General features: G+C 65.3%; 56 protein-coding genes (2 of these 56 running past the window's edge). 20 read left to right on the top strand and 36 right to left on the bottom strand.

All coding sequences use genetic code 11. The features are described 5' to 3' along the window. The 8 genes from hemW to ABFA30_RS01975 form a co-directional block, all read right to left on the bottom strand. Positions 1-198, bottom strand: partial view of a radical SAM family heme chaperone HemW gene (hemW, locus tag ABFA30_RS01940; protein WP_253100165.1) — the start only. The gene continues 1,017 nt to the left of window position 1, outside the view; 198 of the gene's 1,215 nt are visible here — the first part of the coding sequence; its start codon is at positions 196-198; the stop codon falls past the left edge of the window. Further along, positions 195-791: an RdgB/HAM1 family non-canonical purine NTP pyrophosphatase gene (gene rdgB, locus ABFA30_RS01945; RefSeq protein ID WP_225787554.1), complete on the bottom strand. Its 597-nt coding sequence runs from the start codon at positions 789-791 to the stop codon at positions 195-197. The genes hemW and rdgB overlap by 4 nt, the downstream gene beginning before the upstream one ends. Then, positions 788-1,222, bottom strand: a complete 435-nt coding sequence (locus tag ABFA30_RS01950; RefSeq protein ID WP_225787553.1) for a DUF4426 domain-containing protein — start codon at positions 1,220-1,222, stop codon at positions 788-790. Before ABFA30_RS01950 ends, rdgB begins: the two co-directional genes overlap by 4 nt. 56 nt (positions 1,223-1,278) lie before the next feature. Next, positions 1,279-1,899, bottom strand: coding sequence for a methionine biosynthesis protein MetW (gene metW / locus ABFA30_RS01955; RefSeq protein WP_225787552.1), 621 nt, complete (start codon positions 1,897-1,899; stop codon positions 1,279-1,281). A 7-nt stretch (positions 1,900-1,906) separates the two neighbouring features. Continuing rightward, positions 1,907-3,046: a homoserine O-acetyltransferase gene (locus ABFA30_RS01960; RefSeq protein WP_225787551.1), complete on the bottom strand. Its 1,140-nt coding sequence runs from the start codon at positions 3,044-3,046 to the stop codon at positions 1,907-1,909. A gap of 90 nt (positions 3,047-3,136) precedes the next feature. After that, positions 3,137-3,727 (bottom strand): YggT family protein, encoded by a 591-nt coding sequence (locus ABFA30_RS01965; RefSeq protein WP_225787550.1) that lies wholly within the window; start codon positions 3,725-3,727, stop codon positions 3,137-3,139. 10 nt (positions 3,728-3,737) lie between these two features. Next, complete coding sequence (gene proC / locus ABFA30_RS01970; protein ID WP_368815396.1) at positions 3,738-4,556, bottom strand: pyrroline-5-carboxylate reductase; 819 nt, start codon at positions 4,554-4,556, stop codon at positions 3,738-3,740. A gap of 38 nt (positions 4,557-4,594) precedes the next feature. Beyond that, a complete protein-coding gene (locus ABFA30_RS01975; RefSeq protein WP_225787548.1) occupies positions 4,595-5,281 on the bottom strand; it encodes a YggS family pyridoxal phosphate-dependent enzyme in 687 nt (228 codons plus the stop codon). A gap of 65 nt (positions 5,282-5,346) precedes the next feature. Here ABFA30_RS01975 and ABFA30_RS01980 point away from each other — a divergent pair, with 65 nt between their 5' ends. Then, a complete protein-coding gene (locus ABFA30_RS01980; protein WP_410045103.1) occupies positions 5,347-6,345 on the top strand; it encodes a type IV pilus twitching motility protein PilT in 999 nt (332 codons plus the stop codon). 103 nt (positions 6,346-6,448) lie between these two features. Here ABFA30_RS01980 and ABFA30_RS01985 read toward each other — a convergent pair whose 3' ends face one another. After that, complete coding sequence (locus tag ABFA30_RS01985) at positions 6,449-7,090, bottom strand: C40 family peptidase (RefSeq protein WP_225787546.1); 642 nt, start codon at positions 7,088-7,090, stop codon at positions 6,449-6,451. Positions 7,091-7,259: 169 nt separating this feature from the next. Between ABFA30_RS01985 and ABFA30_RS01990 the strand changes: the two genes are divergently transcribed. Continuing rightward, positions 7,260-7,679: an NINE protein gene (locus ABFA30_RS01990; protein WP_225787545.1), complete on the top strand. Its 420-nt coding sequence runs from the start codon at positions 7,260-7,262 to the stop codon at positions 7,677-7,679. 112 nt (positions 7,680-7,791) lie between these two features. On the opposite strand, the gene ABFA30_RS01995 is transcribed toward ABFA30_RS01990, so the two are convergent. From ABFA30_RS01995 to ABFA30_RS02005, 3 genes are all read right to left on the bottom strand, one after another. After that, the gene (locus tag ABFA30_RS01995; RefSeq protein ID WP_225787544.1) at positions 7,792-8,493 is read right to left on the bottom strand and encodes an SPOR domain-containing protein; all 702 of its coding nucleotides are present in this window, start codon (positions 8,491-8,493) and stop codon (positions 7,792-7,794) included. Between the two features lies 1 nt (position 8,494). After that, positions 8,495-10,231: an arginine--tRNA ligase gene (gene argS, locus ABFA30_RS02000; RefSeq protein WP_253079860.1), complete on the bottom strand. Its 1,737-nt coding sequence runs from the start codon at positions 10,229-10,231 to the stop codon at positions 8,495-8,497. 118 nt (positions 10,232-10,349) lie between these two features. Further along, positions 10,350-12,569 carry a primosomal protein N' gene (locus tag ABFA30_RS02005; protein ID WP_410045104.1) on the bottom strand — a complete coding sequence of 740 codons (2,220 nt, stop codon included), beginning with the start codon at positions 12,567-12,569 and terminating at the stop codon, positions 10,350-10,352. 169 nt (positions 12,570-12,738) lie between these two features. Between ABFA30_RS02005 and rpmE the strand changes: the two genes are divergently transcribed. The 3 genes from rpmE to ABFA30_RS02020 all read left to right on the top strand — a co-directional run bounded on the left by rpmE (position 12,739) and on the right by ABFA30_RS02020 (position 15,224). After that, positions 12,739-12,954 (top strand): 50S ribosomal protein L31, encoded by a 216-nt coding sequence (rpmE, locus tag ABFA30_RS02010; protein WP_225787541.1) that lies wholly within the window; start codon positions 12,739-12,741, stop codon positions 12,952-12,954. 2 nt (positions 12,955-12,956) lie between these two features. Further along, positions 12,957-13,778 carry a thermonuclease family protein gene (locus ABFA30_RS02015; protein ID WP_225787540.1) on the top strand — a complete coding sequence of 274 codons (822 nt, stop codon included), beginning with the start codon at positions 12,957-12,959 and terminating at the stop codon, positions 13,776-13,778. 177 nt (positions 13,779-13,955) lie between these two features. Then, a complete protein-coding gene (locus tag ABFA30_RS02020; protein WP_225787539.1) occupies positions 13,956-15,224 on the top strand; it encodes a malic enzyme-like NAD(P)-binding protein in 1,269 nt (422 codons plus the stop codon). Positions 15,225-15,359: 135 nt separating this feature from the next. Here ABFA30_RS02020 and ABFA30_RS02025 read toward each other — a convergent pair whose 3' ends face one another. After that, a complete protein-coding gene (locus ABFA30_RS02025; RefSeq protein WP_410045105.1) occupies positions 15,360-17,813 on the bottom strand; it encodes a penicillin-binding protein 1A in 2,454 nt (817 codons plus the stop codon). Between the two features lie 162 nt (positions 17,814-17,975). On the opposite strand from ABFA30_RS02025, the gene pilM reads away from it, so the two are divergent. From pilM to ABFA30_RS02080, 11 genes are all read left to right on the top strand, one after another. After that, a complete protein-coding gene (pilM, locus tag ABFA30_RS02030) occupies positions 17,976-18,899 on the top strand; it encodes a type IV pilus biogenesis protein PilM (RefSeq protein WP_410045106.1) in 924 nt (307 codons plus the stop codon). Then, positions 18,899-19,435, top strand: coding sequence for a PilN domain-containing protein (locus ABFA30_RS02035; RefSeq protein ID WP_225787536.1), 537 nt, complete (start codon positions 18,899-18,901; stop codon positions 19,433-19,435). Before pilM ends, ABFA30_RS02035 begins: the two co-directional genes overlap by 1 nt. Continuing rightward, positions 19,432-20,448 (top strand): pilus assembly protein PilP, encoded by a 1,017-nt coding sequence (locus tag ABFA30_RS02040; protein WP_225787535.1) that lies wholly within the window; start codon positions 19,432-19,434, stop codon positions 20,446-20,448. The genes ABFA30_RS02035 and ABFA30_RS02040 overlap by 4 nt, the downstream gene beginning before the upstream one ends. Beyond that, positions 20,396-21,640 carry a type IV pilus secretin PilQ gene (locus ABFA30_RS02045; protein WP_253079873.1) on the top strand — a complete coding sequence of 415 codons (1,245 nt, stop codon included), beginning with the start codon at positions 20,396-20,398 and terminating at the stop codon, positions 21,638-21,640. Before ABFA30_RS02040 ends, ABFA30_RS02045 begins: the two co-directional genes overlap by 53 nt. Before the next feature lie 4 nt (positions 21,641-21,644). Beyond that, positions 21,645-22,163, top strand: coding sequence for a shikimate kinase AroK (gene aroK / locus ABFA30_RS02050; protein ID WP_225787533.1), 519 nt, complete (start codon positions 21,645-21,647; stop codon positions 22,161-22,163). A gap of 97 nt (positions 22,164-22,260) precedes the next feature. Beyond that, a complete protein-coding gene (gene aroB / locus ABFA30_RS02055) occupies positions 22,261-23,358 on the top strand; it encodes a 3-dehydroquinate synthase (RefSeq protein WP_225787532.1) in 1,098 nt (365 codons plus the stop codon). Positions 23,359-23,373: 15 nt separating this feature from the next. Further along, the gene (locus tag ABFA30_RS02060) at positions 23,374-24,966 is read left to right on the top strand and encodes an SPOR domain-containing protein (RefSeq protein WP_253079864.1); all 1,593 of its coding nucleotides are present in this window, start codon (positions 23,374-23,376) and stop codon (positions 24,964-24,966) included. Positions 24,967-25,339: 373 nt separating this feature from the next. Then, positions 25,340-29,785, top strand: coding sequence for a glutamate synthase large subunit (gltB, locus tag ABFA30_RS02065; protein ID WP_225787530.1), 4,446 nt, complete (start codon positions 25,340-25,342; stop codon positions 29,783-29,785). Positions 29,786-29,908: 123 nt separating this feature from the next. After that, a complete protein-coding gene (locus tag ABFA30_RS02070; protein ID WP_225787529.1) occupies positions 29,909-31,327 on the top strand; it encodes an FAD-dependent oxidoreductase in 1,419 nt (472 codons plus the stop codon). Positions 31,328-31,500: 173 nt separating this feature from the next. After that, positions 31,501-32,565 (top strand): uroporphyrinogen decarboxylase, encoded by a 1,065-nt coding sequence (hemE, locus tag ABFA30_RS02075; RefSeq protein WP_225787528.1) that lies wholly within the window; start codon positions 31,501-31,503, stop codon positions 32,563-32,565. Between the two features lie 104 nt (positions 32,566-32,669). Beyond that, positions 32,670-33,017 (top strand): YgiW/YdeI family stress tolerance OB fold protein, encoded by a 348-nt coding sequence (locus ABFA30_RS02080; protein WP_225787527.1) that lies wholly within the window; start codon positions 32,670-32,672, stop codon positions 33,015-33,017. Between the two features lie 141 nt (positions 33,018-33,158). Here ABFA30_RS02080 and ABFA30_RS02085 read toward each other — a convergent pair whose 3' ends face one another. Continuing rightward, complete coding sequence (locus tag ABFA30_RS02085; protein ID WP_253079874.1) at positions 33,159-34,316, bottom strand: MFS transporter; 1,158 nt, start codon at positions 34,314-34,316, stop codon at positions 33,159-33,161. A 217-nt stretch (positions 34,317-34,533) separates the two neighbouring features. On the opposite strand from ABFA30_RS02085, the gene ABFA30_RS02090 reads away from it, so the two are divergent. Then, complete coding sequence (locus tag ABFA30_RS02090; RefSeq protein ID WP_410045107.1) at positions 34,534-35,427, top strand: LysR substrate-binding domain-containing protein; 894 nt, start codon at positions 34,534-34,536, stop codon at positions 35,425-35,427. Positions 35,428-35,458: 31 nt separating this feature from the next. On the opposite strand, the gene ABFA30_RS02095 is transcribed toward ABFA30_RS02090, so the two are convergent. The 21 genes from ABFA30_RS02095 to ABFA30_RS02195 form a co-directional block, all read right to left on the bottom strand. Further along, positions 35,459-35,905: an excinuclease gene (locus ABFA30_RS02095; protein WP_253079865.1), complete on the bottom strand. Its 447-nt coding sequence runs from the start codon at positions 35,903-35,905 to the stop codon at positions 35,459-35,461. Positions 35,906-35,920: 15 nt separating this feature from the next. Further along, positions 35,921-36,355 carry a hypothetical protein gene (locus tag ABFA30_RS02100; RefSeq protein ID WP_225787523.1) on the bottom strand — a complete coding sequence of 145 codons (435 nt, stop codon included), beginning with the start codon at positions 36,353-36,355 and terminating at the stop codon, positions 35,921-35,923. A gap of 26 nt (positions 36,356-36,381) precedes the next feature. Beyond that, positions 36,382-37,608, bottom strand: a complete 1,227-nt coding sequence (locus ABFA30_RS02105) for a beta-ketoacyl-ACP synthase (RefSeq protein ID WP_225787522.1) — start codon at positions 37,606-37,608, stop codon at positions 36,382-36,384. Then, complete coding sequence (fabG, locus tag ABFA30_RS02110; RefSeq protein WP_225787521.1) at positions 37,608-38,336, bottom strand: 3-oxoacyl-ACP reductase FabG; 729 nt, start codon at positions 38,334-38,336, stop codon at positions 37,608-37,610. The genes ABFA30_RS02105 and fabG overlap by 1 nt, the downstream gene beginning before the upstream one ends. After that, complete coding sequence (locus ABFA30_RS02115; protein WP_225787520.1) at positions 38,329-38,799, bottom strand: hotdog family protein; 471 nt, start codon at positions 38,797-38,799, stop codon at positions 38,329-38,331. Before ABFA30_RS02115 ends, fabG begins: the two co-directional genes overlap by 8 nt. Then, complete coding sequence (locus ABFA30_RS02120) at positions 38,796-39,989, bottom strand: beta-ketoacyl-[acyl-carrier-protein] synthase family protein (protein ID WP_225787519.1); 1,194 nt, start codon at positions 39,987-39,989, stop codon at positions 38,796-38,798. Before ABFA30_RS02120 ends, ABFA30_RS02115 begins: the two co-directional genes overlap by 4 nt. Beyond that, a complete protein-coding gene (locus ABFA30_RS02125; protein WP_253090987.1) occupies positions 39,986-40,471 on the bottom strand; it encodes a hypothetical protein in 486 nt (161 codons plus the stop codon). Before ABFA30_RS02125 ends, ABFA30_RS02120 begins: the two co-directional genes overlap by 4 nt. Continuing rightward, positions 40,468-41,199, bottom strand: coding sequence for a class I SAM-dependent methyltransferase (locus ABFA30_RS02130; protein WP_225787517.1), 732 nt, complete (start codon positions 41,197-41,199; stop codon positions 40,468-40,470). Before ABFA30_RS02130 ends, ABFA30_RS02125 begins: the two co-directional genes overlap by 4 nt. Beyond that, positions 41,196-42,443 carry an NAD(P)/FAD-dependent oxidoreductase gene (locus ABFA30_RS02135; RefSeq protein ID WP_368815405.1) on the bottom strand — a complete coding sequence of 416 codons (1,248 nt, stop codon included), beginning with the start codon at positions 42,441-42,443 and terminating at the stop codon, positions 41,196-41,198. Before ABFA30_RS02135 ends, ABFA30_RS02130 begins: the two co-directional genes overlap by 4 nt. 120 nt (positions 42,444-42,563) lie before the next feature. Further along, on the bottom strand, positions 42,564-44,885 hold the full coding sequence (locus ABFA30_RS02140; protein ID WP_410046023.1) for an MMPL family transporter: 2,322 nt from the start codon (positions 44,883-44,885) through the stop codon (positions 42,564-42,566). Beyond that, positions 44,875-45,477 (bottom strand): outer membrane lipoprotein carrier protein LolA, encoded by a 603-nt coding sequence (locus ABFA30_RS02145; RefSeq protein ID WP_410045108.1) that lies wholly within the window; start codon positions 45,475-45,477, stop codon positions 44,875-44,877. The genes ABFA30_RS02140 and ABFA30_RS02145 overlap by 11 nt, the downstream gene beginning before the upstream one ends. Then, positions 45,474-45,899, bottom strand: a complete 426-nt coding sequence (locus ABFA30_RS02150; RefSeq protein ID WP_225787514.1) for an acyl-CoA thioesterase — start codon at positions 45,897-45,899, stop codon at positions 45,474-45,476. Before ABFA30_RS02150 ends, ABFA30_RS02145 begins: the two co-directional genes overlap by 4 nt. After that, positions 45,892-47,436: a histidine ammonia-lyase gene (hutH, locus tag ABFA30_RS02155; protein WP_410045109.1), complete on the bottom strand. Its 1,545-nt coding sequence runs from the start codon at positions 47,434-47,436 to the stop codon at positions 45,892-45,894. The genes ABFA30_RS02150 and hutH overlap by 8 nt, the downstream gene beginning before the upstream one ends. Continuing rightward, on the bottom strand, positions 47,417-48,355 hold the full coding sequence (locus ABFA30_RS02160; protein WP_410045110.1) for a glycosyl transferase: 939 nt from the start codon (positions 48,353-48,355) through the stop codon (positions 47,417-47,419). Before ABFA30_RS02160 ends, hutH begins: the two co-directional genes overlap by 20 nt. After that, the gene (locus tag ABFA30_RS02165; RefSeq protein WP_225787511.1) at positions 48,352-49,086 is read right to left on the bottom strand and encodes a glycosyltransferase family 2 protein; all 735 of its coding nucleotides are present in this window, start codon (positions 49,084-49,086) and stop codon (positions 48,352-48,354) included. Before ABFA30_RS02165 ends, ABFA30_RS02160 begins: the two co-directional genes overlap by 4 nt. Then, positions 49,079-50,758, bottom strand: coding sequence for an AMP-binding protein (locus ABFA30_RS02170; RefSeq protein WP_410045111.1), 1,680 nt, complete (start codon positions 50,756-50,758; stop codon positions 49,079-49,081). Before ABFA30_RS02170 ends, ABFA30_RS02165 begins: the two co-directional genes overlap by 8 nt. Beyond that, positions 50,755-51,300, bottom strand: a complete 546-nt coding sequence (locus tag ABFA30_RS02175; RefSeq protein WP_410045112.1) for a hypothetical protein — start codon at positions 51,298-51,300, stop codon at positions 50,755-50,757. Before ABFA30_RS02175 ends, ABFA30_RS02170 begins: the two co-directional genes overlap by 4 nt. Further along, positions 51,297-51,551: an acyl carrier protein gene (locus ABFA30_RS02180; RefSeq protein WP_225787508.1), complete on the bottom strand. Its 255-nt coding sequence runs from the start codon at positions 51,549-51,551 to the stop codon at positions 51,297-51,299. The genes ABFA30_RS02175 and ABFA30_RS02180 overlap by 4 nt, the downstream gene beginning before the upstream one ends. A gap of 9 nt (positions 51,552-51,560) precedes the next feature. Next, positions 51,561-51,833, bottom strand: a complete 273-nt coding sequence (locus ABFA30_RS02185) for a phosphopantetheine-binding protein (protein ID WP_225787507.1) — start codon at positions 51,831-51,833, stop codon at positions 51,561-51,563. Beyond that, complete coding sequence (locus tag ABFA30_RS02190) at positions 51,802-52,620, bottom strand: lysophospholipid acyltransferase family protein (RefSeq protein ID WP_225787506.1); 819 nt, start codon at positions 52,618-52,620, stop codon at positions 51,802-51,804. Before ABFA30_RS02190 ends, ABFA30_RS02185 begins: the two co-directional genes overlap by 32 nt. Continuing rightward, complete coding sequence (locus tag ABFA30_RS02195; protein ID WP_368815410.1) at positions 52,596-53,312, bottom strand: beta-ketoacyl synthase chain length factor; 717 nt, start codon at positions 53,310-53,312, stop codon at positions 52,596-52,598. The genes ABFA30_RS02190 and ABFA30_RS02195 overlap by 25 nt, the downstream gene beginning before the upstream one ends. Before the next feature lie 315 nt (positions 53,313-53,627). Between ABFA30_RS02195 and ABFA30_RS02200 the strand changes: the two genes are divergently transcribed. From ABFA30_RS02200 to ABFA30_RS02210, 3 genes are all read left to right on the top strand, one after another. Beyond that, positions 53,628-54,401: a ParA family protein gene (locus ABFA30_RS02200; RefSeq protein WP_225787504.1), complete on the top strand. Its 774-nt coding sequence runs from the start codon at positions 53,628-53,630 to the stop codon at positions 54,399-54,401. Positions 54,402-54,467: 66 nt separating this feature from the next. After that, positions 54,468-54,776 (top strand): type II toxin-antitoxin system HigB family toxin, encoded by a 309-nt coding sequence (locus ABFA30_RS02205; protein WP_410045113.1) that lies wholly within the window; start codon positions 54,468-54,470, stop codon positions 54,774-54,776. Continuing rightward, entirely contained in the window at positions 54,766-55,122 is a 357-nt protein-coding gene (locus ABFA30_RS02210) for a type II toxin-antitoxin system HigA family antitoxin (RefSeq protein ID WP_368815412.1), read from the top strand. The genes ABFA30_RS02205 and ABFA30_RS02210 overlap by 11 nt, the downstream gene beginning before the upstream one ends. Before the next feature lie 42 nt (positions 55,123-55,164). Here the strand turns inward: ABFA30_RS02210 and trxC are convergent, their stop codons facing one another. Next, positions 55,165-55,272, bottom strand: partial view of a thioredoxin TrxC gene (trxC, locus tag ABFA30_RS02215; RefSeq protein WP_368815413.1) — the end only. 327 nt of this gene lie beyond the right edge of the window; only the last 108 of its 435 coding nucleotides appear in the window; its start codon lies off the right edge, out of view — the gene reads right to left on this strand; its stop codon occupies positions 55,165-55,167.

The following is a 55,272-nucleotide window of genomic DNA, read 5'->3' on the forward strand; positions in this document are numbered from 1 at the left end:
GTCGACGTAGGCTTCTTCCGGCAGGTCGGGGCCTGCCTGGTGAGAGTTGAAGTCGCAATAGGGACACTTGCGCACGCACCAGGGGATATGGATGTACAACGCCAATGGCGGGAGTTCCGGCAGTGCCAGGTGTGGCGCTGGCAGGCCGGAACCAGCCGCCCCGGGGTGGAGCAGCTGGATGGACGGCTTGTCGGTCATGCCAGGCCCAGGCGCTGACGCAGCAGGGCCATGGCGCGGGCGCGGTGGCTGAGCTGGTTCTTGTCGACGGGGGCCAGGTCGGCGCTGGAGCAATTGCGCTCCGGTACCCAGAACAACGGGTCGTAGCCGAAGCCGTGCTCGCCACTGGCTTCGAACAGGATGCGGCCATGCCACAGGCCTTCGCAGAGGATCGGCAGTGGATCCTCGGCATGGCGCACCAGGGCCAGGACACAGACGAACTGTGCCCCGCGCTGTTCGGCCGGCACGTCCTTCAGGGCCTCGAGCAGCTTGGCATTGTTCGCCGCGTCGCCCTTGCCATCGGCATAGCGCGCCGAATAGATGCCCGGCGCGCCGCCAAGGTGATCCACCGCCAGCCCCGAATCATCGGCCAGGGCCGGCAGGCCGGAGATGCGCGAGGCGTTGCGCGCCTTGAGGATGGCGTTCTCGACGAACGACAGGCCGGTCTCCTCCGGCTCCACCTGGCTGAACTCGCCGATCGAGCGCAGGTGCACGGAGGTACCGAGCATGGCCTGGAGTTCCTTGAGTTTGCCGGCGTTATGGCTGGCCAATACGAGTTGCTGGAAATTCATCATTCGCCTGGGAACACTTCCTGGTTGAAGCTGAGTTTGTGACTGACGCCGCCGGTTTCGACATTCACGTCGAAGGTCAGGGTTTCCGACTGGTCGATCTTGAACTGGGCGATGTAGTACACCGCGCCCTGGTCGGTGATCTGCTTGAACGACAGCGCGCTGCTGCGCCCCGTGAGGTCTCGCACCGTGCCGCTGACCACCGCCATGCCCGGCTTGCCGCCCTTGAGCACGGTGATGTTGAGCACGCCCTGGTTCTTGCTTCGGGTCAGGCCCGTGGCAGCGGCCACCTCGGGTTGCAGCATGCTCGAGGTGAAGGCGCTGTAGTGGACCGTCACGTCGCCGAAGACTTCCTTGCGCTCGGGCTTGGCGGCATCGGCAGCCAGGACCGGCAGCGCCAGGCACAGGCTGATCAGGAAAAGAGCTAGACGACGCATGGTGCGGTTCCTCCAGATTGATGGGGCAGCGCGAAGCCGGCCCCGCGATCGTGTGCTCAGACCGCGACCTGATGTTCCTGCAGGCCCGGGCTGCTGACCCGATAGATGCCGATCTCCCCTAGAAGATTAGGCCAAAGCCGGCCGGCCCACCCGTTGCGGTGCAGATGGTCGACCGCCAGCCGGTCGAGGACCTTGGCCTGGCGCTCGTGGCACAACTGCTCGAAGTCGGCGAAGGTGCAGAAGTGGATGTTCGGGGTGTTGTACCAGGTATACGGCATGAAGTCCGAGACCGGCATGCGGCCTTTGGTCGCCAGGTACCAGCGGCAGCGCCAGTGGCCGAAGTTGGGGAAGGTGATGATGCACTCGCGGCCCACCCGCAGCATCTCGTCGAGAATGCGGTCGGGGTACTCCACGGCTTGCAGGGCCTGGGTCATGACCACCACGTCGAAGCTGTTGCTGGCGAAGTTGCCCAGGCCCTTGTCCAGGTCCTGCTCGATCACGTTGACGCCCTTGGCCACGCAGGCGGCGATGTTGTCGGGGTCGATCTCCAGGCCATAGCCGGTGACGTGCTTGCGCTCGCGCAACGAGGCCAGCAGCTCGCCATTGCCGCAGCCAAGGTCCAGTACCCGGCTGCCGGCGGGGATCCAGTCGTGGATGATTTCCAGGTCGGCTCTCATGCTGTCCTCAGATGGCGATGCGGTTCATGTAGTTCGAGAAACCCTGCATGTAGCGAGGTGTGGGGATCAGGAAGGCATCGTGCCCGTAAGGTGCATCGATCTCCAGGTAGCAGACGTTCTTGCGCGCCGCCATCAGGGCGTCGACGATCTCCCGCGAGCGGGCCGGGGAGAAGCGCCAGTCGGTGGTGAACGACATGATGCAGTAGTCCGCCGTGACGTGGGCCAGGGTGGCGGCCAGGTCGCCGCCATGGGCTGCGGCCGGGTCGTAGTAGTCCAGGGCCTTGGTCATCAGCAGGTAGGTGTTGGCGTCGAAGCGGCCGGAGAACTCCTCGCCCTGGTAGCGCAGGTAGCTCTCGACCTGGAACTCGACGCTGTGAAAGTCATAGTTGAGCTTGTCGCTCTTGAGCTCGCGGCCGAATTTCTCACCCATGGAGTCGTCGGACAGGTAGGTGATATGCCCGACCATGCGTGCCAGCATCAGGCCGCGCTTGGGGATCACGCCCTGGTCCTGGAACGAGCCGCCATGGAACTCCGGGTCGGTGAGGATGGCCTGGCGTGCCACTTCGTTGAAGGCGATGTTCTGCGCCGAGAGCTTGGGCGCCGAGGCGATGTCCACGCAATGGCGAACGCGGTCCGGGTAGCTGATGGTCCACTGCAGCGCCTGCATGCCGCCCAGGCTGCCACCGACCACCGCTGCCCATTGCCCGATGCCCAGGCGATCGGCCAGGCGCGCCTGGCTGTGTACCCAGTCTTCCACGGTCAGTACCGGGAAGTCGGCGCCGTAGGGTTTGCCGGTGGCCGGGTTGATGCTGCTGGGGCCAGTGCTGCCGTTGCAGCCGCCGAGGTTGTTCAGGCTGACCACGAAGAAGCGGTTGGTGTCGATCGGCTTGCCCGGGCCAATGCAGCTGTCCCACCAGCCCGGCTTGCGGTCGGTAGGCGCATGGTAGCCGGCGGCATGGTGATGGCCGGACAGCGCATGGCAGATCAGCACGGCGTTGCTGGCGGTGCTGTTGAGGGTGCCATAGGTTTCGTAGATCAGTTCGTAGGTGGCCAGGGAGCGGCCACAGGCCAGGGCCAGCGGTTCATCGAACCGGGCAATCTGCGGTGTTACCAGACCGACGGAATCTTCGGGAAGGACAGTGGACATCGACCCTGCTCACGCTTGACGGAGGCGTAAGTCTAAAGAGGGCCACCCCCAGCGGCAAGCGAAGGCTTGCCACCGGGGGCGTCGGTCGAATCAGATCATCCGCCACAGCTCCTGGGGCATGCCGGCGTAGGCTGCCAGAGGGGGCATGACGAACGACTGGATCACCTGGATGGCAATGAAGGCGAAGATCGGCGAGATGTCCATGCCGCCCAGGCTGGGGATGAGCCGGCGGAACGGCGCCAGTACCGGTTCGCTGATCTGGTAGGCCAGTTGCGCCGCCGGATTGTGGCTGTTGGGTGCGACCCAGGAGACGATCACCATGACGATCATCGCGACCCAGAAGATCTTCAGGAACAGCGAGGTGACGCCGATGATGGCCCACATCAGCAGGTGCAGCACGTCGCCGAAGGTGCCGTAGCTGACCATCAGCACGAACGCCATCAGCAGCGCCTGGATCACCACCGACAGCAGCAGGGACGAGGTGTCCAGGCCGCCGATGCTGGGAATAATGCGACGGATCGGCTTGAGCAGCGGCTGGGTGGCGCGTACCGCGAACTGGCTCAGGGGGTTGTAGAAGTCGGCCTTGACCATCTGCAGCACGAAGCGCAGCAGGACGATCACCAGGTACAGGCTGACCAGGGTTTGCACCACGAAGATCGCGGCGCCGGACAGTGCATTCATCGACAGCTCCTTATTTGCCCAATTGTTCGGCCAGCTCGGCGGAACGCTTCGCCGCGGCCTCCAGCGCCTGCTCGACGATGGCCTCGAAACCGTTGCCCTGGAACGACGTGATCGCCGCCTCGGTGGTGCCGGCCGGCGAGGTTACCCGGCGCCGCAGCTCGGCGGCGTCCACGTCGCTGGACACGGCCATGCGCGCGGCACCCAGGGCGGTCTGCAGGGTCAGTTGGGACGCGATTTCGCGCGGCAGGCCGAGTTTTTCGCCGGCGGCGGTCATGGCCTCGATCAGCAGGAAGAAGTAGGCCGGGCCACTGCCGGATACGGCGGTGACGGCGTCCAGTTGCTGCTCCTGTTCCAGCCACAGGGCGGTGCCGACGGCGCGCAGCAGTTGCTCGGCCTGCTGGCGCTGCTCGGCCGATACCTCGCCGGTGGCGTACAGGCCGCTGACGCCCTGGCGCAGCAGCGCCGGCGTATTGGGCATGCAACGCACCACCGGGCGGGCGCCGAGCCAGGCTTGCAGGCTGGCGCAGGTGATACCGGCGGCGATGGAAACGATCAGCTGGCCCGCCTCGAGGTGCGGCTGCAGGGCCTGGCACACGGCTTTCATGACCTGCGGCTTGACCGCCAGGACGATCACGTCGGCGCCGGCGATGGCCTGGGCGTTGTCTTCGAAGGTTGCGATGCCGTGTTCGGCCTGGAGCCGTGCGCGGGTCTCGGCGCCTGGGTCGCTGGCGCGGATCTGCGCGGCGTCCAGGCCCTGGGCACGCAGACCGCCGATCAGGCTGGCGGCCATGTTGCCGGCGCCGATAAAGGCAATACGTGTCTTGCTCATGTCAGGTCCTTGAGGGAAAGAGTGAGTAAAGCATGGATTCAGGCGTGCCCGTAGTCGCGGGCACCGAACAGGGCGGTACCGATACGGACCCAGGTCGCTCCCTGGGCGATCGCGGCTTCCAGGTCGTGGCTCATGCCCATGGACAGGGTGTCGAGCTCCAGCCCGAGGCTGTCTTGCAAGTGGCGCAGGGTGGCGAAGGCGGCCTCTTGCGCGGCGCGTTCCTCGGTAGGCTCGGGGATCGCCATCAGCCCGCGCAGGCGCAGGCCGGGCAGGGTGGCGACGGCCTTGGCCAGGGCAGGCAACTCGTCCGGGGCGCAGCCGGACTTGCTGTCTTCGCCGCTGACGTTCACCTGCAGGCAGATGTTCAGTGGCGCCAAGCCGGCGGGGCGCTGTTCGGACAGGCGTTGGGCGATCTTCAGGCGGTCCACGGAATGTACCCAGTCGAAATGCTCGGCGATTGCACGGGTCTTGTTCGACTGGATGGGGCCGATGAAGTGCCAGGTCAAGGGCAGGTCGCGCAAGGCTTCCTGTTTGGCCAGGGCTTCCTGGAGATAGTTCTCGCCCACGTCGACCACGCCGGCGGCATGGGCTTGGCGGATGGCGCTGGCCGGCTTGGTCTTGCTCACCGCCAGCAGCTGGATGCTGGCCGGGTCGCGTCCGGCGGCCTTGGCCGCGCTGGCGATGCGGGCGGCGAGGGCGGAAAGGTTGTCTGCTATGGTGGACATGGATCGGTGCCGACGGCTCAGTGGTCTGCGGCATTCTACCTGCTTGATGGCCTTTGGGGAGTCTCATGGACGTGACCGACCTGTTGGCCCGGGCCGTGGCTGCGGGGGCTTCCGACCTGCACCTGGCCGCGGGCGAAGTACCGATGCTGCGCCTGGATGGTGAATTACAACGCCTGGAGCTGCCACGCCTGGCGCCGCAAGCCCTCACCGAGGGCATGGCGCCCTTGCTCGAAGAGTCGCAGCGGCGCGAGTGGGCGGCTGGCGACGAACTGGACCTGGCGCTCACGCTGCCGGAGCTGGGGCGCTTTCGCCTGAACCTGTTCCGGCAGGGCAATGGGCCGGGGGCGAGCGTCCGCTTGCTGCCGGCCGGCATCCCGAGCGTCGATGCGCTGGGGCTGAATGAAGTATTTCAATCTGTTGCGCAATTGCATGACGGGCTGGTACTGATCGGTGGGCCGACCGGCAGTGGCAAGTCATGCACCGTGGCGGCCCTGGTCGACCAGCTCAATCGCCAGCGGGCGCTGCATATCATCACCCTGGAAGACCCCATCGAAGTCATCCACAGCGGGCAGCGCAGCCTGGTCAACCAGCGGGAGATCGGCCGACATTGCCGCAGCTTCGCCCACGGCCTGCGCAGCGCCCTGCGCCAGGACCCGGACGTGATCGTGATCGGTGAGCTGCGTGACCTGGAGACTATCCGCCTGGCCCTGCGCGCGGCGGAAACCGGGCACCTGGTGTTGGCGACGGTGCATACCCGCTCGGCGGTGAACAGCATCGATCGGCTGGTGGAGGTGTTCGCTGCCGAGGAGAAGCCGCTGGTGCGGGCGATGCTGGCGGAGTCGCTGCGCATGGTGGTGGCGCAGGTGCTGGTCAAGCGTATTGGCGGTGGTCGGGTGGCGGCGCGGGAGGTACTGGTGGCCACGCCGGCGGTGCGCAACCTGGTGCGCGAGGGGCGGGTGACGCAGCTGTATTCGATGATGCAGGCCGGGGCGGCGGCGGGGATGCGGACGATGGAGGCGGCGATGCAGGGGTTGAGGGACCAGGGCTTGGTTGGAGCGCTCTAGTGCCTGTGCCACGACAAGCCTGTGCAGCCTGCAAGTCACATCATTTTGGCTCGACTCTTTGGGGCGCGAAGCGGCCCCAAAGGACGCCGATGCCGGGGGCGGATCAGCGCTTGGCCAGGCTCAATACCTGGCTTTCCTGTTCCTTCGGCAGTACCCGCTTGGCGACCACGTAGTGCTTCTGCCAGTACGGCTTGTTCAGGTTGTCGATGCTCACCCGCTTGCCGCGCCGGGGCGCGTGGATGAAGCGGTCGTTGCCCAGGTAGATGGCGACGTGATTGACCCGGCGGCTCTTGATGTTGAAGAAGATCAGGTCACCCGGCTTGAGGTCACTGCGGGCTACCTTGATACCATGCCCGTGGGCCATGGCATTGGAAGTGCGCGGCAGGTCGACGTCGGCCACGTCGTTGAAGGCATACTTGACCAGCCCGCTGCAATCGAAGCCCTTGCTCGGGCTGCTGCCGCCCCAGCGATAGGGCGTACCGAGGACATTCACGGCGCGGCTGAGCACGTCGCTGCTCTGCTTGGCCGACATCGCGGCGATCGGCAGGTTGCCGGGGGCCTTGGCGGCATTGCTCGGGCGGGCACGCAGGGTGCTGTGCTTGACCGGCGCGCGTTTCACCGTGCTGCTGGCATTGGTGGTATAGCCGGTGAACCCGTTGGGAAGGCGTTGCTCACGGTTGGTGGCGTGGGCGGCCAATGGCAATAAAAGGCAGAGGGTCAGCCATGTCTTGAAGAAAGGCGGCATAGTTGAAGCTCTTTTGTATTATCTAGGTATGTGTTGGCGCGCAACTTTATAACAGCTTTTTGATCAAATTCTGATCCGTTGGTCGATGCGCCGCTGCCATACGTCGGCTTCTCGCGAAAAAGTCACATTTTTCCTTAGAAAATTTTCCGCTAACCCCTGGGAGCTATGAATGAACAGTTATCAACAGGGCGTGCCGTTCCACGACACCCACAGCAAGGTCCTCGGCTATCTGCTATGGATCTTCGGCTTCACCGGCTCGCACCGCTTCTACTACGGCAAGCCGATCACCGGGACGATCTGGTTCTTCACCTTGGGCCTGCTCGGCATCGGTTGGCTGATCGACCTGTTCCTGATCCCGTCGATGGACCGTGAGGCCGACATGCGCTTCCAGTCCGGGCGGGTGGACTACAACCTGGCCTGGATCCTCCTGACCTTCCTTGGCATATTCGGTGCGCATCGCCTGTACCAGGGCAAATGGATCAGTGCCCTGATCTACCTGTTCACAGGCGGTCTGTTCCTGCTGGGCGTGCTGTACGACTTCTGGACCCTCAACAGCCAGATCTCCCAAGTCAACGCCGAACGCCGCTAGGAAAGCCGCAGGTTGCCATGGCCGTGCTCGGCTCATATGAGCGCCGCCTGCTTTTGCTTGCCGCTTGCAGTTAAAAAAGGCCTTGTAGCTGAGAGCGACAAGGCCTTGGTCTTCATTGCTGGCGGGTCTGCCTGCGCTGCAAGAGCAGGTTGCTGAAACCCGCACCTGCCAGCTGCTTCTGCGCCACGGTCAGCTGTTCGCGGTTGCTGAACGGGCCGACCAGCACGCGGTACCAGGTTTCCTCTTTCACCGTCCCCGACTCCACCTTGACCGACTGGCCGAGCAGGATGATCTGCGCACGGACCTTGTCGGCGTCGGCCTGCTTGCGGAACGAGCCGGCCTGGAGGAAGAACTGGGTGGTCGCCGCCGGCTTGATGACCGGTGGCGCCGGCGGTGGCGTCTGCCCCATCAGCGCAGCCTGGGCCCTGGCCGTGTCGATCTTCGCCGCTTCCTCAGGCGTCACCGGCTTGACCGGCTGGGCCGGTACTGGCGGCGTTTTCTCCGGCACGGCCTCGGGTGGCACGATGACCTCGGACTCCGGCAGCAGCGTGTAGAAGTCGTATTTCGGCTTGACCGGCTGCTGCGGTGCCGGCGCGGTGGCCTTGGCGCTTTCGGCGACCTTGGCTGGCTTCTGCTGTTCGGGCTTGGTGCGCTTGATGTCTTCGCTACCCGGTTCGAGCTTCATCAGAAAAACGATGAAGGCGCCGACAGTCAGGCCGACCGCCAGCCATATCCAGCCAGGGATCGGCTGCTTGGCCGGGGGCTGGTAGCGGCTGGCGCCACGCTTGGGGGCGGGTTTCTTCTTGGCAGCCAACTTACATGCGCTCCAGGGTTTCCAGGCCGAGCAGTTCCAGGCCCTGCTTGAGGGTGCGACCGGTCAGGGCCGCCAGGCGCAGGCGGCTCTGCTGTTGCTCGGCGGTTTCCGCCGTGAGGATCGGGCAGTTCTCGTAGAAGCTGGAGAACAGGCCGGCGATGTCGTACAGGTAGCTGCACAGCACGTGCGGCGTGCCCTTGTCGGCCACGCTGTTGAGCACTTCGCCGAACTGCGCCAGGCGCGCGGCCAGGTCCTGCTCATGGGCCGCCTGCAGCACGATCTTGCCGTCGACCTCGTCGAAGCCCTTGCCCAGCTTGCGGAACACGCTGGCCACGCGGGTGTAGGCATACAGCAGGTAGGGCGCGGTGTTGCCGTCGAAGTTGAGCATCAGCTCGAAGTTGAAGCTGTAGTCGCTGGTCCGGTGCTTGGACAGGTCGGCGTACTTCACCGCGCCGATGCCGACCACTTCGCCGATACGGCGCAGCTCGTCCTCGGACAGGCTCGGGTTCTTCTCCTTGACCAGCGCGTAGGCGCGCTCCTTGGCTTCGGTGAGCAGGTCGATCAGCTTCACGGTGCCGCCGTCGCGGGTCTTGAACGGCCGGCCATCGGCGCCATTCATGGTGCCGAAGCCCATGTGTTCCATCTGCATCGGGTGGCCAACGAAGCCGGCGCGGCGCGCCACCTCGAACACCTGGTTGAAGTGCAGGGCCTGGCGCTGGTCGACGAAGTACAAGGCTCGGTCGGCCTTGAGCACGTTGCTGCGGTAGCGCACCGCGGCCAGGTCGGTGGTGGCGTAGAGGTAGCCGCCATCGGCCTTCTGCACGATCACCGGCAGCGGCTCGCCCTCGGTGTTCTTGAATTCGTCGAGGAACACGCACTGGGCGCCCTGGTTCTCGACCAGCAGGCCTTTGGCCCTGAGGTCGGCGACCACGTTGGCCAGGTCATCGTTGTAGGCGCTCTCGCCCATCACGTCGGCCATGCTCAGCTTGACGTTGAGCAGGTCGTAGGTCTTCTGGCAGTGGGACAGGGAAATGTCCTTGAAGCGTGTCCACAGCGCCATGCAGTCCGGGTCGCCGGCCTGCAGCTTGACCACCAGGCCACGGGCGCGGGTAGCGAACGCCTCGGACTCGTCGAAGCGCTTCTTCGCGGCGCGATAGAAGTTCTCCAGGTCCGACAGCTCGTCGCTGGTGATCGGGTTCTCTTCCAGGTAGGCCAGCAGCATGCCGAACTGGGTGCCCCAGTCGCCCACGTGGTTCTGGCGGATCACCTGGTCGCCGAGGAACTCCAGGACGCGGGCGACGCTGTCGCCGATGATGGTCGAACGCAGGTGGCCGACGTGCATCTCCTTGGCCAGGTTGGGTGCCGACATGTCGATCACCACCTTCTCGGCGGGGCCGGCCTTGCGCACGCCCAGGTGGTCATCGGCCAGGGCTGCGTCCAGGCGGCTGGCCAGGCCGTCGATGTTCTGGAAGAAGTTGAGGAAGCCCGGGCCGGCGATCTCGACCTTGCTGATGTCGTCGCTGGTCGGCAGGGCGGCGATGATCTTGTCGGCCAAGTCGCGCGGCTTCATGCCGGCGGGTTTGGCCAGCATCATGGCGATGTTGCTGGCGAAATCGCCGTGGGTCTTGTCCCGGGCGTTTTCCACCTGGATCGCCGGCGTCAGCCCTTCAGGCAGCACACCGTCGGCGACGAGTTGGGTGAGGGCTTGCTGGATCAGCTGGCGAATGGTGTCTTTCATGGGGGTCTCTTTTCGACCGCAAGCGCGGTAGGGCGCTTCGATGCGCAGGTGGAAAAACTGAACATTATCCGTTCCCGGAGCCGGGTTGCCAACCTTTCGGCTTCTTGCAGCTTGCCGCTCAATAAAGATCCACCGGGTCCACATCCAGCGACCAGCGCACCTGGCGTCCCGACGGCATCTGCTCCAATGCCAGCAACCAGGCGCTGATCAGCCGATGCAATGCTCCCCGGGCATTGGCCTGCAACAGCAACTGTGCCCGGAAGCGCCCGGCGCGGCGCTCCATGGGCGCGGGGACCGGGCCGAGCAGCTCGATGCCCTGCAGGCCCTGTTCGGCCAGCAAGCGTTCGGCGGCGCTGCAGGCCTCGTCGAGGAAACCCTCGGCCTGGCCCGGCTTGTGCGCCTCGGCGCGCAGCAGGGCGAGGTGGGCGAAGGGGGGCAGGCCGGCGGCGCGGCGCTCGCTCAGGGCCTGCTCGGCGAAGGCGAAGTAGCCTTGTTCTGTCAGTTGCACCAACAGAGGGTGCTCGGCCAGGTGGGTCTGGATGATCACTTTGCCGGGGTCTTCGGCGCGCCCGGCGCGGCCAGCCACCTGGACGATCAACTGGGCCATGCGCTCGCTGGCGCGGAAGTCGCCGGAAAACAGGCCGCCATCGGCATCGAGAATGGCGACCAGCGTCACCCGGGGGAAATGATGCCCCTTGGCGAGCATCTGGGTGCCGACCAGGATGCTCGGTTGCCCGCGCTGGATGGTGGTGAACAGGTTGTGCATGGCGTCCTTGCGCGCGGTGCTGTCGCGGTCGACGCGCAGCACCGGGTAGTCCGGGAAGAGGACCTTCAGGCGCTCCTCTGCACGCTCGGTCCCCGCACCTACCGGGCGCAAGTCCACATGGGCGCATTGCGGGCACTGCTGTGGCAGGCGCTCGTCATGGCCGCAATGATGGCAGCGCAGCACGCCGGAACGCTGGTGCACGGTCATCCGCGCATCGCAGCGCGGGCACTCGCTGAGCCAGCCGCAGTCATGGCACAGCAGGGTCGGGGCGAAGCCGCGGCGGTTGAGGAACACCAGCACCTGCTGGCCCGCCGCCAGGGTCTGGCCGATGGCCTGTTGCAGCGGGCCGCTGATGCCGCTGTCCAGCGGTCGGCTGCGCACGTCCAGGCGCAGCAGCCGTGGCGGTTGTGCGCCGCCGGCGCGTTGGGTCATGCGCAGCAGGCCATAGCGGCCGCTGTGGGCATTGTGCAGGCTCTCCAGCGAGGGCGTGGCGGAGCCGAGGAGGATGGGGATGTTCTCCTGGTGGGCGCGCACCACGGCCAGGTCGCGAGCATGGTAACGCAGGCCTTCCTGCTGTTTATAGGAGCCGTCGTGTTCTTCGTCGATGATGATCAGCCCCGGATGCTTCATCGGCGTGAACAGCGCCGAGCGCGTGCCGATGATGATGTCGGCCTCGCCATCGCGGGCCGCCAGCCAGGCATCGAGGCGCTCGCGGTCGCCCACTGCCGAGTGCAGCAGGGCGATGCGGGCGTTGAAGCGCTGCTCGAAGCGCGCCAGGGTCTGCGGCCCGAGATTGATCTCGGGGATCAGGATCAGCGCCTGCTTGCCTGCTTCGAGGGCCTCGCGGATCAATTGCAGGTAGACCTCGGTCTTGCCACTGCCCGTCACCCCGGCCAGGAGGAAGGCGTGGAAACTGCCGAAGCCCGAGCGCACGGCGTCGAACGCGGCTTGCTGTTCGTCGTTCAGCGGCAGTTCCGGCTGGGCCAGCCAATGTTCGTGGCGGGAAGGCGGCAGGTGGCGGCGTACTTCCACCTGGACCAGCTCCTTGGCCAGCAGCAGATCGAGGCTGTCCTTGTTCAGGCCGAGCTTGCCCAGCAGGCTGTGGGCCACGCCATGGGGGTGCTGGGACAGGGTCTTGAGGGCATCGCGTTGGCGTGGCGCACGGGCGATGCGCGGGTCTTCCAGGCGGGCACCGGGGGCGACATGCCAGAAGCGCTCCTGGCGCATCTGCGCCGGTTCTCCCTGGCGCAGCAGGGTCGGCAGTGCCCAGTTCAGGGTGTCGCCGAGGCTGTGCTGGTAGTACTGGGCGGTCCACAGGCACAGCTTGAACAGTGCCGGTGGCAGTGGCGAGACCGGGTCGAGCAGGGCCGTGGCCGGCTTGAGCTTGTCGGCCGGCACCTCGCTCTTGTCGCAGACTTCCACCAGTACGCCGATCATTTCGCGGCGGCCGAACGGCACGCGGATGCGCATGCCTGGCGTGAGTGCCTGGCGGGCCATGCTCGCCGGCGCCCGGTAGTCGAACAGGCGACGCAGGGGCGAGGGCAGGGCAAGGCGCAGGATGACGTCGGACACGCGGAAGGTCTCTGGAGGGTATTTCGGAAATCACGCGAGACTAGCAGACGACGGTCGGTGCTCGCGACAACTTGCGTTGGCGCAACGCTCTGGTATTATTCGCCGCCTATTTCCGTGCGGTATTCAACAATTGGTGTTGGGTGGCGGCACGCAGCTCGAGGAAGTGACGATGAAACCAGAAATTCACCCGAATTACGAAGTAGTTGCGGTCACCTGCAGCTGCGGTAACAAGTTCGAGACCCGTTCGACCCTGGCCAAGCCGCTGGCAATCGACGTCTGCTCCCAGTGCCACCCGTTCTACACTGGCAAGCAGAAGGTCTTGGACACCGGTGGTCGCGTACAGAAGTTCGCCGATCGCTTCGGTATGTTCGGTACCAAGAAGTAATCATGCGCATGGCGAATCCTTCGGGTTTCGCGCTGCTGTGGAAAAAGGCGCCCCTCGTGGGCGCCTTTTTCATGGGCGCGATCTGGCATGTTCCGGCGCTGGCCTTCTGCCCACTGCCCGACAAGGTACAGCAGGTAGCGGTGCGCCAGGTGGTGGATGGCGACACCCTGCGCCTGAGCGACGGGCGCAGCGTACGCCTGATCGGCATCAATGCGCCCGAGATCGGCCGCAAGGGCCGTACCAGCGAACCCTATGCCGAGGCTGCACGGCGCCGCCTGCAGGCGCTGGTCAAGGCCAGCGACGGCCGTGTCGGGCTGCTGCCGGGTGTCGAAGCGAAAGACAAGTACGGGCGCACCCTGGCGCACATCTATGGGCGCGATGGCGACAATTTCGAGGCACGGCTGCTCAGCGAAGGGCTGGGCTACCGGGTTGCGGTCGCTCCCAACGTCAAGCTCGCCGGCTGCCAGCAGCAGGCCGAACAAGCTGCCCGCACCGTGCGGGCGGGGCTCTGGCGGCAGTCGCCGGTCATCCGCGCCAGCGACGTGCGCCAATCAGGGTTTGCCGTCATCGGCGGCAAGATCCGCGGTATCGAGCGCAATCGTGGCGGGATCTGGCTGGAGCTGGACGATGCCGTGGTGCTCCAGGTTCCCGCTCGTCTACAACGCAACTTCCCCTCAGGCTTCTTCGATAACCTCAAGGGACGCCAGGTCGAGGCGCGCGGCTGGGTCGTGGATCGCTCCCGCAAGGGCGGGTTGAAGCCGGGGCAGCGACGCTGGGTATTGCCATTGACCGATCCGAGCATGTTGGAGCGCATTTCAGGCTAAAAAATTGTAGACATTACGCTGATGAATTGTACACACTGAGGCCGTATGCCCCGCGGGTTATAGCGTAAAGTCGTAGGCTGAAGGCCTTGACAGAAGTGACCGGGCAGTCTTGTGGCCCCCCGGCTCTTTGCGTATCCTCGGCGGTCCGTCAGAACAGTAAATAGCGGAATGCCCACCATGTCAGACCTGAAAACCGCCGCTCTCGAATACCACGCTCAGCCTCGTCCGGGGAAACTGAGCGTCGAGCTCACCAAACCCACCGCAACCGCCCGCGACCTGGCCCTGGCCTACAGCCCGGGCGTCGCCGAACCGGTGCGCGAGATCGGCCGTGATCCGGAACTGGCCTACCAATACACCGGCAAGGGCAACCTGGTCGCCGTGATTTCCGATGGCACCGCCATCCTGGGCCTGGGCGACCTCGGCCCGCTGGCCTCCAAGCCGGTCATGGAAGGCAAGGGCGTTCTGTTCAAGCGTTTCGCCGGCATCGATGTGTTCGACATCGAAGTCGACTCGGAAAGCCCACAGGCCTTCATCGATACCGTCAAGCGCATCTCCATCACCTTCGGCGGCATCAACCTTGAAGACATCAAGGCGCCGGAGTGCTTCGAGATCGAGCGTACCCTGATCGAGCAGTGCGACATTCCCGTGTTCCACGATGACCAGCACGGCACCGCGATCGTTACCGCGGCCGGCATGATCAACGCCCTGGAAATCGCCGGCAAGAAGCTCGAAGACGCCAAGATCGTCTGCCTGGGTGCCGGTGCTGCCGCCATCTCCTGCATGAAGCTGCTGGTGAGCATGGGCGCCAAGGTCGAGAACATCTTCATGATCGACCGCAGCGGCGTGATCCACGCTGGCCGCGACGACCTGAACCAGTACAAGGCGCAGTTCGCTCACGCCACCGACAAGCGCACCCTGGCCGATGCCCTGGAAGGTGCGGACGTGTTCGTCGGCCTGTCCGGCCCGAACCTGCTGAGCCCCGAAGGCCTGAAGTCCATGGCGCCGAACCCGATCGTGTTCGCTTGCTCGAACCCGGACCCGGAAATCAAGCCGGAGCTGGCCCACGAGACCCGCAGCGACGTGATCATGGCCACCGGTCGTTCCGACTACCCGAACCAGGTCAACAACGTGCTGGGCTTCCCGTTCATCTTCCGTGGCGCCCTGGACGTACGTGCCAAGCGCATCAACGAAGAGATGAAGATCGCTGCCGCCATCGCCCTGAAGGACCTGGCCAAGCTGCCGGTACCGAAGGAAGTCTGCGACGCCTATGGCGTGCAGGCGCTGGAGTTCGGCCGTGAGTACATCATTCCGAAGCCGATGGACCCACGCCTGATCACCGTCGTTTCCGACGCCGTGGCCAAGGCGGCCATCGAGTCTGGCGTGGCGACCCTGCCGTATCCGCAGCACTACCCGCTGCAGAGCGTGGACGAAGTCTTCAACGGCTAACGGCACGCAAAAAAGAACCGGCTCATATGAGCCGGTTTTTTTTTGCTTCGAGCTTCGATCTGCAAGAGGTGTTGCGCAGGCTTCGATACCTTGCTCGGCATCTGGCTCAGCGCAAGACAGCTTGCAGCGTGTAGCTCAGAAGAGATCCATAGGCGCCGTCTCGTCGGCTGGCAGTGGGCTGCCGGGTACGACGCCATTGCCCAGTTCGTCCATCGAAGGCGGCGAGTCCTCGGCCTTGAACAGTTCGAAGTAGGCATTCGGTGTGCTCGGCGTAGCCGCCCGGCCGCTGATCGGGTCGACCCGCAGGCTGAGGATGCCTTCCGGCTCGGCCGGGGCATGTTCTGGCTTGTCCTTGAGCGCGGCGCCCATGAAGTTCATCCAGATCGGCAGCGCAGCGGTGCCGCCGTACTCGCGGCGACCCAAGGTTTCCGGTTGGTCGAAACCGACCCATACGGTGGTGACGTAGTCGGCGTTGTACCCGGAGAACCAGGCATCCTTGGACTCGTTGGTGGTGCCGGTCTTGCCCGCCAGGTCGCTGCGGCCCAGGGCCAGGGCGCGGCGGCCGGTGCCGCGCTTGATCACGTCCTGGAGCATGCTGGTGAGGATGTAGCTGGTGCGCCCGTCGATGATGCGCTCGGCCACCGCCGGCAGCTGGGGTGGCGGCGCCACCTGGCCAAGGGCCGACGGTGCCTCGCCGGGCAATGCCTCGGTGCTGATCGGCTGCTCCGGCGCGGCGAGGTCGGCCTGGTCCTCGTTGGCCTGCGGTACCCGTGCCGGGTTGGCGGTGAACAGGGTCTCGCCGTTGCGGCTCTCGATGCGCTCGATCAGGTACGGATTGATCTTGTAGCCGCCATTGGCGAAGGCGCTCCAGCCGGTAGCGATCTCCATCGGCGTCAGCGTCGCGGTGCCCAGGGCCAGCGATAGGTTGCGGGGCAGGTCCTGCTTGTTGAAGCCGAACTTGGCGATGTAGTCGATGGTGCGGTCCACGCCCATGGCTTGCAGCAGGCGGATCGACACCAGGTTGCGCGACTTGTACAGCGCCTCGCGCATGCGGATCGGGCCGAGGAAGGTATTGGTGTCGTTCTTCGGGCGCCAGACCTTGTCCAGGTACTCGTCGACGAACACGATCGGCGCATCGTTGACCAGGCTGGCGGCGGTGTAGCCATTGTCCAGCGCGGCGCTGTAGACGAATGGCTTGAAGCTCGAGCCTGGCTGGCGCTTGGCCTGCATCGCACGGTTGTAGTTGCTCTGCTCGAACGAGAAACCACCCACCAGGGCGCGAATGGCGCCGCTGTACGGGTCCAGGGTGACCAGCGCGCTCTGCGCACCAGGTACCTGGCTGAACTTGAGCGTGCCGTCGTCCAGGCGCTGCACGCGGATCAGGTCGCCGATCTGGGCCACGTCCGCGGGCGATTGCGGCGAGCGCCCCTGGGCATTGCTGTTGAGGAAGGGGCGGGCCCACTTCATGGTTTCCCAGGCCACGTCCTGTTCCTCGCCGTTGCGGGTCAGCACCTTCAGGCCGGCCTTGTCGACCTGGGTGACGATGGCCGGCTCCAGGCCGCCAAGCGTGCGCTGCTTGGCCAGCTCCTGCAGCCAGGCGGCGCGGGTCTTGCCCGGGAAGCGCGACTCGGGGCCCCGGTAGCCGTGGCGCTCGTCGTAGTCGGACAGGCCATCGAGTACGGCCCTGTTGGCCATCTCCTGCATGTCGCTCGGCACCGTGGTGGTGACGCGGAAACCTTCGGTGTAGGCGTCGCTGCCATAGCGCCCGACCATTTCGGCACGGGCCATCTCGGCGATGTAGGGGGCGTTCACTTCCGGTGTCGGCACGTGGTAGCTGGCGTTCAGGGGCTCGGCCAGGGCTGCCTGGTAGCTGGCTTCGTCGATCTTGCCGAGCTTGTACATTCGGCCGAGGATCCAGTCGCGTCGCTCCTTGGCACGCACCGGGTTGGCCAGCGGGTTGAAGCGCGATGGCGCCTTGGGCAGGCCGGCGATCATGGCCATCTGGGCCAGGCTCACGTCCCGGATCGACTTGCCGTAGTACACCTGTGCGGCGGCCTCGATGCCGTAGGCGCGGTTGCCCAGGTAGATCTTGTTGACGTACAGCTCGAGGATCTCGTCCTTGGTCAGTTCGCGCTCGATCTGCAAGGCCAGGAGGATCTCGTTGGTCTTGCGCGAGAAGCTGCGCTCGCTGGTGAGGAAGAAGTTCTTCGCCACCTGCATGGTGATGGTGCTGCCGCCGGTCTGGATATGGCCGGACTTCACCAGCTGGGTCGCGGCACGCATCAGGCTGCTCGGGTCGACCCCGTAGTGATTGAGGAAATTGTCGTCCTCGGCTGACAGAAGTGCCTGGATGAACTGCGGGGGAATATCCGCGAAACGGATCGGCGAACGCCGCATTTCGCCGAACTCGGCGATCAGCTTGCCGTCGCTGCTGTACACCCTCAGGGGGATCTGCAACTGGATGCTTCTAAGGGACTCGACCGAGGGCAGGCTGGGGCTAAGATACAGAAACGCACCGCTCACACCGAGTACGAGCGCACAGATGACTGCGACGAAAGACCACCAGAAGAACTTCAGCAGGCGTATCAAGGCTTTTGGGTGTCCAGGTTGGGAGTGGATTGCACGCGGGTCCGGCGGACAGGGAAAAAACGCTGGCCATTATAAGCATTTTTAGCCTCGCCGGGGCGACCGGCCGGCCCTGGCGGCCGGATCCGACGGCGCGATATCGCTACGATTTCTCAGGAAATAGCCATGCTTGGACGCTTCGGCAGGGATGCCGGTTCACTGCTGGGGGTAGAAATTGCCTCCGACTCCGTACGAATCCTTCAATTGCACCGGCGTCGTGGGCGTCGGGTTGTGGCCGCTTGGGCCCTGGAGCCCTTCGACACGCCCTGGCGCGGTGACGCCTCCCAGGACCCGCAACCCGTGGTGGATGCATTGCGCCGGGCGCGCTTGCGCAGCGGCAGCCGACAGTGCCGGGCGGCCATCGCGTTGCCAGGCTCGGAGGTGATCTGCAAGGTCTGCCACTTGTCGGCGACCTTGTCCGCGGGGGAGATGGAGGCGCAGTTGCTCACGGATGCCGACCGCCTGTTTCCCTTTCCACTACAGGACCTGGCCCTGGATTTCCAGATCCTGGGGCCTGCGTCGGGGCAGCTTGGCCATGTGGACGTGCTGGTGGGCGCGTGCCGTCAAGGCCTGCTCGAACCGCTGGAGCAGTTGCTCGAGGATGCGGGCTTGCACGCCGAGGCGGCGGAAGTCGACAGCATCGCCCTGGGGCGCCTGTTGCCCTCGGCCAGCAGCGCGTCGACGGGGTTGCTGCGGCTCGAGACAGACAGTGCGACCCTGCATGCCTGGCCGCAGGGCGGCTTGCCGCAACGGCTGGCGCTGCGGTTCGCGCGTTCGGACTCGTGGGAGCGAAGGCTCGAGGGCATTGGCCAACTGCTGCACCATAACCTGCCTACGATCGGGGTCGAGCACCTTTGGATTGCGGCAAGCGCTCCTGCGGATGAGGGCTGGGCCGAGGCGCTGAAGGTGCGCCTGGGCATCCCCTGCGAACCCTTGGTGCCCTGCATCGACCTGGCAGCGGGAACTGACGAGGCCGCTACCCAGGCGCTGTTGCGTGACTTCTCGCCCATGGCGCTGGCGTGTGGCCTGGCGTTGGGAGGGGCGCACTGATGGTACGTCTGAATCTTTTGCCCTGGCGGGAGCGGCAACGTCGCGCGGCGGTGCGGCGATTCCAGCTCGCACTGGTGGTCAGCCTGCTGCTCGCCTTCTGTGGTGTGATGCTGCTCGATCATCTGGCCCGCCAGCGCTTGCAGCAGCAGGCACTGGCCAATGCTGGTCGACAGACGGCCGTGGAAAGCCTGGAGACGCAGTTGCAGCGAATCGCAGCCCTGCAGGAGGCGCGTGACGACATACAGGCGCAGTATGCGGCCTTGGCCGAGCTGCGGGCAGGCCAGGGGCTGGTCGTGGCGATGTTCGCGGAGTTCGAGCGGGCAATGCCCGGCGGCTTGCACCTGACTGAACTGACGCTGCAGGGTGGTCGCTTGCAGGTCGTTGGCGTGGCAGCGTCTCCCGCGGTGCTGGCCCAGCTCATGCGCGACCTGGAGCGTGCGCCTGTGTTGCAGGGCCTGGAGCTGAAGCAACTGCGCCATTTACCGCAAGGCGATGAGTTCCAGTTGGTGGCGCGTCTGTTGGCGTCCTGGTCATGATCGTGGCATCGGCGCGTGGCTGGCTGGAAGCTATCGGAACGTCCCGGGTGGCCATGGGGGCGACCCTGGTTGCGGTTTCGCTGCTGGTGATCGCCTTGGGTTGGTTGGTCCGCTTGCAGGGCTCGGATCAGGCCTACCGGCTTGGCCAGGCACGGGCACACGAACTGGATGGCATGTGGCAGGAGCGGGCGCTCCAGGCTCGCGAGCTGGCATCCGCGGAGGTGGCGCTGGCCGATGCCGAACACCAGTTGCGGGAGGCCCGCTGGCGCCTTTCGGCGGGTGTCGGCATGAGCGACCTGCTCGATGAGCTGGCGAGCTCCGGGCATGCCCATGGGCTGATCTTCGAGCAGCTCGAAGTGCTGGATGAAGTCGCGCAGGCCGGCTATCGGCAGGTGCCTTTGAAGCTCCAGGTGGTAGGGAACTATGCGGCCTTGCGTGCCTGGCTGGAGGAGTGGCTGGGCCAGGTGCGCCTGCTGCGTGTATCAGGCCTGCGGCTTGCCAGGGTGGATGAGCCGTCGGGGTTGCTGCGCCTGGACCTGGACGTGAATGCCTACCATCCAGGCCAGGTATTGCCGCCGCCGGCATCGCTGGCGGACGAGCCGGCCCGCCCAGCCGTGCAGGGCGCGCAGGCAGACCTGTTCCTGCCTTGGTCATCGCGCATGGCCTCGGGCGGCCTGGCGAGGATACCGCTGGCGCAGCTGGAGATGGTCGGCAGCCTGTCGCGGGCTGGCCAGCACCAGGCCTTGCTGTGGTCAGCCGGGCGGCTTTACCGGGTGGCGCCCGGCGACCGGTTGGGGCGGGGCGACGGCGTCGTGGTACGGGTCGACCGGCAGCAGGTCGAAGTGCGCGAGCGCCTGTTCCTCGGCGGGGCGTGGCACGAGCGGTCGACCTACCTAGCATTGAGGAAGCCTGTGGGCAAAGAGGTCAGGGATGAGCGTGAAACGGCTGTCGACGTGGGCAATGGCAGTGATGCTGCCGATTCAGGTGGCATCGGCGACGATCTACCGGGGTGAACCCCTGTCGTTGAATTTCCAGGATGTGGAAGTGCGTTCGGTGCTGCAGGTGCTGGCCGACTACGCAGGCATCAACCTGGTTGCCAGCGATGCGGTACAGGGCAACATCACCCTGCGCCTCGAGGATGTGCCCTGGGACCAGGCCCTGGACCTGGTACTGCGCAGCAAGGGGCTGGCCCGGCGCGAAGAGGGCAACGTGCTGCTGGTGGCACCGGCAGCCGAACTGGCGGAGCACTCCCGGGAGGCCCGCCTTGGCCAGGCGCTGGATGCGCAACTGCAGCCCATGCGCCGGGAGTTGTTGCCCATCCATCATGCCAAGGCCTCGGAGCTGGCCGAGCTGCTGCTGGCCACGCTCGCCGACGATGGCATCCTCACCGGGCGCGGCAGCCTGAGCGTCGATGCCCGCACCAACACCTTGGTCGTTCACCAGCCCGCCGACCGCCTCGCCGAACTGCGACAGCTGGTGGCTCAACTGGACGTGCCGGTGCGCCAAGTCCTGATCGAGGCTCGCATCGTCGAAGCCAATGTCGACTACGAGAAAAGCCTGGGCGTACGCTGGGGAGCCCCGCTCAAGGGCGAGAACGCCCGCCTGGGCAGCGACCTGTTCGTCGACCTGGGCGTGGAACGGGCGACCTCGGCCATTGGCCTGGGCCTGCTACGTGGTGGCACGTTGCTGGACCTCGAACTCAGCGCCATGGAAAAGAGCGGCAACGGCGAAATCATCTCCCAGCCCAAGGTGGTGACGGCGGACAAGGAAACCGCGCGGATCCTCAAGGGCACCGAGGTGCCCTACCAGGAAACCAGCAAGAGCGGCGCCACCTCCGTTTCGTTTCGCGAGGCATCGCTGTCGCTGGAGGTGACCCCGCAGATCACCCCGGACGGCAAGGTCATCATGACCGTGCGGGTGACCAAGGACGAGCCTGACTACGTCAATGCACTGAACGACGTGCCGCCGATCCGCAAGAACGAGGTCAATGCCAAGGTCCGGGTGACCGATGGCGAAACGATCGTGATCGGCGGGGTGTACTCGACCACGCAAAACAATGTGGTCGACAAGGTGCCATTTTTGGGCGATCTGCCGTATGTTGGACGGCTGTTTCGACGCGATGCATTACAAGAGAAAAAATCCGAGCTGCTGGTCTTCCTGACTCCGCGTATCATGAGTGACCAGGCGATTGCTGTGAGTCGTTGATTCTGTGCGAAATTTGATACTTGTGGGGCCCATGGGCGCTGGTAAGAGCACCATCGGGCGCCTGTTGGCCAAAGAGCTGCGCCTGCTGTTCAAGGATTCCGACAAGGAAATCGAGCTGCGAACCGGCGCCAACATCCCGTGGATCTTCGACAAGGAAGGCGAGCCGGGCTTTCGTGACCGCGAGCAGGCGATGATCGCCGAGCTCAGTGCGCTCGACGGCGTGGTCCTGGCGACCGGCGGTGGCGCCGTGATGCGCGAGGCCAACCGCAAGGCATTGCGTGAAGGCGGCCGGGTCATCTACCTGCACGCCTCGGTGGAGCAGCAGGTGGGGCGCACCGCCCGTGACCGTAACCGGCCGCTGCTGCGTACCGCCAACCCGGAGGCGACCCTGCGTACCCTGCTGGAGACACGCGACCCGCTTTACCGGGAGATCGCCGACCTGGTGGTGGAAACCGACGAACGGCCACCGCGCATGGTGGTGCTCGACATCCTCGAGCGCCTGCAGAAGTTGCCGCCCCGGTAAGCCGGGACTATTCTCGGCGACCAACGCCGAGGCGGGTTTCAACGTGACCGCGCGGGTCGCCTGGGCGATGCCGCGCCCTAGTACATTGTGGGGATACATGCAGACACTAAAGGTCGACCTGGGCGAACGTAGCTACCCGATCTACATTGGCGAAGGCCTGCTGGACCAGCCCGAACTGCTGGCGCCGCACATTGCTGGGCGGCAGGTTGCCATCGTCTCCAACGAAACCGTCGCGCCCCTGTATCTCGAGCGCCTGAGCCGCACGCTGGGCGCCTATTCGGTGCTGCCGGTGGTGCTGCCCGACGGCGAGGCCTACAAGAACTGGGAAACCCTGCAACTGATCTTCGACGCCCTGCTCAGCGCACGGCACGACCGCCGCACCACCGTGGTGGCCTTGGGCGGCGGTGTGATCGGCGATATGGCCGGCTTCGCCGCAGCCTGCTACCAGCGCGGCGTGGATTTCATCCAGGTGCCGACCACCCTGTTGTCCCAGGTGGACTCCTCGGTCGGCGGCAAGACCGGCATCAACCACCCGCTCGGCAAGAACATGGTCGGGGCCTTCTACCAGCCCAACGCGGTCCTGATCGACACCACCAGCCTCAAGACCCTGCCCGAGCGCGAGCTGTCGGCGGGCCTGGCGGAAGTCATCAAGTATGGCCTGATCTGCGACAAGCCTTTCCTCAGCTGGCTCGAAGAGAATATGGAGGCCCTGCGCCGCCTGGAGTCCGCCGCCCTGACCGAGGCCATCCGCCGCTCCTGCGCGGCCAAGGCCGCGGTGGTCGGTGCCGACGAGCGGGAGTCGGGGGTGCGTGCGACCCTGAACCTTGGCCATACCTTCGGCCATGCCATCGAGACCCACATGGGCTACGGCGTCTGGCTGCATGGCGAGGCCGTGGCGGCAGGTACCGTCATGGCCCTGGAGATGTCCATGCGCCTGGGCTGGATCGACCAGCCGGCGCGCGATCGCGGAATTCGCCTGCTGCAGGCGGCAGGCTTGCCGGTGGTGCCACCACAGGAAATGACCCCGGCGCATTTCATGGAGCACATGGCGGTCGACAAGAAGGTGCTCGACGGTCGCCTGCGCCTGGTGCTGCTGCGCCAGTTGGGGGAAGCCGTGGTCACCGACGACTATCCGAAAGAGATCCTTCAGGCCACGTTGGCGGCGGATTACCGCGCGATCGTGGCCCAGCTTTGAGGTTGTGACAGCGCGATGACCAGTTTGCATGCCGATGAGGCGTTTCTCGACCACTACCAGTTGAACCATGACCCGTTCGCACCGCGCGTGCCCGGTTTCAAGTTCTTCCCCGCCCAACGCAAGCCGGTGCTGGGCCAGTTGCATCACCTGGCGCGCTACAGCCAGCTGATGCTGGTGGTCACCGGCCCCCTGGGCAGTGGCAAGACCCTGCTGCGCCAGGCCCTGGTGGCCAGCACCAACAAACAGTCGGTGCAGAGCGTGGTGGTGTCCGCCCGTGGCGCGGGCGATGCTGCCAGCGTGCTCGGCCAGGTAGCTCAGGCGCTCGACGTGGCCCATGCCGAGGTCCAGGCGATCCTCGCCCAGGTGGTGCAACTGGCGCTGACCGGCCAGGAAGTCTATCTGCTGGTGGACGATGCGGAACAACTCGACGACTCGGCACTCCAAGCCTTGCTGGAACTGGCGGCAGGTGTCCCGGAAGGGCGTCCGCACGTGTTCCTGTTCGGCGAGCCGTCACTGATCGCTGGGTTGGAGGGGCTCGATGTCGGTGGGGAGCGTTTCCACGTCATCGAGCTTGCCCCCTACAGTGAAGAAGAGACCCGCGAATACCTGGAGCAGCGCCTGGAAGGCGCGGGCCGGGGCATCGAGGTGTTCACCCGCGAACAGATCGTCGATATCCATGAAAACTCCGACGGCTGGCCTGGCACCATCAACCAGGTTGCCCGCGATACCTTGATCGAAGCCATGATCGCCAGCCGCAGTACGGCCAAGCGACCATCCATGGGGTTCAATATGCCTAAGAAACACGTGCTCGCGCTGTCTGCTGTCGTCGTGGTCGCCGTGGCCGCCGCGGTGCTGATGCCCAAGAAGGGAGACAAGGCACCTGCCGAGGAACCTGTGGCCCAGGCCCAGTTGCCGCTGGGAGAGGGCCAGCCCGGCAATGGCGGCCCGGCGATCGAATTCTCCGGTTCCTCCCAGCCCACGCCGTTGCCGCTGGTCGGCCAGTCGCAACCGGTGATGCGCGAGCCGCTGGCCCAGGCGGCAGGCATGGGGGATGGCGAAGAAGGCGGCCCGGCCGGCAACACCGCATTGCAGCCTGGCAACCCGCCGACCGTGACCACCACCGCGCCGCCTCAGGGCGTACCGGCCGGCCCGGCGCCGACCCAGGCACTGCCGACCACCAGCGCGCCCACCCAGCCGGTCGCGGTTGCACCTGCGCAGAAGCCTGTCGCCACCCAGCCGGCCAAGCCGGTTGCGCCTGCCAAGCCGGCCCCGGCACCGACCCAGGTCGCCAGCGCCAAGCCGGCCGCCGGTGGTGTCGGTAACAGTAGCTGGTACGCTGGCCAGAAACCGGGCAACTACGTGGTACAGATCCTCGGTACCAGCTCCGAAGCGTCGGCCCAGGCCTTCGTCAAGGCCCAGGGTGGCGACTATCGCTACTTCCGCAAAACCCTGCAGGGCAAGCCACTCTACGTGGTCACCTATGGCAATTTCGCCAACCGCGATGCAGCGGTTGCGGCAATCAAGAACTTGCCAGCCAAGGTCCAGGCTGGTAAACCTTGGCCTCGAACCGTCGGCAGCGTCCAACAAGAGCTCGCCGCGGCCCGCTGATACCTGCCGGGCGGCATCACCCCGCCGCCCAGTTGCTGAGCGACTCCTGAACTTCGTCTAGCCTGCTGTGCTCTCGCGCGGCAGGCTTTTCTGTCCCGAACTGCCGGCCACAAGCCTCACTTGCAGTCAGGGCTGAAACGCTTCAGACTCGAGCCAAGCCGCTATCACGGCGCATGGTGCAAAAACATTCAAAAATGCGACATGAATTTTCAATGAAACGTCTTGAAAATTTGTGAGCTTCGCTGTCGCTGTGCAACAATGGTTTCCCATTGCCCACCGCAAAAAGCTGGCATTCGATCGGCGTGGATGGTAAGTGGTTGTACTAAAAAGAGATTTGCCTTGGTTGAGAGGCGAACCTGGTGAGAAAGTGTCTATGAAAACAGGTCTGTACCATCCCGAAGAATTCAAGGACAACTGTGGTTTCGGACTGATTGCCCATATGACGGGCGAGGCGAGCCACCATCTTCTGCAAACCGCCATGCAGGCGCTGACCTGCATGACCCACCGCGGCGGGATCAACGCCGACGGCAAGACCGGCGACGGTTGCGGCCTGCTCATGCAGAAGCCCGACCAGTTCCTGCGTGCCGTTGCCCAGGAACATTTCGCCACCGAACTGCCCGGGCAGTACGCCGTCGGCATGGTGTTCTTCAACCAGGACCCGGTGAAGGCCGAAGCGGCCCGCGCCAACATGGATCGTGAGATTCTCGCGGCCGGCCTGAAGTTGGTTGGCTGGCGCAAGGTGCCGATCGACACTCGCGTGCTCGGCCGCCTGGCCCTGGAGCGCCTGCCGCAGATCGAACAGGTGTTCATCGGTGGCGAAGGCCTGAGCGACCAGGAGTTCGCCATCAAGCTGTTCAGTGCCCGTCGTCGTTCGTCCGTGGCCAACGCCCACGACGCCGACCACTACATCTGCAGCTTCTCGCACAAGACCATCATCTACAAAGGCCTGATGATGCCGGCGGACCTCGCCGCCTTCTATCCCGACCTGGGTGACGAGCGCCTGAAGACCGCGATCTGCGTGTTCCACCAGCGCTTCTCCACCAACACCCTGCCGAAGTGGCCGCTGGCGCAGCCGTTCCGCTTCCTCGCCCACAACGGCGAGATCAACACCATCACCGGCAACCGCAACTGGGCCATGGCCCGTCGCACCAAGTTCGCCAACGACCTGATTCCCGACCTCGAGGCACTCGGCCCACTGGTCAACCGCGTCGGCTCCGACTCTTCGAGCATGGACAACATGCTCGAGCTGATGGTCACCGGCGGCATCGACCTGTTCCGGGGCGTGCGCATGCTGGTGCCGCCGGCCTGGCAGAACGTCGAGACCATGGACGCCGACCTGCGTGCGTTCTACGAATACAACTCCATGCACATGGAGCCCTGGGACGGCCCGGCCGGCATCGTCATGACCGAAGGCCGCCACGCAGTCTGCCTGCTCGACCGCAACGGCCTGCGCCCGGCACGCTGGGTCACCACCCGCAATGGCTACATCACCCTGGCCTCGGAAATCGGCGTGTGGGACTACAAGCCCGAGGACGTCCTGGCCAAGGGCCGTGTCGGCCCGGGCCAGATCTTCGCCGTGGACACCGAGACCGGCCAGATCCTCGATACCGACGCCATCGACAACCGTCTCAAGTCGCGCCACCCCTACAAGCGCTGGCTGCGCCAGCACGCCTTGCGCATCCAGGCGACCCTGAGCGACGACCAGGGCGTGGCCAGCTACGACGCCGACCAGCTCAAGCAGTACATGAAAATGTTCCAGGTCACCTTCGAAGAGCGTGACCAGGTCCTGCGTCCGCTTGGCGAGCAGGGCCAGGAAGCGGTCGGCTCCATGGGCGACGACACGCCGATGGCCGTGCTGTCCCAGCGCGTGCGTTCGCCGTACGACTTCTTCCGCCAGCAGTTCGCCCAGGTGACCAACCCACCGATCGACCCGCTGCGTGAAGCGATCGTCATGTCCCTGGAGATCTGCCTGGGCGCCGAGCGCAACATCTTCCAGGAGTCCCCCGAGCACGCCTCGCGGGTGATCCTCAGCTCGCCGGTCATCTCGCCCGCCAAGTGGCGCTCGCTGATGAACCTGGAGCGCGAAGGCTTCGAGCGCCAGCTGATCGACCTCAACTATGAAGAGAGCGTCGGCCTGGAAGCGGCCATCCGCAACATCGCCGACCAGGCCGAAGAGGCCGTGCGCGCCGGCAAGACCCAGCTGGTGCTGAGCGACCGCTACATCGCCCCGGGCAAGCTGCCGGTGCATGCCTCCCTGGCCGTCGGTGCGGTGCACCACCGCCTGACCGAGCAGGGCCTGCGCTGCGACAGCAACATCCTGGTGGAAACCGCCACCGCCCGCGACCCGCACCACTTCGCCGTGCTGCTGGGCTTCGGTGCCTCGGCTGTCTACCCGTACCTGTCCTACGAAGTGCTGGCCGACCTGATCCGCACCGGCGAGGTGCTGGGCGACCTGGACGAAGTGTTCAAGTACTACCGCAAGGGCATCTCCAAGGGCCTGTTGAAGATCCTGTCGAAGATGGGCATCTCGACCATCGCCTCCTACCGCGGCGCCCAGCTGTTCGAAGCCGTGGGCCTGGCCGAGGAAGTGGTCGACCTCAGTTTCAAGGGTGTGTCCAGCCGCATCAAGGGCGCGCGTTTCGTCGACCTGGAAAACGACCAGAAGCTGCTCGCCGCCGAAGCCTGGAGCGCGCGCAAGCCGATCCAGCAGGGTGGCCTGCTCAAGTTCGTCCACGGCGGCGAGTACCACGCCTACAATCCGGACGTGGTCAACACCCTGCAGGCCGCCGTGCAGAAGGGCGACTACGCCAAGTTCAAGGAATACACCACGCTGGTCGACCAGCGTCCGGTGTCGATGATCCGCGACCTGTTGAACGTGAAGGTGGCCGAGCAGCCGCTGGCTCTGGAGCAGGTCGAGCCGCTGGAGGACATCCTCAAGCGCTTCGACTCCGCCGGTATTTCCCTCGGCGCCCTGTCGCCGGAAGCCCATGAGGCCCTGGCCGAGGCGATGAACCGCCTGGGTGCCCGCTCCAACTCCGGTGAGGGCGGCGAGGACCCGGCGCGCTACGGCACCATCAAGAGCTCGAAGATCAAGCAGGTGGCCACCGGCCGCTTCGGCGTCACCCCGGAATACCTGGTCAACGCCGAAGTGCTGCAGATCAAGGTGGCCCAGGGCGCCAAGCCTGGCGAGGGCGGCCAGCTGCCAGGCGGCAAGGTCAACGGCCTGATTGCTCGCCTGCGCTATGCGGTGCCGGGCGTGACCCTGATCTCGCCACCGCCGCACCATGACATCTACTCGATCGAAGACCTGGCCCAGCTGATCTACGACCTCAAGCAGGTCAACCCGCAGGCGCTGGTGTCGGTCAAGCTGGTGGCCGAGGCCGGCGTCGGCACCATCGCCGCTGGCGTGGCCAAGGCCTATGCCGACCTGATCACCATTTCCGGCTACGACGGCGGTACCGGCGCTTCGCCGCTGACCTCGATCAAGTACGCCGGCGCGCCCTGGGAGCTGGGCCTGGCCGAGACTCACCAGACCCTGCGCGGCAACGACCTGCGCGGCAAGGTGCGGGTACAGACCGACGGCGGCCTGAAGACCGGCCTGGACGTGATCAAGGCCGCGATCCTCGGCGCCGAAAGCTTCGGCTTCGGCACCGCGCCGATGATCGCCCTGGGCTGCAAGTACCTGCGCATCTGCCACCTGAACAACTGCGCCACCGGCGTGGCCACCCAGAACGACAAGCTGCGCAAGGATCACTACATCGGTACCGTCGACATGGTGGTGAACTTCTTCACCTTCATCGCCGAGGAGACCCGCGAGTGGCTGGCCAAGCTGGGCGTGCGCAGCCTCGGCGAGCTGATCGGCCGCACCGACCTGCTCGAAGTGCTGCCGGGCGACACCGAGCGCCAGCAGTACCTGGACCTGTCGCCGCTGTTGGGCAGCTCGCACATCCCGGCCGACAAGCCGCAGTTCTGCGAAGTCGACAAGAACCCGCCGTTCGACAAGGGCGAACTGGCCGAGAAGATGGTCGAGATGGCCCTGCCGGCGATCCGCGACCTGTCCGGTGGCGAGTTCGAGCTCGACATCTGCAACTGCGACCGCTCCATCGGCGCGCGCATCTCCGGCGAGATCGCCCGCTTGCACGGCAACCAGGGCATGGCCGGGGCGCCGATCACCTTCCGCTTCAAGGGCACCGCGGGGCAGAGCTTCGGCGTGTGGAACGCCGGTGGCCTGAACCTGCACCTGGAAGGCGACGCCAACGACTATGTCGGCAAAGGCATGACCGGCGGCAAGCTGACCATCGTGCCGCCTGCCGGCAGCCCGTTCGAAACCCAGCACAGCGCCATCGTCGGCAACACCTGCCTGTACGGTGCCACCGGCGGCAAGCTGTTCGCTGCCGGTACCGCGGGCGAGCGCTTCGCTGTGCGTAACTCCGGCGCCCACGCTGTGGTCGAGGGCACCGGCGATCACTGTTGTGAATACATGACCGGCGGCTTTGTCTGCGTCCTGGGCAAGACCGGTTACAACTTCGGTTCTGGCATGACTGGCGGCTTTGCCTACGTGCTCGACATGGACAATACCTTCGTCGACAAGCTCAACCACGAGCTGGTGGAAATCCAGCGTATCAGTGGCGAAGCGATGGAGGCCTACCGCAGCCACCTGGCGCGGGTCCTTGCCGAATACGTGGAAGAGACCGGCAGCGAGTGGGGGCGTGAGCTCTCGGAGAACCTGGACGACTACGTGCGGCGCTTCTGGCTGGTCAAGCCGAAGGCGGCCAACCTGAAGCAACTGCTGTCCAGCACCCGTGCCAACCCGCAGTAACAACAGCTGCAAGTGGCAAGCCTCACGCTGCACGCAAAAGCAGTACGAGGTTTGCCCGGCTTAAGTGATCGTCTTGCGGCTTGCAGCGTGTAGCTTGCGGCTGCTGTTAAGAGGTTTTGAAAAATGGCTGAACGTCTGAACAACGACTTCCAGTTCATCGAGGTGGGGCGCAAGGACCCGAAGAAGAAGCTGCTGCGCCAGCGCAAGAAGGAGTTCGTCGAGATCTACGAACCCTTCAAGCCGCAGCAGTCCGTGGAGCAGGCGCACCGCTGCCTGGGCTGCGGTAACCCGTACTGCGAATGGAAGTGCCCGGTGCACAACTTCATCCCCAACTGGTTGAAGCTGGTTTCCGAAGGCAACATCCTGGCCGCGGCGGAGCTGTCGCACCAGACCAACACCCTGCCGGAAGTGTGTGGCCGGGTCTGCCCGCAGGACCGCCTGTGCGAGGGTGCCTGCACCCTGAACGACGGTTTCGGCGCGGTGACCATCGGTTCGGTGGAGAAGTACATCACCGACACCGCCTTCGCCATGGGCTGGCGCCCGGACATGTCCAAGGTCAAGCCAACCGGCAAGCGTGTCGCGATCATCGGCGCGGGCCCGGCGGGCCTGGGCTGTGCCGACGTGCTGGTGCGCGCCGGGGTGACCCCGGTGGTGTTCGACCGTAACCCGGAGATCGGCGGCCTGCTGACCTTCGGCATCCCCGAGTTCAAGCTGGAGAAGACCGTGCTGGCCAACCGCCGCGAAGTCTTCGGCGGCATGGGCATCGAGTTCCGCCTGAACACCGAGGTGGGCAAGGACGTCACCATGGAGCAACTGCTCGCCGAGTACGATGCAGTGTTCATGGGCATGGGTACCTACACCTACATGAAGGGCGGTTTCCCGGGCGAGGACCTGCCGGGCGTGCACGACGCGCTGGACTTCTTGATCGCCAACGTCAACCGCAACCTGGGCTTCGAGAAGTCGCCGGAAGATTTCGTCGACATGCAGGGCAAGAAGGTGGTGGTACTCGGCGGTGGCGACACCGCGATGGACTGCAACCGCACCTCGATCCGCCAGGGCGCCAAGTCGGTCACCTGCGCCTATCGCCGTGACGAGGCCAACATGCCGGGCTCGCGCCGCGAGGTGAAGAACGCCAAGGAAGAGGGCGTGAAGTTCCTCTACAACCGCCAGCCCATCGCCATCGTCGGCGAGGACAAGGTCGAAGGCGTCAAGGTGGTCGAGACCCGCCTGGGCGAGCCGGACGCCCGTGGCCGCCGCAGCCCCGAGCCGATCCCCGGCTCCGAGGAGATCCTGCCGGCCGATGCCGTGGTCATCGCCTTCGGCTTCCGCCCGAGCCCGGCGCCGTGGTTCGAGCAGTTCGGCATCCAGACCGACAACCAGGGCCGCGTGGTGGCGCCGGAGAAGGGCAAGTTCAAGCACCAGACCAGCAACCCGAAGGTGTTCGCCGGTGGCGACATGGTGCGCGGGTCGGACCTGGTGGTGACGGCGATCTTCGAAGGGCGTACCGCCGCTGAAGGTATCCTGGACTACCTCGAAGTCTGATCGATCCTAGGGGACGCAACGCGGCCCCTAGGATTGTTCAACCCAGATTGGCCGTGCTCTTGTATACAAAAATGCTTGATCCACGGCATCCAATAGACAAAACGCATGGTCCTGGCCGTGCCTTTTGTGCTGGCCTCTGAGAAAATGCCCGCACTTTTTTGCTGGATGCCGACATGACTGCCCTGAAGAACGATCGTTTCCTGCGTGCACTGCTCAAGCAACCCGTAGATGTCACCCCCGTCTGGATGATGCGCCAGGCCGGCCGCTACCTCCCGGAATACCGCGCCAGCCGCGCCAAGGCCGGGGACTTCATGAGCCTGTGCATGAACCCGCAGTTCGCCTGCGAGGTCACCTTGCAGCCGCTGGACCGCTACCCGCTGGATGCGGCGATCCTCTTCTCGGACATCCTCACCATCCCCGACGCCATGGGCCAGGGCCTGTACTTCGAAACCGGCGAAGGCCCGCGCTTCAAGAAGGTCATCAGTACGCCGGCCGACATCGAGGCGCTGCCGATCCCTGATCCGCAGAAGGACCTGGGCTACGTCATGGATGCGGTCAGCACCATCCGCCGCGAGCTGAATGGCCGCGTGCCGCTGATCGGCTTCTCCGGCAGCCCCTGGACCCTGGCCACCTACATGGTCGAAGGCGGTTCTTCCAAGGACTTCCGCAAGACCAAGGCGATGCTCTACGACAACCCCGAGGCCCTGCACCTGCTGCTGGACAAGCTGGCCCAGTCGGTCACCAGCTACCTCAACGGCCAGATCCAGGCCGGTGCCCAGGCCGTGCAGATCTTCGACACCTGGGGTGGCAACCTGTCGGCGGCGGCCTACCAAGCATTTTCCCTGGCCTACATGCGCAAGATCGTCAGTGGCCTGATCCGTGAGCACGAAGGCCGCAAGGTGCCGGTGATCCTGTTCACCAAGAACGGCGGCCTGTGGCTGGAAAGCATCGCCGAAGCTGGTGCCGATGCCTTGGGCCTGGACTGGACCTGCGAGATCGGCGATGCCCGTCGCCGGGTCGGCGACAAGGTCGCCCTGCAGGGCAACATGGACCCGACCGTGCTGTACGCCAGGCCCGAAGCGATCCGCAAGGAAGTGGCGCGGATCCTGGAAAGCTACGGCCACGGCAGCGGCCATGTATTCAACCTAGGCCATGGCATCACGCCAGAGGTCGATCCGGAGCACGCCGGCGTGTTCATCAACGCCGTGCACGAGTTGTCGGCGCGCTATCACGCATGACTTGGGCCGGGGCCGCACAGCGGCCCCGAGCTGTCGCATTAAGTTTCAATTCAGTGATCGTCGCTAATCTGGTCCCATCGAAACCGAAACAGGACCCGATTCCCATGAAAACCCGTTACCTTGCCCTGATCCTCGCCCCGCTGCTGAGCACCACCGCCCTGGCCGCCGGTTACACCGGCCCGGGTGCCCAGCCGGTGACCACCGTTGCCGCCGCCAACGATGCCGCTGACGACACCCCGGTGGTGCTGCAGGGGTTCGTGACCAAGAAGATCAACAACGACGACAAGTACGAGTTCAAGGACAGCACCGGCACCATCACCGTTGAGATCGACGACGAAGACCTGCCGTCGACGCCGTTCGACGAGAAGACCAAGGTCAAGCTGACGGGCGAGGTGGAAAAGCATCTGATGAGCCGCGAGGTGGATGTGGATATCGTCGAGATCGTCAACTGATCGCGCAAAAGGGGCCACTTCGCGCCCCATTCGCGGGCAAGCCCGCTCCCACACGGCCTTGCGAATCACATCATTTGTGATCGACGCGGACCCTGTGGGAGCGGGCTTGCCCGCGAATGGGCTGCGAAGCAGCCCCCTTGCTCAGGCCGTCTTGGCCGGCAAGCGACTCAGGTGCAACGCCACCAGTAGCGCCACCGCCAGCAAGCTGCCGATGAACAGCCCGATCCCGTTCCACCCGGCCTGGTGCCAGAACACCCCGCCCGCCGTCCCGGCAACGCTCGACCCGGCGTAATAGCAGAACAGGTACAGCGAAGATGCCTGCCCCTTGGCCTTCAAGGCCCGGCGGCCAATCCAGCTGCTGGCCACCGAATGGGCGCCGAAGAAGCCGAAGGTGAACACCAGCATGCCGAGGATCACCATCGCCAGCGGGCTGGCCAGGGTCATCAGCAGCCCACCCGCCATCACCACGATACTGGCCCAGAAGACCTTGCGCCGGCCTAGCCGGTCGGCCAGGGCGCCCACCTGGGCGGAACTGTAGATACCCGACAGGTAGACCACCGAAAGCAGGCCGACCAGCGCCTGGTTCATGTGGTAAGGCTCGGCGAGCAGGCGATAGCCGATGTAGTTGAACAGGGTGACGAAGGCCCCCATCAGCAAGAACGCCTCGAGGAACAGCCAGGGCAGGCCGGCATCGCGCAGGTGCACGACGAAGCCATCCAGCAGGCTGCGCGGGTTCAGCGCCTGGGGGCGGAAGTTGCGTGACTCGGGCAGCACCTTCCAGAACACCAGCGCCGCCACCAGGGCCAGGCCGCCGATGGTCAGCATCGCCGTGTGCCAGCTGACGAAGTCGATCAACACGCCGGTGATCAACCGCCCGCTCATGCCGCCGATGGCATTGCCGCCGATGTACAGCCCCATGGCCAGGCCGATGTGTTGCGGGTGGATCTCTTCGCTCAGGTAGGTCATCGCCACCGCCGCCAGGCCGCTCAGGGCCAGCCCCACCAGCGCGCGGGTCGCCAGCACCCCTTCCCAGGTCGGCATCACCGCGCTGGCCAGGGTCGCCAGGGCGGCGCAGAGCAGGGCGCAGACCATCACCGGCTTGCGCCCGATACGGTCGGAGATCGGCCCGGTGACCAGCAGGCCGAAGGCCAGCGTGGCGGTGGACACCGATAGCACCAGGCTGCTCTGCGCCGCATTGATGGCGAATTCCTGCGACAACAGCGGCATCATCGGCTGCACGCAGTAGAGCAGGGCGAAGGTGGCGAAACCGCCGCTGAACAGGGCCAACACGGTCTTCATGAAGGCCGGGGTGCCTTTCTCGATCCAGGTGTCGTCCAGCGCGGGCGTGGCGGGTTCAGGTTCGGCGGGGAGCGGGGCTACGGCTGTTTTCACGATCGGGGTACCTCGGGCGCGCAGGCCGGTATTGCGATGGAAAAAGCATATAGCTGGCTAATGATTAGATCCAATATATTATTCGACCTATTTAAGACGTTTGGCGACTTGTCTGGAGTCGATCATGGAGCTGCGCCATCTACGCTATTTCATCGCCGTGGCCGAGGAGCTGCATTTCGGCCGGGCCGCCCAGCAACTGGGCATCTCGCAGCCGCCGCTGAGCCAGCAGATCCTGGCGTTGGAGCAGGAGCTGGGCGCGCGGTTGTTCGAGCGTACCAACCGTCGGGTCGAGCTGAGCGAAGCGGGGCGGCTGTTCCTCGAGGAGGCCCGCCAGGTCCTGGCCCAGGTGGAAAGGGCCGCCGACGTGGCACGGCGCGCGCAACTGGGTGAGCTGGGCGAGATGAAGATCGGCTTCACCTCCTCGGCGCCCTTCACCTCGAAGATCCCCAAGGCCATCCATGCCTTCCGCCAGCGCTTTGCGGCGGTGCACCTGAACCTCAAGGAAATGAGCAGCCGCGAAGTGGCGGATGCGGTATTCGACGAGTCCATCGAGGTCGGGCTGATGCGCCCCATGCCCTTGCCAGATGGCTTGGTGGCCACCGAGCTGTTTCGCGAGCCGCTGGTGGCGGTGCTCAACGCCTCGCATCCGCTGGCTGTGAGCCGCGAGCAGGGGGTGTACATGGCCGACTTGGCGCCTGAACCGTTCGTGTTTTTCCCGCGCAGCTATGGCAGCGGGCTGCATGCGCAGTTGCTGAGCCTGGCGCGGCAGGCCGGCTTCAGCCCGCATTTCGCCCAGGAGGCGGGCGAGGCGATGACCATCATCGGCCTGGTATCGGCGGGGCTGGGGGTGTCGGTGTTGCCGGCGTCGTTCCAGCGTATGCGCATCGAAGGGGTGGTGTATCGGCTGCTGCTGGACGAGGAGGCAACGACGGCGGTGTGGCTGGTGCAGCGCAGTGGCGCGGGCTCAGCGATGGCCAAGGCCTTTGCCGAATTGCTCACCGGCACAGGCTTTCAGTAGCCAGCGTGCCGGTGATCGACGCGGGTCTGGGTCAGTCGACGCGAGCCAGGTCGCCCTTGAGGGCAACGCCAGCGATCACGGCACCGGCATGGCACTCATAGGTCGCAGGGTCCTTGCGCTCGTTCTTCTTGTAGTAGCTGGCGATATTGGTCACGGCGTTGGCATTGGCCTTGCGCGCGGCGTCCTGCAAGGTCAGCAGCGCTGACTGCAATGCCCACTCACAGGCCGCCTCGTCGCTCTTGTTGAACGCGTTGGTCTTTTTGTTGGTGACTGCATTGGGGCTGATCACCTTGACCTTTCCACGTGGCTGCACGCCGGCCAGGTAGAACTTCACCGAACCATCGAGCTTCTTCTCGGCCAGCATTTGCTGCACGACCTTCTCGAACGGCAGGTATAGCGCCGTGTCACGGGCCTGGCTGAGGCCGGGCAGGGCACAGAGCAACAGGGCGGTGGTGGCGGTCCAGGTCTTCAGACGCATGGGATCGTTCCTCGATCAGTTGTGGAGGGTTGCAGTGCCCTGCTGTTGCAGGATGTTCTGGGTGGCCAGAAGGTTCAGCTCGCGCAGGATGCTGCGGTCGAGGTTGTAGACCCAGCGGTTGTAGTTGCGGTGGATCTTGCCGTTCTTGTAGCCCAGCTCGCGGCTGTCGCGGTAGGCGATGCGGAACTGGCTGGTGCTGTAGTGGATATCCACCGCGGCGAAGAAGGTGTTGCGTACGGTGATGTCGGCCTGGATCAGGTTGGGGCCGACGTTGCGTGCGGTCCAGCCTCGATCGGCGATGGCCTTGAGGATCGCCAGCTGCACCTGTGCCTGGCTGTAGCCGTGATTGGCGGCCAGTTGTTCCGCCGGGTTCATCACAGGCTTCGAGGTGCAGCCGGTCAGCGCGGTCAACGCCAGGCCCAGGGCCGCGGCGCGGATCAGTGAAGACATTCCTTGCTCTCCAGTAGGGTGGTATTTCAAGGCCAGCGGCGGAAGATCAACGAGGTGTTGACCCCGCCGAAGGCGAAGTTGTTGTTCATGACGTACTCGCGGCTCATGGCGCGGAACTCTCCTTGCAGGTAGTCCAGCTCGCCGCAGCGTGGGTCGATGTGATCGAGGTTGAGGGTGTGCACGTAGCGGTCGCTGTTCATCATCTCGATGCTGAACCACGATTCCAGCGCGCCGCAGGCCCCCAAGGTGTGGCCGAGGAAGCTCTTCTGCGAACTGATCGGCATGCGCGGGCCGAACAGGCTGCTGGTGGCCAGGGTCTCGGCGATGTCACCTTGTTCGGTAGCGGTGCCATGGCCGTTGACGTAGCCGATGGACTCGGGGGCAAGGCCTGCGTCCTCCAACGCCAGCTCCATGGCCCGGCGCATGGTGGCTTGTTCCGGACGGGTAGTGTGCTGACCGTCGGCATTGCTGCCGAAGCCGACGATTTCGGCGTGGATGCGTGCCCCGCGGGCCAAGGCGTGTTCGAGCTCTTCGAGCACCAGCATGCCGCCGCCCTCGCCGATCACCAGGCCGTCGCGGCCACTGTCATAGGGGCGGGGGCTCAGGTGCGGGGTGTCGTTCTTCAGGCTGGTGGCATACAAGGCGTCGAAGACCATGGCCTCGGTGGGGCACAGCTCCTCGGCTCCGCCCGCGAGCATCATCGGCAAGCGACCGTACTTGATCGCTTCGTAGGCATAGCCGATACCCTGGCTGCCGCTGGTGCAGGCGCTGGAGGTCGGGATCAGGCGCCCGGTCAGGCCAAAGAAGATGCTGATGTTGGCCGCAGTGGTGTGCGGCATCATGCGCACATAGGAGTTGGCGTTGAGCCCGTCGGCCACCGAGTTCAGCAGCATGTTGCCGAAGGCCTTGATTTCGTCGGTGCTGCCGGTCGAAGAACCACAGGCCACCCCCATGCGCCCGTCGCGGATGCTCGGGTCGTCGAGCAGGCCGGCATCGGCCAGGGCGCGCTCGGCGGCAGCCACCGCCAGGCGCGAGACGCGGCCCATGCTACGCAATTGCTTGCGGGTCCAGTGGCCAGGCACGTTGAAATCATCGATGGGCCCGGCCAGGCGAGTGTTGAGCTCCTCGAAGCGATCCCACTCGTCCATGCGCCGGATACCGCTGCGCTGGTTGGCGAAATGCCCGGCGATGGTTGCCCAGTCGTTGCCCAGGGCGGTAAGGCCGGCCATGCCGGTGACCACGACGCGGCGCATCAGCACAACCCCCCGTTGACCGCCAATACCTGGCGGGTGATGTAGGCCGCCTCCGGCGACATCAGGAAGTTCACCGCACTTGCTACTTCTTCTGGCGTACCCATGCGCCCGGCCGGGATCATCTTCAGCAGTTCTTCGACCGGTACGTGTTCGTCGAGCATCGCCGTGTCTATCAGCCCGGGAGCGACGCAATTGACGGTGATGCGGCGTTTGCCCAACTCTATCGCCAGGGCCTTGGCGGCGCCGATCAGGCCGGCCTTGGAGGCGCTGTAGTTGACCTGGCCGCGGTTGCCGATCAGCCCCGAGACCGAGGTGATGCAAACGATACGGCCCGGTGCTCGGCGGCGGATCATCGGCATCGTCAGCGGCTGCAGGACGTTGTAGAAACCATCCAGGTTGGTGCGCATGACCTGGTCCCAGTCCTCGTCGGTCAGCGCGGGGAAGGCGCCGTCACGGGTCAGCCCGGCGTTGCATACCACCCCGTAGTAAGCGCCGTGGGTGTCCACGTCGCTTTCCAGGATGGCCCGGCAGGCGGCGCGGTCGGCGACGTCGAACTGCAACACCCGCGCCTGTTGGCCCAGCCCCCGGACTTCGCTGGCGACGGCCTCTGCCTCGGTACGACCGCTGCGGCAGTGCAGAACCAGGTCGAAGCCTGCGCGGGCCAGGCGCAGGGCGATGGCTCGGCCGATGCCCCGGCTCGAACCGGTGACCAGGATGGTATCAGTCATGGGGTGACTCCTCTGGGCCTGCTTCAGCCAGGTAACTGGCCGCTTGCGGCGGGCGATAGACATTCAGGCGGGCCGTGGCGTAGATGCCGGGGGCGCGCAGGTGGCATTCGAACACACCCATGCCGTTCTCGTCTTCCAGTGAGCGCAAGGCGTGGATGTGCAGCTCGGTGCCTGCCGGGAAGTGCTCGACGTCACATTCGTACTTGCGGGTACCGAGCAGGAAACCCAGCGCCACTGGCTGGCCTTGGCGGCGTGCACGGCAACCGGCATAGGCGGCAACGCTCTGTGCCATCAACTCGATGCCGAGCCAGGCTGGCAGGCTGCCGTCGGCACGGTTGAACAGGCCGCCGGGGCGAACGGTGGCGCGGGTGTGTATCTGCTCTTCATCGCAGTTGTCGACCTGGTCGATCAAGATCATGTCGCCGGCGTGAGGCAGCAGCTCGGCCAATGGCCAGGGGATCATGGGACGTCTCCGAGAATCAGGCTGACGTTGTTGCCGCCGAAGGCGAACGAATTGCTCATCAATCGACGTGGGCTTCGCGTGCTCAGGCACTGGCCTGCCCTGGTCAGCGACAGGGCCGGCAATTGCGGATCGGCCTGGCCATCCCAGACATGCGGCGCCAGCAGGCCCATCGGGTTGTGCTCGCTCAGGCTCAACCAACAGAATGCCGCCTCCAGTGCGCCCGCGGCGCCAAGGGTGTGGCCTGTCATGGGCTTGCTCGAGGAACACGGCAGTGCGGAACCGAACAGCTCATGCACTGCCAGGCTTTCCATGGCGTCGTTATGGGGGGTGGCGGTGCCATGCAGGTTCAGGTAGTCGATTTGCCCTGGCACGAGGCCAGCATTGTCCAAGGCTTTGCGCATGGTCTGCAAGGCACCTTTGCCGGTTGGGTCCGGCGCCGAGATGTGATGTGCATCGGAGCCGGCCCCCGTGCCGAGCAGGGCGATGGACGGGCCTGCGGGGTTACGTTCGCGAGTCATCAGGAACAGCGCCGCGCCTTCACCGATGTTGATGCCGTTGCGGTTCACCGAGAACGGATTGCAGCGATGGTCGCTGAGCGCTTCCAAGGCGCTGAAGCCGTTGAGGGTCAGGCCGCAGAGGCTGTCGACACCGCCGCACAGAACCGCGTCGCAAAGGCCCAGGTCGAGCAGCCGGCGCGCACTCGACAGGGCACGCCCACTGGACGTGCAGGCCGTGGAAATCACGTAGGCCGGGCCGCTTAGTTGTAGCCAGTCGGCAAGGAAGTTCGCGGGGGCGCTGAGTTCCTGTTGGTCGTAGCGGTAGCGCTCGGGAAAGTGCTGGGTCTTGAGGTACTCGGCAATGCCATCGCTGGCCTCGGCGATGCCCGAGGTGCTGGTGCCCAGAATCACCGCAACCCGACCGGCGCCATGGCGGTCGATGGCCTGGCGGATGGCCGGCTCGATCTGCAGGGCGGCGCTGTACAGCAGTTGGTTGTTGCGGCTGTGCTGCCCTGGCAGGGGGACTGCCGGGAGCTCGCCTGTCACCGCGCCGACCGGTGGGCTGCGCTCGGCGATCCAGCCCTCTTGGGGCTGCATGCCGGAGCAATCTCCCGCGAACAGATGGGCGGCGACTTCGGCTTGGCCACGGCCTAGGGCACAGACCAGGCCCAAGGCATTGAGGTAGGCGGTCATGGCGTATTCTCGCTGGGCAGTGGGCTGATTAGATAGCGCAGGCCTTGGCCGAGGTTCAAGTCGAAGGTGTCGGCCGCCCGATAGGTGACCTGCCAACGGTCGCCCAACCAGCGCAACTCGCCCTGCTGATGTGCTTGCGGATAGAGCTGTGGCAATTGCCCGGACGGTGTCAGGGCGAACAGCACGGCAGCGAACAGTTCGCGGGCTTGCGGGTTGGGTGGCAACAGGCCGTCGGCCTGCCAGTGTTCACCTTCGAGCAGTTGGCGGGCCAGGGGGATGCCTAGCAGGTCGAGCAGCGACCAGCGCAATCGGCCTTCCTCGCGCTGGATCACCAGCAGCCAGTCCTGGCGCTGCCCGGCCTGCTCGCGCTCGACGTGCAATTGCCGCGGCAGATCCAGCTGCGGTAGCTGCGTAGGCAGCGGCGGGCGTGCGGCACAGGCGCCGAGCAGCAGGCACAGGATGATTGCCAGCAGGTACTTCACGGATGCTCCAGGGGCTTGCGTGCCACTACGTTGACCAGGGTCTCTTCTCGTTGGCCAACGGGCGGCGGCTTGCGCAGGCCGAGGCGTTCGAGCAGGCCGAAGTCTTTGGCCCGGCTCCACCACAGGTAGGGGTACGAGATGTTGTGCGAGGCGAATTCGAACCCTTGATCGCGCAGCATCCGCAGGTATTGCTCGGCGCTCTTCTGCACGTGCATGGGGTGACGGAACAACCAGCGAATCACCCAGGTGTCGATGTACGCCTCGGTAGATTCGGCGAATAGCAGGTAACCGCCGGGCTTGAGCACCCGGTAGAACTCGGCCAGGGCTTGTTCCTGTTCCACCAGGTGGTGGAAGGTCTGGTGGCAGAACAGGATGTCGATGCTGGCATCGGCGAACTGCAATCGAGCGCAGTCGCTGCCACGCAGTTCCACGTCGAGTCCCAGGCGTTCTGCCTCCGCCGCGCTGAGCTCGAGGCTGTGCGGGTCGGCATCGGTGCCGAGCAGCCGCGACGGCGCGAACACCTGCTGCAGGTGCTTGAACGATTTGCCCTGGCCACAGCCGGCGTCGAGCAGTACCGGTGCCTGCGGCGGCTCGTCGTCGAACAGGCAGCGCAGGTCGTTGATGGCCACTCGCAGCACATGATGCTGCCAGGTGTGGCTGCGCAGGAACCAGAAGCCGAAGCGGGTCTCTTCGACGTAGGTGTCGCTGAGGAACGGTTGCTGGCTCATGCCGGCGCCCTCGCGCACAGTTCGGCCAAGGTCTGCAGGCGGCGCCTGGGCTCGACGACGAACGGATTGCGCAGGTCCCAGGCATAGCCGGCGAGGATCGAACTGATCATGGCGCGGATCTCAGGTGAGCTGCCGGGGTGGTGGATCACGTCCTGGAAGCTGCCGTCGTACCAGCCTTCGACATAGGCGCGGAAGGTATCGATGCCACGCTTGAGCGGTTCGGCGAAGTCCCGCTGCCAGTCCACCGCCTCGCCTTGCAGCTGGCGGTGCAGTAGGCCGGCGGCCATGCTGGCCGAACGCATGGCAATGGTCACGCCCGAGGAAAACACCGGGTCGAGGAACTCGGCGGCATTGCCCAGCAGCGCGAAGCCCTTGCCGTGCAGGGCCTTGACGTTGGCCGAGTAGCCGCCGATGGCGCGCGCCGGGGTGTCCCAGACGGCGTTGGCCAGCACCTTGGACAGGCTGGGGGCCTGGGCCACGAAGTGCTTGAGGCAGGCGTCCAGGTCGCCGGGCGCGTCGGCGAAGCGCTCGGTAGCGGCAACGACCCCTAGCGAGGTGCGGCCATCGCTGAACGGGATGGTCCAGAACCAGATGTCGCGGTGTTCGGGGTGGGTGGTGATGAGGATCTTGTCGCGGTCGAAGCCTGGGTGGTCGATGCGGTCCTCGATATGGGTGAACACGGCCTGGCGCACTGGGAAGTTCGACGGCGCCTCCAGGTCGAGCAGCCGTGGCAGCACACGGCCATAGCCGCTCGCGTCGAGCACGAAGCTGGCATGCACGGGGTACTCGCTGCCGTCGGCACGGCGTACCTGCAGGTACGGTCGTTCCCCATCCATATCGGCGCTGACGATTTCATGCTCGTAGCGGATTTCCACGCCTTGCGCTTCGGCCTGGTCGGCCAGCAGTTGGTCGAAGCGTGCCCGCTGTACCTGGAAGGTGGTCGGCCGGCCTTTGCTGAAGGTCTGGCCAAAGTCGAAGTCGGTGTACGCCTCACCCCAGGCGAAGGCAGCGCCGTTTTTCAGTTGGAAACCTGCCGCCTGGAGGGCATCGAGCATGCCGGCCTCCTCGACGAAGTCGATGCAGTGCGACAACAGGCTTTCGCCGATCGAGAAGCGCGGAAACCGCTGGCGCTCGAGGACCAGCACGTCGTGCCCCCGACGTTTGAGCAGGGTGGCGGCGATAGCACCGGATGGGCCGGCGCCAATCACCACCACGGGGTGATGTTGCAGTTCAGGGTTCGGCATGAGGCCTCCTTGCCGGTGGAGCAGTTGTCAGGCTGGCGATTGAGGGCAACCCGAGACGCGTGCCGAGCGTGCTGGCCGGCGCATGCATCGCCAGGGCCGGTGCCCATGACAGAAGGCGGGTCATGGCGACGTGTGCGCTCCATCGCGAGGGGCAGCCCAGGGGGCCAGCAGGAAGCTGAAGACCAGGCCCAGGCTTACTGCCAGGCCGAAGTTGCTCACTGCTGGCGTGCTCGACAAGGCCAGCAGGCCGAACGACAGCCAGGTGGTGAGTGCCGCCAGCAGGATACCCAGCAGACTCACGGCACCGCCGCCGATGCGCTCATGCATCAGGATCGCGTAGTCGACGCTGATCGCCGTTACCAGCAGCAGGCCGAACAGGCTGAACAGGGTCAGTGGCTGACCGAGCCAGCCGAGGCTGGCCAGGCTGCACAGGGCTGCCAGAAGTGGCAGGGCCACGATGCGCAGGGCGCCGCGAAGGCCGAAGGGCAGGGCCAGTAGCACCAGGATCAGGGCGCAGGACAGCAGCTTGAGTTCGGCGGCGCTGACCTGGGTGGCCGCGAATACCTGGTTCAGCTCACCCAGCCGGTCTATCAGTTGCACCCCGGCCAGTTCAGCGGTGTGCAGGCGCAGCAGGGCGGCATCGCCCAGGCCCTGCAAGCTGACGATGGCGGCCACGCCCGTACCGTCCTGGCCCAGCCACAACGGCCGCCAGGCTTCGCCCAGGGGGCCGGCGAGCACGTGGTCGATGGTCTGCACGGGTAGCTGCAACAATTGTGCTTGCTCGGCGACCAGGGCCGCTTCTGGCACGCCCAGGGCCACGAGCGGTTGCCAGTGCGCGCCGAGGGCTCCCAGGGCCTGGCGTGCCTGCGCTTGTTCAGCGGGGCTGGCGACGATCTGGCTGAGGCTCATGTAGCCCTTGAGCTCGCCCTGCGCCACCCATTCGTCGAGCTTGCTGGACAGCGCCTCCAAACGATCGAGCAACGCTTGCTGGTCGGCGCCGCGCACCAGATAGAACTGGCTGGTCGGCTGGTAGCCTGTGATGCGCGCCACTGCCTGGGCTTCTTCGAGCAACTGGGGTGGGCTGCCGACCCATTGACGGATATCGTTGCGGCTGTTCAGGTGCCACAGGCCGGTGGCACAGAACAGGGCTAGCAGGACCAGCAGCGCACTGCTTGGCACCCTGCGCAGCAGGCGTTCGCGCCAATCGGTGAGCGTTTCGGCGATGCGCAGTGGCCACTGCGCCGGCTGCAGCTCGACCTTCCCCAGCAGGGCAGGCAGCAGGCACACCGCGCTCAGGTAGGCGCCGACCAGGCCTGCGGCGGAGAAGGCGGCGATCTGGGTCAGTGCCGGGAAGGGCGTGAAAGCCAAGGCCAGGTAGCCGATGCAACTGGTCGCCAGGCTCAGGCTCATGCCCGGCAGGGTCAGGCGTACGGCTGGCCAACTGCGCCAAGGCGTCAGGCTCCAGCTCTTGGACAAGTAGTGCAGGGGATAATCCACCGCCACGCCGATCAGGCTGGAGCCCAGCACCAGGGTCATGACGTGCATCTGGCCGAACAGCATCACGCAGACCACCGAGCCGAACAGCATGCCCACCAGGACCGGGACAAACGCCAGCAACACCCGCCAGCGCTTGAACGCCAGCAGCAACAGCAGCAGGATGCCGAGGGTGGCGCCACCACCGACCCAGGTGATCTCGCGGCTGGCCTGTCGTTGGCCAGCGGCGGCATGCAGCAGGCCGCTGGCTGCCAGGAGATGGGCGCCCTGCTGGTCGGCCTGGGTGCGGCTGCTGGCGAGCAGGTCGGCCACCTGCAAGGGCAGGTGCATGTCGAAGGCATCGGCGTAGGTACGTGCGCGCAGCAGTACCCAATGCTTGCCCACGGCCTTGGCGATCAGGGCGCCACTGGCGGTGTCCAGCTCGACGTTGGCAGGTTTGGGCTGGCTGGCCTGGATACGCCCGGTCAGGCCCAGCCAGTCGTCTTGGCTGGACACCAGGCTGAAGCCGGCGAAGGGGTCGAACAGGTTGTGCACACGCTGCTCGACGAATGCGTCGGGATCCTTGCGCAGTTGCTGGCGATCCGTGGCCGAAAGCATGGCCAGGCGCCCTTGCAGCAGTTGTTCGCGTACGGCGGCGAGGTCGGTCTGCAGGCTCCACTGCACCTTCTCGAACAGCCCGCTGGCCTGCCATTGTCCAGCCAGACGCTCGGTCATGGCGAGCGCCTGCTGGCGGTCGGGGTGACCGACCAGCACCAGCAATTCGCGGTTCAGCGGCTCTTGCATGCGCTGTTCGGCGCGCTTGACCAGCGGGTCTTGGCTCGCGCCGGGGACCAGGGTCATCAGATCGGCCGACAGCGGTGCCCCCCGGTGCCATTGCCAGCCGACGACGGCGAGCATGACCAGCAACAAGGCCAGGAACAGGCGGGGCAACAGGCGTTCAGTCGGCAAAATCACGGCGCTCCGGGTCGTCCAGGGTGGCCGCGCCGCTGCTTTGGGGCATGCGCAGAACGGTCCTGTCGCCTTGGGTTTCGTTCAGTTCGATGCGCTCAACGAAGCGCCCACCGGTGATGTCGATATGCTTGAAGACCTGCTTGAGCAGTAGCGAACGAGGTGTCAGGCGCAGTTGCCAGTGCTGCGCGTCGCCCGACAGGCTCAGCTTGAAGTCACGTTGCAGGCCGCTGCTGTCGCCTTGCAGCACGGCGAAGAACAGGCGGTTTTGTTCGGCGGCGGCACTGCGGCTGGGCAAGGCTTGCCAGCCCTCCGGGGTACGCCGGGCGATGCCGCTGGCGTCGATACGGTAGTCCTGGCGCAGGGGCGCTTGCAGCTGCCACAGCAGGCCATGGTCGCGGGCGAGGACGAAGCGGCCTTCGCTCAGCAGCGGTTGCGGCAGGGCACGCAGGTGTTTTTCCTGGATGAATGGCCCCTTGACCACCGCCGTGTCGCCCAGGTGTTTCTGCAGATCGTCCAAGCCGAAGGCCTGGGCCGAGGTGCTGGCGGCCAGTAGGGCGAGCGTGGCGAGCAGGTGCGCGAGGCGCTTCATGACAATACCTTCTGCACCGCGTCGAGCATGACCTGCGGTGACGCCAGTTGCATTTCCCCGCTGTCGATATGCACCGCGACCTGCACCGTACTGGCGCGGGTCATGCGCTCGCCTGTGGCGGCATCGCTGATCAGGTAGTGGATCTTCAAGCGATTTTCCCACTCCACCAGGCTGGCCCGCACCTTCAGGTGCTGGCCGAAGGTGGCGCCACGGATGTAGCGCAGCTGCAGGTCGATCACCGGCCAGGCATAGCCGCTGGCCTGCATCTGCAGGTAGTTGTGCTCGAGACGATCGAGCAGTGCGCAACGGGCTATCTCCAGGTACTTGACGTAGTGGCCGTGCCAGACGATATGCATGCTGTCGACGTCGAAGAAGGGGACGACGATCTCGCTGTCGACATGGAAGACGCCGGGGCTACGCATGCAACCTCCAGTGGCGCTCGCCGATACGTTCGAGGCACAGGCGCAGGTCGCTTTCCAGGGCTCGGTCTTCGATGACCGGGGCGAAGTCTTCCAGCAGGGCCTCATGCATGCGTGCCAGGGCCGGCGGCAATGGCCGCGCAGCGGCTTGGCGGGCACGCAGCCAGACACCTTGGTTGGCTGCCAGCAGGGTCGCGGCGGCGACTTGCTCGGTCAGTTCCAATACGCGCAGGGCGTCGCGCGCGGCAATGGTGCCCATGCTCACCTTGTCCTGGTTGTGGCATTCGGTGGAGCGGGAGAAGACGCTGGCCGGCATGGTCTGCTTGAGGGCTTCGGCCGTCCAGGCGCTGGCGCCGATCTGCACGGCCTTGAAACCGTGGTTGATCATCGCCCGGTCGGCTTCGGCGCCGGAGAGGTTGCTCGGCAGGCCGTGGTTGTAGCGCACGTCTACCAGCAGCGCGAGCTGGCGGTCGAGCAGGTCGGCGACATTGGCGACCAGGGTCTTCAGGCTGTCCATGGCGAAGGCGATATGGCCGCCATAGAAGTGCCCGCCGTGCAGCACACGCTCGGCTTCGCCATCGATGATCGGATTGTCGTTGGCGCTGTTCAACTCGGTCTCGATGAAGTCTCGCAGCCAGCCCAGGCTATCGGCCAACACCCCTAGTACATGGGGAGCGCAGCGCAGCGAGTAACGGTCTTGCAAGCGGTGCAGCGGCGGCAGCGGGGCGTCGAGGGCGAGATCCTGGCGTAGCCAGGCGGCGACCTGGGCCTGGCCAGGGTGCGGTTTGGCGGCGAACAGGCGCTCGTCGAAGTGCTCGGGGTTGCCCTGCAGACCTATGACGTTGAGTGCGGTGATGCGCGTGGCCAGGTGCAGCAGGTAGTCGGCGCGGGCATAGGCCAGGCAGGCCAGGCCCGTCATCACCGCGGTGCCGTTCATCAGTGCCAGGGCTTCCTTGGGCCGCAGCACCAGCGGTTGCCAGCCCAATTCACGGTGTACGTCCGCGCTGCTACGGCGCTCGCCCTGGTAGAGCACCTCGCGTTCGCCGGACAGTGCGGCGGCGACGTACGACAGCGGGGTCAGGTCGCCGCTGGCGCCCACCGAGCCCTCTTCCGGGATCAGCGGCAGGATGTCGTGTTCGAGAAACGCCCGCAGGCGCTCCAGCAATGCCAGGCGCACGCCCGACACGCCATGACTGAGCGAGCGTAGGCGGGCGGCGAGCACCGCGCGAGTGGCGATGGGGCCGAGCAGCTTGCCCAGGCCACAGCCATGGAAGGTGTACAGGTGTCGGGGCAGCGCTTCCACGTGCTCCAGCGGTACGGCCACCACGCAAGAGTCGCCATAGCCGGTGGTCACGCCATAGATCACCCCTTCCTTGTCGAGCAAGGTGTCGAGAAAGCGTGCGCCGCGGTCGATGCGCTCGCGATAGGCAGGGTCGTCCTGCAGGCGCGCCGGGGCCCGGCGCTCGGCCAGGGCCAGGACATCCTCGATCGCGAGCGGCGACTCGCCGAAGGTTACAGGCTCATGCGGATGCATCGTCATCGGTCTTCCAGAAGGGGTAGAAATTGAACCATTGCAGGGGGGCCTGGCAGCAGTAATGGCCGAGACGATCGGCGTAGCGCACGGCCCATTCGGCGATCACCTGCTCGCGTTGGCCACGCCGCCAGTGCAGGCGCTCGACGAACGGTTCGAGGACGACCCGGTAGCGGCCCTCGTGCTTGAGACAGAACAGCAAGTTGAGCGGGCAGCCCAGCAGCCCGGCCAGTAACCACGGGCCCTGCGGAAAGGCGGCCGGATGGCCGAGGAAGTCCACCTCGACCGTGCGCGTGCCGTGCAGCGGGATGCGGTCACCGGCGATGGCCAACCACTCGCCGCGTTCCAGGCGTTCGGACAACTGCAGCATCACTGCCGGATCCAGCTCGCTGACCTGGATCAGCCGCAGGTTGCTGGCCCCGGCCTCGCCCAGCAGGCGGTTGAAGCGCTCGGCATGGCGAGTGTGGACCAGTACGTTCATGGTGACCTGTTCGCCGATCTCGGCCAGGGCGCGGCACACCTCGAGGTTACCCAGGTGTGCGCCCACCAGCAGTTGGCCGCGTTCGCCACGCAGTCGCTGGCGCAGTTGGGCCGGGTCCTCGATCTCGATGTCTTCCAGGCGCAGCCTGCCGTTCCACACGTCGAGCTTGTCCAGCAGGGCCTCGGCGAATGCCATGAATTGACGGAACACCCGCCATTGGCTGGGAGCCGGTACCTGCCCGCCGCTCCACTGGTTGAGCCGCTGCTGGTATTGCCAGGCGCTGCGCCGGGCGCGACGGCCGAACAGGAAGAAATAGGCGACAACCACATGGATCAGCGGGCTGAGCATGCGGCGGCCAAGCAAGCGCAGCAAGGTCGCGGTCAGCTTCATCAACCAGAAGCTGCCGCGCTCCTGCTGCTCGGCCCAGTGCTGTGGTTGCCCGCTCATGCGCGATACCTGCGCCAGAGGATCAGCGGCGCGCGTAGGAGCATGCCGAAGAACAGCTTGGCATGCATCTTCGAGATCAGCGCGTTGTCGTGGAACAGGCGAAAGTGCGACAGGCCGTCCTGCGGGTAGTGGACCCGTGTCGGCAGCCAGCGCATTGGCTGGTTACGCCATGACAGGCGCACCAGGATCTCCGGGTCGAAGTCCATGCGCCGGCCGAGGTTGACGCTGTCGATCAAGGCCAGTGTCACGGGCAATGGGTAGATACGCAAACCACACATGGCGTCGGGGATGCGCAGCGACAGGCTGTTGATCCACACCCACACGTGGGTGAGGTAGCGGGCGTACAGGCGGCCCTTGGGTACGCTGGCATCGTATTGTGGATAACCGCACACCAGCGCTTGTGGATAAGCCTGCGACTGTTCCAGGAAGCGGCTGACGTCGGCCAGGTCATGCTGCCCATCGGCGTCCACCTGCAAGGCATGGCTGAAGCCCAGGCGTGCGGCTTCGCGCAGGCCGGCCATGACGGCGCCGCCCTTGCCTTGGTTGACCGGCAGGTTGACCAGGTGCACATCGTCTTGCTTGGCCAGTTGCCGCAGTACCTGGGCACAGGGCGCATGGCTGGCGTCGTCGACCAGCACGCAAGGCAGGCCGGCGCGTAGCAGGTTGTCGACCACCGACGGCACCGCTTGCTCATGGTTGTACACCGGGATCACAGCGCAGGCCCTATGCACGGGAAGCCTCCAGCAGAATGCGGCCACTGGAGCAGGCTTGCCCGGCGCAGCTGTAGGCGAAGTACAGCTTGCCGCGCTCGGTATCGAAGCGCAGGGTCAGTGCCAACTCGTCGCCAGGGCGGACCAGTTGCTGGAACTTGAGCACCTCCATGCCGACGAAGCGGCCATCGATGCCGAGTAGTTCGCGGGCCTGGGCGATAGCCCAGTCGATCTGCACCACTCCCGGTAGCACCGGTGCCTGCGGGAAGTGCCCGGTGAAGCAGGCCAAATCCATGGGTACGGCAAGGCGCAGGTGCCATGTGTCACCTTCCTGGCGCTGTTCCAGGCATTCTGCGGCCATGCTGCGAGGGGCCTGCAAAAGGGCCTGGAGTTGAGCCTGTGGGAGTTTGCCCTGGGCATTGAGGGGCAACTGCCGGAGCAGGCGCCAGCGGCGTGGCAGCGCCAGGGCCTCGCAATGGGCGGCCAGGTGTTGGCGCAAGCCTTCCACCAGGGTGCGGCGACCTTGGTTGCGCAGGGTATGCAGGCCGTTGGCAGAGAGCACCAGGAGCGCCCCAAGGTAGGCGCGACCTTCCTCGATCATGCCCAGGCGCGCCTCGGCAACCCAGGCGTGAGTGCACAGCGCCTGTTCGAGCATGGGCAGGGAGATGCGCTTTTCTTCCAGCTTGACGATGCGATCCAGGCGACCGAGCAGGCGAAAGCGGCCGTCGCTGGTGAACTCGACGGCGTCGGCGCTCTGCTCGACATGCCCAGCAGGCAGGTATGGTGATGCGATGCGCAAGGCGCCCTGTTCATCCTGGCTCAAGCGCACGTCGGCGAACGGTTGCCACAGGGCTTCACCTTGCCGCCAGGCGATACCGCCGGTTTCGGAGCTGCCGAGAATTTCCGTTGGCCATTGGCCCAGGCGCTGGTGCAAGCGCTCGGCGGCATCGGCAGGCAATTCGCCACCGGAGGAAAAGACCTTGCGTACCAGGCTCAGGGCCGGCCAGTCGAGGTTGTCACCCATGCGCTTGAGCAGGGCGGGGCTGGCCACCCAGGCGAACGCCGGGTGCTCGCGGCTGGCGCGCTGCAGGTCTTCGGGGAAGGGCAGTTGGCGCCTGTCGAAACCGCGCCCGGCACAGAGCGGCCATAACACGCGAAACAGCAGGCCATAGATGTGCTGGGTGGCGACGCTACCGATGATCCAGGCGTCGCCCAGGGCCCCGCCCCAGAGCTGTTCCAGGGCCGTTACCTCGTTGGCCAGTTGGCGCAGTCGCTTGTCGATGCGCTTGGGTTCGCCACTGGAGCCGGAGGTGCACAGGCTGATGCGGCACTGATCCAGGTCGAGGTCCGCCGGTGGCAATGGGGCGGCCTGCAGGGCCTCTGGGGCCAGGTCACCTGGCTGGTCGCTGAGCCAGAGATCGACGTGGGCGTTCCAGCGTTCGCGGGTGCCCGGTTGCAGGTCGGCGGGCAACAATACCTCGACCCCGGCACGCCAGGCGCCGAGCAGGGCGACAGCCAGCTGTGCGGCATCCTCCAGATGCACTGCCAGGCGCTGCACACCACGTTGGCGCAGGCCGCCGGCCAGGCAAAGGGCCTGTTGGCACAGGGCGGCGTGGTCCAGGGCCGGGGCCTGGGTCACCTGGCGTGGCGCATCCAGCGGGCGCAGCAGGTGCTCAAGGTCGATCCAGTTCATGGGCGTCCTCGCACGCGTTGTCTTATCAGCCATTCGACGGCGAACAGCAGGCCCATGGCGGCATACGCGACCAGGCCATTGTAGAGGGTCCACCAGCTCAGCGGCCCCCACAGGGCGAGGGCGGTGGCGATCAGGCCATTGGCCAGGAAGAACAGGCACCAGACCTGGGTCACACGGCGCGTGTAGCGCACCGCGTGCGGGGGGAGCTGCGGGTCGCGCAGGCGCGCCAGGCGTTCGATGACCGGCAGGCCGCGCAGCAGGCTGGCGCCGAACAGGGCGAGCATGAATGTGCTGATCAGCACCGGATACCAGCGCAAGAGATGCGGGCTGTCGGAAAGGCCCAGCAGGGCACAGAAGGCCAGGGCCGCCACTGCCATCCCGAGGCTGCCGGGGCGGTGTGGCGCGCTCAGGGCGCGGGCCAGCCACAAGGCACCGAGCAGCAGGCCGAACTGCCACGGGGCGAAGTGCGTCATGCCGAAATGCACTGCAAAGGGATACAGCACACCGGCCGCCAGCAAGCCGAGGCCGATCAGGCGCTTCATGCCGGAGGGTTGACCAGGCGGAACACCGCTTCGACCACATCGTTGACGGTGCGTACCGACTTGAAGTCGTCGGCGGTGATTTTCTTGCCGGTCTGGCGCTTGATGTGGTCGATCAGGTCGACGGCGTCGATGCTGTCGATCTCCAGGTCCTGGTACAGGTTGGCGTCCAGGCTGATGCGAGACGGTTCCAGTTCGAACAGTTCTACCAGGGCGTCGCGCAGGATGTTGAAGATGTCTTCGCGGGTTTGCATGGGGCGGTCTCAGGCGGCCTTACGGGCAGTGACGAACGCGGCCAGGGCGGCAACGTTGCTGAAATGGTTGCGGGTGTCCTTGGCGTCGGCATCGATCTTGATGCCATAGCGCTTCTGGATCGCCAGGCCGAGTTCCAGCGCATCCACCGAGTCCAGACCCAGGCCTTCGCCGAAGAGGGTCTGCTGGTCGTCGATGTCCTGCACGCTGATATCCTCCAGGCCCAGGGCGTCGATGATCAGTTGCTTGAGGTCACGGTGCAGGTCTTGCTGTGGATCGCTCATCGGCGGCGAGCTCCTTGATGTAGTACTGGTGCAGGTAGTCGTTGAGTTTGCGCGATGCTTGGGGCGCGGGTCCCTGGACGGCGAAGGCCTGGGGGTCGATATCGCTGCCGACCTTGAGGGTGAAATGGACGCGGCGGCTGGGAATGCGGTACCAGGGTTCGTTCTTGGTCAGGGTGGTGGGGCTGACCTCGATGGTCACCGGGGTGATGATCTTCGCACCCCGTAGAGCGATGGCGGCGGCGCCGCGATGAAAGGTTGGCGTTTGGCCGGGTGGTGTGCGCGTGCCTTCGGGAAAGATGATCAGCGGCTGGCCGTGGCGCAGGGATTGCACGGCGGTGTCGAGCATGTCCAGGCTGCCGTCATTGCCGATGTACTGGGCTTCGCTCACCGGGCCGCGGGTGAAGGGGTTCTCGAACAGGCTGTGCTTGACCACGCAGTTGGCTTGGCGCACAAGGCCGATGAGAAACACGACATCGATCAGCGACGGGTGGTTGGCGACGATCATCTGGCCGGGACGCCCCAAACGTTCGGCGCCGTCTATCTCATAGGTCAGCACGCCCGCAGCGTGCATGAAACGGATGAAGCGCCAGAACAACCAGCCAATGGTACGACGGGCGCGCTGACGGTGGCGCGTTGCACTACCGGGCAGGCAGGCGAGCAGCGGGAACACCAGCAACCGCAGGCACAGGCCGCCCAGCCCGAACAGAAAGAAGCTCGCGGCCGTCGCCAGCAGGCGCCAGTAGTAGGCATCGCGTGGCCGTCTCACGGCTGCCGTTGCCAGTTCCATGTACGACGCTTCCATGTATGAGTGAAGGAGCCCGTGCCGTTGAGCGAGGCACGAAGCCAGTTCAGGGCATGGGGCAGTTCCGTGGCCTCGGGGGCCGGTGTCTGGCCCTGGGCCAGTTGCCAATGCGTACCAGGCGTGAGCAGCAGACCCAGGGCATAGGCGAAGGGCACGTCGTCTATCCATGGCCTGTAAGCCTCCGGCGGCAGCTCCTCGGTAACGATCAACAGCACCGCCGGGGCCCCCTCGGCCAGCAGCGCGGAGGCCTCCAGCACACCGTGCTCGAAGCCATCGCCGGCCGCGGCCAGGGCGGTCATCTCGCTGGTTTCGCCGCGCAGGATCGACCATAGGCCAATCACTGCGTTGTGCACCGACAGGCTGAACTGGGTCGGCGACAGCGGCTGGCGCTCGGCCAGCTCGCTGAGAATCGAGAATGTCCGAGGGGTTTCACCATGGCGCGAGACGAACACCAGCGGCAATGTTTCGTGCCCTTCGGCCAATGGCCAGCCAACTGCGAACGCCATGCGCGCCAGGCGGCTGAGCCGGCGGCGTTGCATGGCGGGCAAGAACGACACGTCAGGTGCCGGCCCGTCGCTGTGCGGGGCCTGGTGACCGAGCGCCCACGCCTGCCAGTCGGCAGGCGTCTGCAAGCCCGGAGCCCAGGCGCGCCATTGGCTGATATCGAAGGTGATCACGGTGCTTTCTACTTCCCGCCCTGCGGGAATTCCTTGCCGAGGGAATGACTCGGAACAACGACCTGACAGGGTTGGCGCATTCGCCGAGTGGCGCGCATTATCCCGGTGCCGGAGTCATGGATCAATGCATATGGTTTCAATCAGACATTGCCTTCAGTCGTACGTGGCATCGTCTGATGAGTTGTGTGCGCTTTTTCCGATAATCGGTCTGACTGAGGTTGTCGGTCAGGCCAGGGGCAACTTGAATGAAGAATGCTGGCCATTGCCGTTGTGCCGCCACATACTCGGGCATTCGTTGATACACGGAGGTCTTCCATGCGGCGCGTGGTGTTCAATCAGAAAGGTGGCGTGGGCAAGTCGAGCATCGCCTGCAACCTGGCGGCGGTCAGCGCCAGCGAAGGCTACCGGACCCTGCTGATCGACCTGGATGCCCAGGCCAACTCGACCCAGTACCTCACCGGGCTGACCGGCGAGGACATCCCCATGGGCATCGCCGACTTCTTCAAGCAGAGCCTGTCCAGCGGGCCGTTCGCCAAGAAGAACCGGGTCGATATCTACGAAACGCCGTTCGACAACCTGCACGTGGTCACGGCGACCCCGGAGCTGGCCGACCTGCAGCCCAAGCTCGAGGCCAAGCACAAGATCAACAAGCTGCGCAAACTGCTCGACGAGCTGGACGACGACTACGAGCGGATCTACATCGATACGCCGCCAGCCTTGAACTTCTATGCGGTTTCTGCACTGATCGCCGCCGATCGCGTGCTCATCCCCTTCGATTGCGACAGTTTCTCGCGCCAGGCGCTGTACGGCCTGCTGGCCGAGATCGAGGAACTCAAGGACGACCACAACGAAGACTTGCTGGTCGAGGGCATCGTGGTCAACCAGTTCCAGTCGCGGGCCAGCCTGCCCCAGCAGATGCTCGACGAGCTGCTGGCCGAAGGCCTGCCGGTGTTGCCGGTATACCTGGGCAGCTCGGTGAAGATGCGCGAGTCCCACCATGCCAGCCTGCCGTTGATCCACCTGGAGCCGCGGCACAAGCTGACCCAGCAGTTCGTGGAGTTGCATGACTTGCTTGAGCGGCTCGAGTGAACAGGGCGTCGCTTGCGGCAAACGTAGATATCCATTGGGATCTCCCAAAAAGGGAGAACTGCTTGGATGCGCGTCATTGCCAAAAGTACCTTGGTGAAGTTCTGGGAATTACCGGGGCACGAGGACGCCAAGGCACCGTTGGAGAGCTGGCACGATATGGTGCTCAAGGCCATCTGGCGAACGCCTCGGGATGTAAAGAGTCAGATTGGTAATGCCAGCATATGTGGCAACAACCGCGTGGTCTTCAACATCGGAGGCAATAAATACCGGCTTGTGGTCGAGATGCAGTATCGAGCCGGTATAGCCTGGGTCAAGTTCGTCGGTACGCATAAGCGCTATGACGAGATAGACATGGAGACGATCAGTGAATATTAAGCCGATCCGCAATGATGACGATCTTCGAGCAGCATTCCAGCGGCTTGAAAGCATTTTCCAGGCTGAGGCTGGTACGCCTGAGGCTGACGAAATGGAAGTGCTTGTGACACTGATTGAAGTCTATGAAAACAAGCACTATCCAATTCACCCTGCCGATCCGATCGCGGCAATCAAGTTCTGCATGGATCAGCAAGGCCTGACTCCGCGAGACCTAGAGCGCTACATAGGTCCGAGCGGGCGTGTATCCGAGGTCTTGAACGGAAAGCGCGGATTGAGCCTTTCCATGATCAAGCGGCTTCATGATGGCCTTCGTATACCCTATGAGTCCCTACTGGCCGGTGCTTGATATATGACTAGTGGCCTGTGTGGTGAACTCGAGTACAGGCCACTAGACCCCCTGGCCGCGCAACCACTCCAGCAGTGACTGGAGTGGAAAAGCGCCGGCCTGGCGTGCCACTTCGCGGCCGTTCTTGAACAGGATCAAGCTGGGGATCGA

Source organism: Pseudomonas sp. HLMP, assembly GCF_046365545.1.
Classification (GTDB): Bacteria; Pseudomonadota; Gammaproteobacteria; order Pseudomonadales; family Pseudomonadaceae; genus Aquipseudomonas; species Aquipseudomonas guariconensis_B.

What these genes read in the sequence shown, in the direction of transcription:
- ABFA30_RS02090 (WP_410045107.1), top strand. Translation starts at nt 34,534, where the DNA reads ATGGAGCTGCGCCATCTACGCTATTTCATCGCCGTGGCCGAGGAGCTG.
- metW (WP_225787552.1), bottom strand. Translation starts at nt 1,899, where the DNA reads ATGAGAGCCGACCTGGAAATCATCCACGACTGGATCCCCGCCGGCAGC.
- ABFA30_RS01985 (WP_225787546.1), bottom strand. Translation starts at nt 7,090, where the DNA reads ATGCCGCCTTTCTTCAAGACATGGCTGACCCTCTGCCTTTTATTGCCA.
- rpmE (WP_225787541.1), top strand. Translation starts at nt 12,739, where the DNA reads ATGAAACCAGAAATTCACCCGAATTACGAAGTAGTTGCGGTCACCTGC.
- ABFA30_RS02060 (WP_253079864.1), top strand. Translation starts at nt 23,374, where the DNA reads ATGACCAGTTTGCATGCCGATGAGGCGTTTCTCGACCACTACCAGTTG.
- proC (WP_368815396.1), bottom strand. Translation starts at nt 4,556, where the DNA reads ATGAGCAAGACACGTATTGCCTTTATCGGCGCCGGCAACATGGCCGCC.
- ABFA30_RS02045 (WP_253079873.1), top strand. Translation starts at nt 20,396, where the DNA reads ATGGCAGTGATGCTGCCGATTCAGGTGGCATCGGCGACGATCTACCGG.
- ABFA30_RS02020 (WP_225787539.1), top strand. Translation starts at nt 13,956, where the DNA reads ATGTCAGACCTGAAAACCGCCGCTCTCGAATACCACGCTCAGCCTCGT.
- ABFA30_RS02170 (WP_410045111.1), bottom strand. Translation starts at nt 50,758, where the DNA reads ATGAACTGGATCGACCTTGAGCACCTGCTGCGCCCGCTGGATGCGCCA.
- fabG (WP_225787521.1), bottom strand. Translation starts at nt 38,336, where the DNA reads ATGACTGATACCATCCTGGTCACCGGTTCGAGCCGGGGCATCGGCCGA.
- ABFA30_RS01980 (WP_410045103.1), top strand. Translation starts at nt 5,347, where the DNA reads ATGGACGTGACCGACCTGTTGGCCCGGGCCGTGGCTGCGGGGGCTTCC.
- gltB (WP_225787530.1), top strand. Translation starts at nt 25,340, where the DNA reads ATGAAAACAGGTCTGTACCATCCCGAAGAATTCAAGGACAACTGTGGT.
- ABFA30_RS02190 (WP_225787506.1), bottom strand. Translation starts at nt 52,620, where the DNA reads ATGGAACTGGCAACGGCAGCCGTGAGACGGCCACGCGATGCCTACTAC.
- ABFA30_RS01960 (WP_225787551.1), bottom strand. Translation starts at nt 3,046, where the DNA reads ATGTCCACTGTCCTTCCCGAAGATTCCGTCGGTCTGGTAACACCGCAG.
- ABFA30_RS02205 (WP_410045113.1), top strand. Translation starts at nt 54,468, where the DNA reads ATGCGCGTCATTGCCAAAAGTACCTTGGTGAAGTTCTGGGAATTACCG.
- ABFA30_RS02130 (WP_225787517.1), bottom strand. Translation starts at nt 41,199, where the DNA reads ATGAGCCAGCAACCGTTCCTCAGCGACACCTACGTCGAAGAGACCCGC.
- pilM (WP_410045106.1), top strand. Translation starts at nt 17,976, where the DNA reads ATGCTTGGACGCTTCGGCAGGGATGCCGGTTCACTGCTGGGGGTAGAA.
- ABFA30_RS02015 (WP_225787540.1), top strand. Translation starts at nt 12,957, where the DNA reads ATGCGCATGGCGAATCCTTCGGGTTTCGCGCTGCTGTGGAAAAAGGCG.
- hutH (WP_410045109.1), bottom strand. Translation starts at nt 47,436, where the DNA reads ATGACGATGCATCCGCATGAGCCTGTAACCTTCGGCGAGTCGCCGCTC.
- ABFA30_RS02175 (WP_410045112.1), bottom strand. Translation starts at nt 51,300, where the DNA reads ATGAAGCGCCTGATCGGCCTCGGCTTGCTGGCGGCCGGTGTGCTGTAT.
- ABFA30_RS01990 (WP_225787545.1), top strand. Translation starts at nt 7,260, where the DNA reads ATGAACAGTTATCAACAGGGCGTGCCGTTCCACGACACCCACAGCAAG.
- aroB (WP_225787532.1), top strand. Translation starts at nt 22,261, where the DNA reads ATGCAGACACTAAAGGTCGACCTGGGCGAACGTAGCTACCCGATCTAC.
- ABFA30_RS01950 (WP_225787553.1), bottom strand. Translation starts at nt 1,222, where the DNA reads ATGCGTCGTCTAGCTCTTTTCCTGATCAGCCTGTGCCTGGCGCTGCCG.
- ABFA30_RS02150 (WP_225787514.1), bottom strand. Translation starts at nt 45,899, where the DNA reads ATGCGTAGCCCCGGCGTCTTCCATGTCGACAGCGAGATCGTCGTCCCC.
- ABFA30_RS02180 (WP_225787508.1), bottom strand. Translation starts at nt 51,551, where the DNA reads ATGCAAACCCGCGAAGACATCTTCAACATCCTGCGCGACGCCCTGGTA.
- argS (WP_253079860.1), bottom strand. Translation starts at nt 10,231, where the DNA reads ATGAAAGACACCATTCGCCAGCTGATCCAGCAAGCCCTCACCCAACTC.
- ABFA30_RS02100 (WP_225787523.1), bottom strand. Translation starts at nt 36,355, where the DNA reads ATGTCTTCACTGATCCGCGCCGCGGCCCTGGGCCTGGCGTTGACCGCG.
- ABFA30_RS02115 (WP_225787520.1), bottom strand. Translation starts at nt 38,799, where the DNA reads ATGATCCCCTGGCCATTGGCCGAGCTGCTGCCTCACGCCGGCGACATG.
- ABFA30_RS02200 (WP_225787504.1), top strand. Translation starts at nt 53,628, where the DNA reads ATGCGGCGCGTGGTGTTCAATCAGAAAGGTGGCGTGGGCAAGTCGAGC.
- ABFA30_RS02085 (WP_253079874.1), bottom strand. Translation starts at nt 34,316, where the DNA reads ATGAAGACCGTGTTGGCCCTGTTCAGCGGCGGTTTCGCCACCTTCGCC.
- ABFA30_RS02120 (WP_225787519.1), bottom strand. Translation starts at nt 39,989, where the DNA reads ATGACCGCCTACCTCAATGCCTTGGGCCTGGTCTGTGCCCTAGGCCGT.
- ABFA30_RS02095 (WP_253079865.1), bottom strand. Translation starts at nt 35,905, where the DNA reads ATGCGTCTGAAGACCTGGACCGCCACCACCGCCCTGTTGCTCTGTGCC.
- ABFA30_RS01975 (WP_225787548.1), bottom strand. Translation starts at nt 5,281, where the DNA reads ATGTCCACCATAGCAGACAACCTTTCCGCCCTCGCCGCCCGCATCGCC.
- rdgB (WP_225787554.1), bottom strand. Translation starts at nt 791, where the DNA reads ATGATGAATTTCCAGCAACTCGTATTGGCCAGCCATAACGCCGGCAAA.
- ABFA30_RS02135 (WP_368815405.1), bottom strand. Translation starts at nt 42,443, where the DNA reads ATGCCGAACCCTGAACTGCAACATCACCCCGTGGTGGTGATTGGCGCC.
- ABFA30_RS02185 (WP_225787507.1), bottom strand. Translation starts at nt 51,833, where the DNA reads ATGAGCGATCCACAGCAAGACCTGCACCGTGACCTCAAGCAACTGATC.
- ABFA30_RS02040 (WP_225787535.1), top strand. Translation starts at nt 19,432, where the DNA reads ATGATCGTGGCATCGGCGCGTGGCTGGCTGGAAGCTATCGGAACGTCC.
- ABFA30_RS02145 (WP_410045108.1), bottom strand. Translation starts at nt 45,477, where the DNA reads ATGAAGCGCCTCGCGCACCTGCTCGCCACGCTCGCCCTACTGGCCGCC.
- ABFA30_RS02105 (WP_225787522.1), bottom strand. Translation starts at nt 37,608, where the DNA reads ATGCGCCGCGTCGTGGTCACCGGCATGGCCGGCCTTACCGCCCTGGGC.
- ABFA30_RS02080 (WP_225787527.1), top strand. Translation starts at nt 32,670, where the DNA reads ATGAAAACCCGTTACCTTGCCCTGATCCTCGCCCCGCTGCTGAGCACC.
- ABFA30_RS02160 (WP_410045110.1), bottom strand. Translation starts at nt 48,355, where the DNA reads ATGAGCGGGCAACCACAGCACTGGGCCGAGCAGCAGGAGCGCGGCAGC.
- ABFA30_RS01965 (WP_225787550.1), bottom strand. Translation starts at nt 3,727, where the DNA reads ATGAATGCACTGTCCGGCGCCGCGATCTTCGTGGTGCAAACCCTGGTC.
- ABFA30_RS02070 (WP_225787529.1), top strand. Translation starts at nt 29,909, where the DNA reads ATGGCTGAACGTCTGAACAACGACTTCCAGTTCATCGAGGTGGGGCGC.
- ABFA30_RS02035 (WP_225787536.1), top strand. Translation starts at nt 18,899, where the DNA reads ATGGTACGTCTGAATCTTTTGCCCTGGCGGGAGCGGCAACGTCGCGCG.
- hemE (WP_225787528.1), top strand. Translation starts at nt 31,501, where the DNA reads ATGACTGCCCTGAAGAACGATCGTTTCCTGCGTGCACTGCTCAAGCAA.